We start from the raw sequence: 53235 nt of genomic DNA on the forward strand, positions 1-53235 counted from the left end.
CTCCCCCACCTCCCGACCGCGACATGCTGACTTGTAAACATGCCTACAAGTCAGCACGCGCGGCCGGTGTGGGTCACAGGCACCAGTCCTCGGACCAACCGGAGGGCGGGACTACAGCGTGCGCCTCGCCGGTCCAGTGGAGGTAGTAGAGCGTGCTGCCGTAGTCGTGATCCCCCGCGGTGACGTCCATCTGGCGGTTCTCCACGTCCGGCTCCGCGCTGTTCCACCGGGTCGAGACGTCCACCGCGCGGAGTTCCCCGGAGTCGGTCACGAGCGTCTGGCAGACGGGGCACCGGAGCGCTTCGTACGTCTCGCCGTCGTCGGTCACCGTCTCGATCAGCAGCTCGGGGGCCGCTGCCCACACCTGCTGGTGCAGCTCCTCGATCGTGGCGAGCAGCGCCTCCGCGCGGCTCCCCGGCGTCTCCTGCGTGGTGGTGGCGTCGAGTTCGGTATCGACAGTCATCGGCGTGGACTGCATGATGTGGCGCTCCCTTGTCTGATCGTTTTTTTGTGCCTCTCCGGCGGGAAGAACCGTTTGAGTGGAGGCGTCGCAGTGACGCCTATTCCGGGCGAGATAAGGGAGCCTGCGACCGCGCCCGGAATAGGTTGCACGGAGACGACGGAGCGAAATAGGTTTGTACCGCGGAGAGGAACAAAAAACCTCGAAGCAGTGCCGCGCAGCGGCTCCCGGTCGCCGCAGGCGATGTGCGCGAAGCGCACCCCGCGCCTCGAGCGGAACACCGGGGAGGGTGAGGGGCCGGCCCCTCACGGGACGGCACCGCCGGCCCTCCCCCGCCGAGAGCTGAGAGCCGCTGTCGGCGCCGGATGGGACGATGGAGGCATGTGGGAGCTGGCACACCGGACGCGCGCGGAATCGGCATCAACGGTGGTGCGCAGTAGCGCGGCGACGAGCGCCGCGGCGATCGTGGAAGTGCGCGCAGCGATCCCGGAGGATCACGTCATCCTCTACGTGCTCCGCGTCAAGAACTGAGCGGGCGCTCTACTCCGCGGCGCTGCGGCGGGGTGCGCGTTGGGTGGTTGTGGTGACGACGGCGGTCGCGCGGGTGAGGTTGGGGCCGATGGCGTCGGCTTCGAGGACGCGGCCGGTGCGGCGGTTCTCTCCTTCGCCCCAGGCGACGGTGCGCTCGTAGCCGACGACGATCACGGCGTCTCCCTTGTGGAGGGAGGCGAGGACGTGCTCGCCGAGTTCGAACTTCGCTTCCACGTAGTGCGTGGTCGGGGCGTCGTGCGGGGTCCACTCCCCCGCGCGGTATTCGCCGGTGTTCTCGATGACGCGCAGCTTCACGATCTGGACGCGGCCCGCCTGCACGGCCTCGGGGTCGGCGGCGAGGTTGCCGGTGATCGTCCTGGTGCTCATCTGTCGTCTCCTGCTCGTTCGGTTCGTGGGTCGTCCCGTCGACGTCGACGGGGATGCGCTTGGGGTGTTCTGCTCTGGTGCTTCGGTCTCGATACCCCAGGACGTGAGAGCGTCGCGTCGGGTGACCTCGACGGACGGCTCGGACAGCGCCCTGCGCTGTTCGAGCTCGGCGCGCGTCACGGCGTAGGCCGGGAGACGCCGCTCGTCGCCGTAGGCGAGGCGGTAGTACCGATCGGCCTCGTTCTCCGCCCAGTCGACCTCGCCCTGCCGGTCCGCGCGCCCGGCGAGATACCCTGCCCGGTACTCGTCGCTCTCGACGTTCGGGCCGGTCACGCTGCGTGCTTCTCGATGAGGTCCGGGCGGAAGCCCGACCAGTGGTCCTCGTCGCTCGCGACGACCACCGGGGCGGCGGAGTAGCCCAGCTCCTCCGTGACGTAGGCGAGCGCTGCGGGGTTCGTCGTGACGTCGACAGTCGTGTACTCGATGCCCTTCGCGTCGAGGGCTCGGTAGGTCGCGGTGCACTGCACGCACGAGGGCTTCGAGTAGACGGTCAGAGCCATGAGGAATCTTCCAGATAGAACTCCATGTGCGCTTCGAACTCCTCGCGCTTCTCCTCGGCGCAGTGCGCGTGGATCCACCACCCGGCCGCGTCGCGGTCACCGGCCTTGTCGAGCATCTGCGCGATCACGTTGACCTTCTCGCAGGAGAGAGTGGGCGAGACGGTCATCGCCACGCGGAAATTCGCGAGGGCCGCGGTGTAGGTAGCGCCCGCGGTGAGGAACGCGGTCACCGCCTCGTCGTAGGCGGCCGCAGCCGCGAGATAGATTGTCACGGCGTCGGCCTTCGGCTGCTCGGTCATCGCTTCGCTCCTTCCGGGGTGTGCGCGTCGCCCTCGTCGTCGTCGGTCGCGTGCTCCGCGATCCACAGGTCGGCGGCCTCGTCTCGTCCGAATGCTCGCAGGAGTCCGGCCAACGCGTCGACCTCGCAGCAGCTCATCCGGACGGCCAGATCGTCGGCGGTGTCCCCGTGGGAGAACACGGACACGAACTCGGCCACCGCCTCCGGGAGGGTCGGTGTCTGCGGTTCGGTGGTGGCGGTGTCGGTCATGGTGAAGTCCTCTCGTCGTCGGGTCCCGGGCGGTGGTCCTGCCCTGCCCCTCCCCCTCGTTTTTTTGCCGTGATTCTCAATCAGATTTGTCAAGCCAGCGGGGGTGGTCTGGCCGGATCGTTCTTCCTTCTCTCCCAGCGTTTTTTTGCCTGGAAGGCACGTAGTGCCGAGCAGGGTCGGAGGTGGGAGCGCAACCCGGAGGGCGGCGGAGGAGAGGTTGTCGGCGCGATGGGAGGGAGCGCAGCGACCGCGTGCCGAGAACCTCGGAGGAGCCGGCCGCGCAGCGGCTTGCGTGGACGCCGGAGGCCCGTACGCTGCCGAAGGCTTCCAGGCAAAAATTCGCGCAGCGCACGACACCGCGCCGGCCTGAGGTCGGCGTCCGCTTGTTCGCGATCTGATGCGCGGAATTGCGGCCGCTCGAAACGGTCCCGACGCTGGACGTCCTAGCGACCGCTCTGCAAGGCAGAGTACAGTTGCTCTACACCACAGAGTGATCGGAGCATCATGTCGCTGACTCGCACGCCCTTAGAAGAACGGGTCCGAGACGCGCGGCACGTGTCATCACTTCCGCTGATCGTCTCCGGCGTCGGAGTGGTAACAGCCGGACTGCTGCCCCTGGCCGGTTCGACGCTGTTCACCGTCGGCTTCCTGATTCCTGCCTTCACGAGCATCGCTCTCTGGATCGTGCTGAGGGCTACTGCTGCTCACGCAGGTGTGGGAATGGGGCGCGAGCGCATGGGGCCGATCGCGGCCGTCATCGCCGCAATCTCGATCTTGACGTTTCTGCCCACGATGTTCGCCGGTCCGGCCTTTCTTGTTGAGTTCGTCGGTCCGGCGTTTCTTGTCGGGGTGCTCCTGTTCGCGATCGGTTGGCGACTCGAAAATCGCAGCCAGTGGCTTGCTGGCCTCGGGGTGGCAGTAGTTTCCCCCTTCCTCTTCAACAGCTTCTTGCAGGACGCTGCCCCCGAGAGCGGGTTGATCCTGGGTGCTTCCTACGGTTCCACGCCTTTGTCAATCGATGGCGTCGTTCTCACGATCGCCGGCATCACCCTCGTCGTTCTGGGTATTACTGCTTTCCGGCAGGAGACGGGACGTGCCCGTGGCACCAGGCGCTGAGGAGTCGACCGACGACGAGTTCGCGTCCTTGGACGATGCCGTCCACCAACGAACGCGTCTTGCGATTTTGACCATCCTTCACGAGGCCGGCGAAGCCGACTTCCGGTTCCTGCGCACCACCCTCGACCTCACCGACGGCAACCTTGGACGACACCTCGAAGTCCTACTCAGGGCCGGTCACATCACCACACGACGGGGCTACGACGGCCGCCGAGCCAAGAACTGGGTCGCTCTCACTCCTCAGGGCACCGCCGCCCTCAGCATCGAAGTCGAAGCACTGCGCGCGATTGTCGCGCGCGTCGATCGCGCGCAGAATCCCTGACCAGGATTACCCCGCAGCGAGGTGGTTCACCACGAGTGACGGTTGCCGATGCCCTCCCACGGATTCCCGCCAGCACCGAGACCACGAGCCGCCGACCCATCTGCGATCGTCCCTGACGCGAACGCGGCGGGCTCTGCGCCTGTGGGGTGATAGCTGGTCTGGTCGCGGAAAATTGCCCAGATGACGTTGATGCGGCGTCGGGCGAGTGCGATCAGTGCCTGCTTGTGCGACTTGCCCTCGCCACGTTTTCGCTCGTAAAACGAGCGAGAGACCGGGCAGTTCCTCGACGCGATGAACGCCGCTTGGAAGCAGGCGTTCAACAGCCGCCGGTCGTAGCGCCGTGGCCGGTGGTGGTTGCCGGAGATCTTCCCGGAGTCGCGCGGCACGGGAGCGAGGCCCGCGAAGCTGGCCAGCCGGTCGGGCGTCTCGAATGCGGCGAGGTCAGTACCGGTTGCGGCGAGGAAGTCCGCGGCGAGCCTGCGCCCGAATCCGGGGAGCGACACGAGCAGATCCGCAGAACTGCTGTCCTGTAGAACGGCGTCGATCTCGGCCTCGAGCTCGGCGAGTTCGTCGCGGATGCGGAGCAGATCGCGGGCGGACCGGCTCACCAGCCGGGCCGCGGCATCCTCCCCCGCGACGACCGAGGTCTGCTCGCGCGCGGCTTCCACCGCCGTCTTAGCGACGGCCGCGGACTTCCAACAGCCCTGCCCCTTCAACCACGACGCCAGACGGCTCTCCCCCGTCCGCCTGATCGCGGACGGCGTCGCGTACCGGGTGAGCAGCACCAGAGGTCCCCTGGTCGTCGCGTAGTTGAACGCTCCCTCGAGTGACGGGAAGTAGTGGACCAGGATGGCGCGTAGCCGATTTACGGCGCGGGTGCGGTCGTGCACCAGGTCCTCGCGCCGGGCTGAGAGCAGGCGCAGCTCCGCGGTGACGTCGTCGGCCTGCCGCATCAGCGTCACGTCTCGTCGGGTCCGGGCCTGGTCGGCGATGATGACCGCGTCCTTCGCGTCCGTCTTTGCCTCGCCTCGGTAGGCGCCCGAGGCGTGATGAACGACCCGGCCCGAGATGTAGAACAGCGGCTGCGCGTGGGAGCTGAGCAGCGTCTGCAGCAGCCCCGTTCCGCCGTGGTTGAGGTCCGTCGCCCACGCGACGTCGGTGCCACCCGGCAAGGAGGCGACGTCGCCCATCAGGGTCAGGATCGCTGACTCTCGGTTCTTGAAGCGCTGCGAGAGCAGCTTGGTTCCGTTGCCGTCGATGACGACGCAGTGGTGTTCGGTCTTGCCGGCGTCGATACCGGCCCAGAGTTGGGGCACGCAGGGTCCTTCCGTTGAGGGGTGCGGTGCGCCGTGAACGACCGTGCCGGCATGTCCTTACGGGGCGATCTGGTCGCGTTTCTCAATGAGCGGTCCTGCCGTTGCGGGGTCCCGGGCGGCCAATCACGGCATGCCATCAGGCGGCTGAAGGCGGTCAGCCATACCCAGGACCCCTGGCGCGTTCCGGAGCCTACAACTGCCCCGCATCCACGGAAATAACGGTAAGGAAGGCGGTTCTCCGCCTTAGCAACCGGAGGGCGCAGTGCAACCCGGAGGGCGGCGGTGGAGAGAGTTTCGGCGCGATGTGAGGGAGCGCAGCGACCGCGTGCCGAAAGTCTCGGAGGAGCCGGTGGCGCAGCCACTTGAACGGAGCCCGTAGGTAGCTACGACCGCAGCGAAGCGGAGGGAGCCGCCGAAGGCTTCACGGCAAAGAAACGTGAGCCCAACGGGCGAACATCAGCGGCCGGCACAGCCGGCCGAACCTCTGGGCGGCGCTCCGTCGCTGCTGCGCGAGTGCAGCTCGCGCCCCGGAACGGGATACCGGGGAGCGTGAGGGGTTATCCCTCACGGGGCGGCAACGCCGACCCTCCCCCACCGTCGACCGCGACATGCTGACTTGTAAACATGCCTACAAGTCAGCACGTGCTGTGGGGACTCGAACCTCCGTCACCAGAGTTGCCGAGCCGTGGGTTCGAACAGCGCCGCCGCCACCGCGCAGGTCCCCCGGAAGATAGCGGCGCCGACGCGCAGTAGCTCGTGGGTCATCCGATCCCGCGTCTGCCGGCTGCTCCCAATCACGGGGTCACCGCGGATGGCGAGTGACGGCCTGGGAGGGCCGGACGGCCCGGTATGCATGTAGGGAAGTTGACTTGATTACATGCTTACTTGTCATCAGCTTTGCGTCCCTCGTACTGGGCGAGGAGGAGTTGAAAGGCTTCCGCAGCGAGCACCTGTACGGGGACGCCCTGCTCGGCCGCCAGGATCTTCACCGCTCGGATCGACTCCTGGGGGAGTCGAACGGAGAACACGGCGAGCTGGGTCGGCGGCACGAAGGTGCCTTCGCCCACCTGGGCTCTCTTCGGTCGAGCTGCGCGGCCCGCGGCCGCAAAGCGGTTCTCGCTCACTTGACGATTCCCTTCAACTCCGCGAGCACGTTTCGGTACTGGCCAGGATCGGTGATCGGCAGGCCGTACGCCATCGCGAGAGCCTGCGCCTGCGGGATCTCGCTCGTCAGGACGGGGACGCCGAACGGTTCGAGCGCGTCGCGGATCTGCCCAGCGGCGACCGTGCGCTTGACCACTCGGGTGAGGAGGGTGAAGGCCGGCGCGTCCGTGAGAGCTTGAACCTGCTCGATGAGGTTGACCGTCTCCGCGTACTGGGAGAAGTCGCCGCTGGTGGGTTGGATCGGGATCAGGATCAGGTCAGCGGCTCGAGCTGCTGACGTCGTGATACCCAGATCGCCCGGGGGAGTGTCGATGAGCACGTTCTGGTGGCTGCTGCTCAACCAGGGCTGCTTGTGGATCGTGTTGCGAGGCAGCCCGGTCGCGTCCCAACCGAGGGTGTTGGCCCAGTCGAGCGCGCTGCCCTGCGGGTCGCCGTCGACAATGAGCACGCTCTCCCCGGTTTCGCGAAGCGCTGCTGCGAGATGGATGACGGTCGAGGTCTTGCCCGACCCGCCTTTCAGGTTCACTACCGCTGTAATCATGTTGACAAGACTACCAGTCTGCATGCTGACATGTAAACATGCTGACGTACTGACTTGGGGGATGTGCGGTTACTGGGGCCGTCGCTCGACGGCGGACGCCCAGACCCACAGTCGGCGGCTGGCGTCGCGGTCCTGCCACTCGACCATGACGGCTCGGGCGGTCCAGGCGATGGCGTAACCCTCGACGCGAACGGGGTTGCCGGGGTAGCGGACCCAAGCCCAGACGGGCAGGGGAGTGGCGGCCCAGGTGGGCCGCTGCCGGGTCTTGTCTAGCTCGTCGTCGGTCAGGCCGATGGGGTGGCCGCGGCCGGCCGTCTCTTCGATGCGTCGATCGATCTGGGCGCCGACATGGCGCTCGTAGCGTCGGTTCGTTCCCACGCCGCCAGTAGAACATATGTTCGAACGCGCGTGCGGTCGACGTCATGCGGCGGTCGAGGACCACCAGAGCGAGCCGGGGGCGAGCATGCCGGTGCGTCCCCAGTGCAGCGCCTCGCGGTGATCGCCGCGGCCGGCGGCGTCGCGGGGGTAGAGCGGCCAGACGCGCTCGCCAGCGGTGCTGTCCTCGAACAGGGGTCGGCTCGACACGTGTCGGCGTCGCGGTCGTTGCCTGGGGGAGGAGGACCGGTGAGCGAGCTCGGCTTGCCACCAGGCCCAGACTTCGCGCTCGACGTCGTAGCGGTGCGCTCGATCCGTCAAGACTCCGTCGACACCGATCGCGCGAGCGGCGGCGGTTCGGAGGTCGCGCTTGGCCTGGGTCCAGCCGTTGGTGTGCTTGACGATCAGGCGGTGGGTGCGCAGGCGGGAGAGGGCTGTGGCGGCGGTGCGGGTGGTCACTCCCAGCAGTGTGGCGGCGGCGTCGACGGCGAGGGTTCCTTCTCGGCGCAGCAGCGCGTACGCCTTCCCTGCCAGGTGTCCGAGGCCGGCGCGGGTGAAGAGGTCGTGCCGAGTGTCCGTGAGGTCCGCCTCGAGCGTGGTGAGCAGCATGGTTCGTTCAGTGAAAAGCGGCCCGGGGGGGCGGGGGTTATTAGTGGTTGTGACCGGACCTTGCAGTGAGCCTGTGGAAAAGTGCTCGGACAGTCGCCATTCGCTGGCGTTCGATCCGTCAGCGCGGACGACGAGCTGCACGTAGCCGTCCTCGCGCAGGCTCCGCAGGGCGCTGGCGGCCGTGGTGCGTCCCAGGCCCGCCAGGAGGGCCAGGTCGCGGATGGACGCGGCGACGGTGCGCTTGCCGGTGTGCAGGGTGAGGTAGGCCAGGGCGGTGAGGATCGTCTTCTCCGACGTCGCTCGCTCGGTCCTGCCCCACCGGCCCGGGCTCACCCGGAACCGGTCGAGGAGGCCGCTGACGGCGCCGACGATGCTGCCCAGCTCCGCCAGGTCGCTCATTTCGCGCTCGGGCGGGAGAACGGCGTGCAGCGCCGCGTACTGGCGGGCCTTCTCCCACTGCCGCGCCAGTCGCTCCGCGGCCTCGTCGCGGGCGCGGGGCCGGCGGTGGCCGCGGCCGGTGTTCTTGGTCCGGTAGTGCTCCATCCCGGGCGCGCTTCGGGCGGCGTGCTCGACGTCGGTCAGGGACCAGCCGGCGTGAGCAGCGGAGAGCAGGCACATGAACGCGGTCCACGATGGATTCGCGCCGCCGCCGGCCGTGGCCATGTGGGCGGCGCCGGCAGCGCTCAGCGTCCGGTGCGTGTGGTGTGCGGTGGCGGTGGGTACTGGGGGAGTGGCGTCGACGCGCTGCGGCGGACGGGACGCTTCCAGCGCGACCGTGACGGCATCGATGGCGGCCGCGGTGACGTTCGTGTCCAGCAGCTCCTCTGCGCGGCCGCGGAGGACCCTCGAGAAGCTGCCGTCGCGGTGCGGGGAGAGCGGCGGCCGGGCGGCGCCGGTGCGCGGGTTGCGGAGCATCCCGTGGTCGAGGGTGCGGAAGTTTGCTCGAGCGGCGATCGCCAATCGGGCCACCTGCTCGGCTGGGGCGGCTTCCGCGAGAGCGACCCACAGGTGGCGACCTCCGGTGCCGGAGGACTGGCAGACGACGTGAGCGACCTGGTGCGCGTCGAGGACGGCGGAAAGCGCGTCGCAGTCGTCCGCGGCCTGCTCCATGAGGTCGGCGTCGACGCCGCGGGAGTCCTTGCCGTCGAAGTCGAAGCACAGCAGCCGGAACGCTCCGGCGTCGTCGGTGAGGTAGATCGCCCACGGGGCGGCCGGCGCGACGGGGGAGACGGGGAACGCGGCCGGATAGGCGTTCTCGTCCAGGCGCCCGTAGGCATCCGGGCGCATCGTGCGCACCGCGGCACGGGGGCTCAGTCGGCGCGTCAGTGCCCAGGGCGCCGAGAAGGAGTCAACTTCGGCATTTTGGGCGTGCGCAGACACAGCAATGTGGCTTACGATGAGGTCACTTCTCCTCCCTCGGGGGGGATGGATGAGGCCCGGCCTGAGAAACCGGTCCTGATCAACTGCTTCACACCTGTCGCCCTGGTAAGCCTTTGGTGTGAAGCGAGAGCTTCTAGGCCCGTCGCGTGAGCGGCGGGCCTAATGCGTTAAGTGGTGGTGATCGGCGGCTCCGATCGGGACGCGGTGACCCGCGGGAGCGCGCCGTACTTCGCGAGCAGCTCGCTGTAGAGCATGTCGACGTAGAGCGAGACGGTCACGCCGCTGGCGGCGGCAGCCTCGGAGACGGCATCACGGTTGGTGGGCAGCACGCGGGCGTTGAGTTGCACCGCCGCCGCTCCATCGTTCCGTCGTCTTCTTCCCATGCGGCTCATCATGGTGTGAGTGCTAGCAGTATTCGGGGAGTGGTGCGGCGTGTCGAGTGTCATGGTCGTGGTCGCTGTCCCCTCTGCCTGCATCCAACGTGGGTGAGGCTGCCCGCTGGTCTGCGGCACTCTCGACCTCTGACTAACGTAATCGATACTTCACCGTAGCCGTTAACACCTGTCAGCCGGCCGCGGGGCGAGCGATGCTGGCGATTGCGTTGGAGACGGCCGTCATGTGGCGGGCGCCATCCGAAGCGACCGTGTTGGTTAGGTAGGCCACGACGAGCTGCGTGTCCGGGTCGGCCCAGGCGACGCAGACGTTGGACCCGTTGTGTCCGAACGTTCGCGGGCCGGCTATCGATCCGAGCGGCGGGTAGAGGTTGGGGGTGCGACCGCCGAGCTGGAATCCATGCGCCCAGAGGATCGGCGTGTGGGCGAAGCCGTCGACGTCGGCCTCGGTGGAGCTGGCGATCGTCGCCTGGGACAGGATCTCCGGTGAGACAACCTGCGTGTCATCGCGGCCCCGGCCATCGTTGAGCAGCATTTCGTAGAACCTGGCGACGTCGCGAGCGGTCGTTGAGATTCCGGCGCTCGGGATCACGGCCATGCGGACGGCACGGCTGTTCAAGGCCCCCATGGCGAGAGGTACGGAGCTGCGGATGGAGACGCATCGGGAGAGGTCGTGTTCAGCGACGCCCAGCATGGTGTTGGTGGCGCCGAGCGGAGTGAGCAGCACGTCGTTCATGACGTCGCGGAGAGGACGCCTGGTCACTCGTTGAATCACCTCGCCCAGGATGAAGCCGTAGGTGAACACCTGGTAGGAGGGAACGGTGCCCGGCACCGTCCTGAGGCGAGCGCTCTCGAGGTTACGGATCGAGCTGCGCCAGTCGGTCATCGCCAGGGCGTCCCCGATCAGTCCGCGCGAGGTCGAGAACCCCGCACGATGGTGGAGGACCTGGCGGAGAGTGATCGATCCTTTCCCGTGACGAGCGAACTCCGGCCAGTAGTAAGAGACTGCGGCGTCGATGTCGAGGAGCCCGTCTGCGGCCAACTGGTGCACGAGGATGCTCAGGTAGGGCTTGCTGACTGACCAGGACCAGAAGAGTCCATCGGGTGCGTACCCCTGGGAGTGGTCGAGAAGGACGTCACCGCCCCTGAGGACGACGAGCTGCGCGGACCCTCCTCGCTGACGAACGAGGTTGACCACGGGGGACAGCGACTGATTCACCCACACCCCCGGTTCTCGTGCCCGGAACTGGTCGGGGCCTGCTGAAACTAACAGTGCTCTCTACGAGCGGCTACCGTGGTCAGCATGGCTGCGAGAACAGGTAACGGCGCGTCCGAGTATTCGATGCGCGTTCACGCAGCGATCAAGACCTTGATGGCCAGAGCCGGTCTTTCGAACGTCGACTTCGCGACGCGCACGGGAATGACGCTGACCTACTTCTACGCGCGGATGCGCGGCGACGCGATGTTCGACACGAACGATCTGGAGCGCTTCGCGCAGGTTTTGGGAGTCAAGGTCGCCACCATCTTCACGATGGCGGAGGAGTTCGGCGAGCCCACCGCGGACGTTGACGAGGTGGTCGTGCTCACGAACGGTGTCGAGTTCGCCCGACGACTGAGCGTCCTCCTCCCGGCCGGCACGAGTGCGAGTGATGACGTCGCGGGGATCCCGGCGGCACGGCTGTCCGAGATGCTCGGCGCCACCGCGCGGTTCGGCGTGACTCGGAGCGAGCTCACTCGCCTCACCACTCACTTCCAGGTCCCTGAGGCGTTCTTGACGGAGCTGACGACCTCGGAGGACACCGCAATGATCGAAGCTGACCTCGAGCTGCGCCGAGCGCTCGCATCCAAGGGTGTCGAGCCGCTGGCGGCCCGGTCCCTCGGGGGAAACCTTTCCCCTGCTGCCATCCGCGGCATCGCCGCGTCGATCCGCGAGCTACGCGAATAGTGGCTGTATCTGGGAGGGGGAACTGTGGACGATCCGTGGCTCGTAACTGAGCAGATTCGCCAGACCGCCGAACGCGCCTTCAAGGAAATTTTCACTGAGAATTACCCCGGTGAACTGTCGACCGAAGAAGCCATCATCCGTCGCGCTCAAGAAGTGCTTGGTGCTGATATTGAGGTGTATCAGGGCGGAGACGAGTCGTGGGAGAACTATCTCGCCCTGACTCTTACCGAGACAATCGCCGCGCTGCTTCCTACCAAGTACATGATCCTCATCCGCAGCGACAAGAAAGCCTACTATCGGCTGTTCAATGTGTTCCACGAACTGGCTCACATCCTGTTGGGGCATCCTCCGAGTGAAGTCGAGCTCCCTCACGGTCTTAGCCTCGACAGCATGGGGCTGACGAGCGCAACGAACGCGGTACGTCACGCTAAGCAGTTTGTTTTCGATGGCGACGATTCCTCTCGGACGCATCGGATCCGCGAAGGCGAAGCTGAAGAATTCGCGCGTCTCATGGTGTCGCTCGTCATGTACCCGCGATACCGGTCGGGTGAGAGGAAGTTCGGCTAAGTGAGTCCGATCGAGAGCTTCTTCTTCACCGCCTCCTTCCTCGCCGTCACCGCCTACTTCTTGGGCTGGTTCATCGCCATCCTCGCCCGCCGACGTCCGCCGACGCGCCCATGGGTGGCAGCAGGCTTCGGGTCGGTGGGGCTGCTCGCACTGGGCGGCTTCCCGTGGCTGACGCTCGATGAGGCAGACAGCCTGTTCGGAGGAACGAACGTCTACTACTGCGTGATGCTCGTCGCCGCCTGCACGGCGATGTGGCTTCTCGTGGAGGCCGTGATCGACGTCGGCCGAGTGCGCCTCTGGTCGGTCGTCCTGCTCGTGGCGTGGATCGCGGCGTACGTGGCCGCGTTCATCGCGATCGACCGCCCGGCCACCTCGCCCAAGTTCTCGCATGAAGAAGTCGATCAGCTCCCGATGATTCTGTGCAGCGGGATCTACTTCCTCGGGCTGATGGTGCTGTTCGTGCGACTGATCGTGAAAGTCGCGAGGTTCCCCCGTCGCGCGTACTGGCCGTTCACTGTCGGCGGCGCGCTCATCATCGCCGGAGCCGCGGGCGAACTGGCCGGAATGCTGGTAGCGCGATACGTGCCCGACTCTGCCGCGACGACGAATGTCCTCTATCTCGCCTTCACCCCGGGATTCTTCGGTGGGATCCTGCTCTTCACCGCCGGCCTGTGCAGCTTCCCCGCTCGGCGTACGATTAGGGACGTCGCCGTCGACCTGAGCTCCCGAAAGCTCGTCACGATGCTGGCAGAGCGAGAAATCGCCGCCCCGCCCGTCTCATATGTGAGAGAAGGAACCGCGAGCGAGAAGAAGCTCGTGCGACTGATGACGCTACAGGTGCGCGTCACCGACGCGGTGATGGTCGGCGCAATGAAATTGAGCAACAACGAGAACGGTGTCGTTCGTCGCGCAGAGCGACTGATCGACGGTGAATTGCTAGCAGCAGGTATGGGATGGAACGAATGAACAAGTTGATCGTTGGAGCAGCAGCAGCAGGAGGCGTCGCCGTGGCCGGCGCTATCGGCTCGATCTTCGCCGCTCGCCAGGTCGTGCTTCCCGTCGATCCGCCTCAGATCCCGATCCTGCGCCAGGACGGGAAGACGATGACGCTGGCCGTTGACGGCAAGACCATCGCCCCCGGCATCCTCGGAATCTTCCGCACCGACCGCACGGGTCACGCGACACTCAGCCGCCCGATCCACACCGACCCGGTGACCGGTGCGACCACCCGGCGCATCGAATCGACCTGGGGCGCAAGCTTCGCCGGAGAGAAGGCCGTCATCTGCGAGGGCGACGTCTTCGCCGGACCGGAGGCGGTCGACCCTGACTTCGTGGAGGTCCTGGTCCCCGGGCCTCTAGGTGACTGCCCCGCCTGGCAGTTCGGGCCGGACGAGAACCCGGAGGGCACGTGGGCGATCCACGTGCACGGCATCCGCACCAAGCGGATCCACGCGCTGCGCAGCGTGCCGGCGATGACCGCGCTCGGCTACACGTCCCTCGTCGTCTCCTTCCGCGGCGACGGCGACGGCCCCGCGGTGCCTCACAGCGCGTCCATGCTCGGTCAGCGCGAGTGGGCCGACGTCGCCGCGGCGATCGACTACGCAGCCGCCCACGGCGCGCGGAAGATCGTCCTCATCGGCTGGTCCCTCGGTGGCGGTGTGGCGCTGCTCGCAGCGGAGCGCACGAGCCGCCGGGATCTGCTCTCCGGCCTCGTGCTCGTCGGGCCGGCGCTGAACTGGAAGACGGCGATCGAGCAAGGCGCCGTCGAGATGGGATTGCCTCGTCAGGTCGCGATCCTCGGCCTCGTGGGCCTGCGCAGCAAGCTCGCGAGCCGTCTCGTCGGTCTTCCGGAGCCGGTGGACTTCGACGCGCTGGACTGGGTGCGCGAGCCGCGAGCCGCCGCGCTGGGCTGCCCGATCCTCCTGTTCCACTCGGCCGGCGACACGACCTTGCCGATGGATGTCTCCCAGCGGTTCGCGAAGCTGAATGCGCCGGCCGTGGAAGTGGTCGAGACCGCAGCGACCGCCCACAACACGGAGTACAACGTCGACCCGGAGGTCTTCGACTCGACCATCGCTCGGTGGATTTCCGAGCACCAGTAACGAAACCGCTAGCACTGACATAGTGTTAACGCCATGGAAGCCCTTCCTGGCGTATCGCGAGCGGACCGTGCACTCACTGACGATGGCCGCACCGCTGATCGACGGTGGTCGGCCGTTGTCCACTTCTTCCACCTGGGCAACAGCCACCCCGTCGACTGCGCGTGCCAGCGGTGCGTGGCGACTCGCGAGCCGTCCATGGCCGATGAGGAGCTGGACGCGCGAACAGGGCTGGTGCGGCACTACCCGGTAGTGGAAATCGAGCAAGCCGCCGATGACGCGATCCTGCGGGCGGTGGCCTTGGAGACGTACTGGTTCGGCCGAGACGTCATCGCCGCCGGCTACGGGCTTCGCGCCGCGGAACGGTTCGAGGACGTCGCGGTGACCTCTCCTGACGGGGATCAGTTCGGCGTCGAAGGATGGCTCGCGGGGGATGCCTTCGAGCTCCAGTTCGCGACAGGGCTACGGGCGGTCGCGGACGAAAGCAAACTTCTGGCCCACAGATGCGTGGCGCTTCTTGAGCGCATCCCAGCAGGAACAGGGAACGCCGCGTGCGTCAGATAGCCCGCGGCGGCTCCGCGAGGTCGATCTGGCCCTTCTGATATGCCCGACTGACCTCGTGCAGGCGGTCGATCGCGTCCCAGTCGACCTTGTACGTCACGGTCTTGCGGTGTCGAACACCCGGCGCTGGCCTTCCAACGATCGCGCCAGCCTCCTCCAGGAGGTTGAGGTGACCGAAGAGGGTCACCTTGTTACGGGCCTCGGGAACCGCCTCAAGAATCTCCGACACCGTGGCCCCGTGAAGGCGCGCCGTCTCCTGCGACAGGAAGTGCAGCACGCGATTGCCGATTTCACTGGTCGTGGCACGCATGTGCATCACCTCCCTGGACGGCGGAGGGATCGGAGACGACATGAGTTCCATTGTGGCGCACTGGCCGTTTCCCCTTCACGCACGGGAGCCCGGTCGGCTTGAACCAAGCAAACTCATAAAGCTACCTAAGTTTACGTTACAGGAAACCAAAAAAACCTTATAGTGGTCGTAGCGCGCAACCGGGACGACCGGTTGCGGCACGAGCCGTAGGGGACACACATGAGGACGCCGAGTAAGGCAGCGCTGGTCGTCGCGTTCGCGCTCATCACCACCGGCTGCACCAGCTCGAGCACCGATGCCGCGTCACCCTCCACCGAGTCGGCAGCTCCCGAGACGCGCTCCGCTGAGGCACCGACCTCACCCGAGACGGCGCCGGCCGAGAGCACACCGCCGGCCGCCGCCGAACTCTCCGACGTGGAGCCGCAGCCGGAGCCGACTGTCGAGGGCGACACTGTGGCGATCGCGGTGGCAGCGACTACCGCCTTCTGCCGCCCCGCCCTGGACTACGACACCTGGATCGCTGAGCTGTACCCGTTCCTCAGCCAGCAGGCCGCGGTGGCCTACGAGACCGTCGACCCGGCCAACGTGCCCTGCACGACCCTCACCGGCGCAGCATCGGTCCGGGACGGGGACGGCGCCTTCACGATGCGCATCCTGGTTCCCACGGATGCGGGGGAGTACTCCGTGTACGTCCACCGCACCGTCGAGACCGGTCCATGGGCTGTCGAGCAGATCACCCCCCTGGCGTCGGAGTAGCCCGGTGGCGAAGGGGGGAATGGGGGTTCTCGCGGCGGTCCTGGCACCGCTTCTCGCGATCGCACTGCTGCTGTGGCTGCTGTTCTTCGGCGCCGCTGAGGACGCGGCCGCGGCGTGCCTGCCTGGCGGCGGGCCGGTGAACGTGTCCGCGATCCCCGCGGACGCGAAGGTCGGCGCCTACGGGCACGACCAGCTCGTGAACGCGGCACTCATCGTCAACGCGGGAGCCGCGAAGGGCCTCGGCGCCGATGGGCAGACCCTCGGCGTGCAGACGGCGATCGGGGAGTCCTCCTTGGTGAACATCAACTACGGGGACGGTGCTATCAACCCGGACGGGTCGGTCGCTGACTCGATCGGCCTGTTCCAGCAGCAGTCGAGCTGGGGCACCGTCGAGCAGCGCATGGACCCGACGACCTCGGCCGGCTTCTTCTACGACCGCCTCGTAGCCGTCGAGGGCTGGCAGTCGATGGAGCCCTCCATCGCGATCAACAAGGTCCAGCGCAACGCCGACCCGAACCACTACACGAAGTACCGCGCCGACGCCGTAGCGATCATGACCTACCTCAACAGCCTCGGCAGCAGCACGACCGCACCCACGACGTCGGCGGCGCCGGTGAGTGCCCCGTCGACGCCGATCGGCACTGCGCCCGCCTCCCCGGCGCCGGTCGGTGGATGCGTCGCCGTGTCCGGCGATGCGCAGGCTCTCGCAGCGAACCTCGTCGCGGCGATGGACGCAGGCAACCTGACCCTTCTCGAGGACCGGTACGCGCAGCAGATCCGCGACATGGCCGCGGGCACCCCGAAGGAGAACTGCGCGATCGACGTCCGCATTCTCCAGATCATCACGATCGCCCTGAACACGTTCGGGAAGATCGGCGTCTCCGACCTCAACCGCCAGTGCACGGGCTCGCTCCTGGGCGCCGGCACGGGTTCCTCGCACTGGATGAACGGCGGCGGCAACGCCGTGGACTTCTACAGCTTCGCCGGCACCGCCACGACCGGCTGCGACCCCAACGCCCTCCAGCTCCTTGACGTCCTGGACCCGCAGGTGCCGCAGGGCTCGCGTGCGGGCCAGATCCAGTGCCGGTCGAGCACCTATCAGCACATCACCCAGTTCGGTGACACCCCGAACCACCTGCACTTCGACGTCGCCTACGCCGACGGCCCCCTCACCACCGGATAACCGGACCCTTTCGACGTCGCGACCGCGGCGCCGATCACCCCGCACCACCCAACACAGAAAACGGAGCACACCATGTCTGCACTGCTCGCAGCAACGACCGACATCCTCACCACCGCGGGCGCGCTCGGCGCGGTCGTGCCGGACCCGGGCCCCGGCGGCATGCCCCCCGGATTCGAGGCCTTCACCACAGTCATGGGCTGGGCCAAGTGGGTCGGCCTCGGCGTCGCCGTCGTCGGCCTCATCATCCTCGGCGTCACCATGACCGTCTCCGCCCGCCGCGGCGAGGGCGGCGAAATCGGCGGCTGGCTCGGCCGGCTCCTCGTGGGTGTGATCGTCATCTCCGCCGCGTTCACGATCGTCGGGTTCCTGATGGGCGCGTAGCGTCCCCGGGAAACCGACACCACCAACAGAAAGGCAAGGGACGTCATGAACGACTCCGAACCGCGTAACCCGTTCACCAAGAAGGGCTTCATCGTCGGAGCCGTCATCGTCGGCGCACTCGCCCTCTCGGCCATCGTGCTCGGCGTGACGTCCCTCGGGACCGGGGGAGGCGGCACCACGACCGCCGCCCCCGGGACCCCCACCCCGACCTCCACCGTCTCGGCCGACGCCGAAAGCGTGTGCGGACTCTCCGGCTACGAGGAGAGCGGCACCCTCACCGCACCGCCGACGACGGAGTGGACCATCGTCGGCACCATGGCCGCTCCCAGCTCCGCTGAGGCCGGCCCCGGGGAGACCGACAGTGACGGGGTACGCACCTGCTACGCGCACACCGTCGAAGGCGCTCTCTTCGCTGTCTCGAACCTGTGGGCGATGGGCTCGGATGCTCGACTCGCGCCGCTCGCAGTGGAGCAGCTCACGGCACCGGGACCCGGCCGCGATGCCGCTATCGCCGCCGACACGCAGCAGAGCAACACCGGCACCAGCGTGCAGATCGCGGGATTCAAGGTGCTGTCCTACGACGGAGAGAACGCAACGATCGACACCGCATTCGAGCTGAACACGGGCTCGCTGATCAGCTTCCCGTCCGCGGTGAAGTGGATCGACGGCGACTGGAAGCTCGTCGTCACCGACGAAGGACAGCCGCCCTTCCGCCCCACCACGCTGCAGAACCTCGGCGGCTACATCGTCTGGGCGGGTGTCCAGTGATCGCAACCGCCACAACCGGCGGTGGAGAGGCATGCCTCCCCATCGACGTTCCCTGCTGGACCGGCGTCGCTGTCGGCAACGTCGTCTCGAAGGCGTCGAACGATGCCTTGCAGCAGTTCGTCAACAACATCTTGGAGGGCTACGGCAAGGCCATCGCCTCTCTCGGTACCGTCTGGATGAACGTCCCCTCCCCGGTCACGGTCGTGGACCAGGGCGGCGGCGTCAACGGTGGCGGCACTCCGCCGCTGCCGGAGGCGTTCGAGACGATTCTCGGCTACGTGACGTGGGTCTCTGCGGGCCTGGCAGTCATGTCCCTGATCGTTGCTGGCGTGATGATGGCGAGCCGTCGCCGGCACGGCGACGGTGAAGCTCACATGGGCCGCATCGGCGTCATCCTCTTGGCCGTACTGCTCCTCTCCTCCGCGTCGGCGCTCGTGACCGGGTTCCTGCCGCTGGCGATGCACCTGAACGAGTCCTCGAGCGTCGTCGGCTGGGTGCAGGGGCAGTTGCAGTGGTACACCGGCGGACTCGCGATCCTCGCGATCCTCGTCGCCGCCGCCCGGATGGTGTGGACGCAACGCGCGATGCCGCTGCGCGAGCTCGCCGGCTCCGTGCTGACTCTGATCGCCGTGGCCGGCGCAGGGCTGGTCGTCATCCGCCTGGCGACCCAGGCGGGCGATGCGTTCTCGATCTGGATCCTCAACAACTCGACCGACTGCGACGTGTCCCAGCAGGGCGAGAGCAACTGCTTCGGCACCAACGTCTTCGCGATGATCAGCCTCACTGCGACCTCCGGCATCGGCCTGATCGGTCTCTTCCTGCTGGGCATGCTCGCCGTGTTCATGACCTACGTGCAGATCGCGCTGATGGTGTTCCGCGGCGCGATGCTCGTCGTCCTCGCCGGCATCTTCCCGCTCGCCGCGTCGTTCACGAACACCGAGATGGGTCGGCAGTGGTTCAAGAAGGCGATGGCCTGGACTATCGCCTTCATCCTCTACAAGCCCGCCGCGGCGATCGTCTACGCGATCGCCTTCCGGATGACCGGCACCGACCTGTTCAAGTCGGACGGCACCGGGCTCTTCCAGATCGTCACCGGCCTGGCCCTGATGCTCATCGCTCTCGTGGCTCTGCCTGCGCTGATGCGCTTCCTCGTCCCGGCCGTCTCCTCGGTCGGCGGCGGAGGCGCGGCAGGTCTGCTCCTGGGCGCTGCGGCAGTCTCGGCCGCTGGTGACGTCGCGACGGGTGCGATCCGCGCGAGCAGCAACGGAGGCGGCGGCGGCGGGAACGGCGGCGGTGGAGGCGGCAACAGTTCGTCCACGGACGGACCGTCCGGCAGCACGTCGACGCCGGGCTCGCCGACGTCGTCGCCGGCCGCTGACCCGTCTGGGTCGGCGTCGACGGCCGGCAGCGGCGCAGGTGCTGGTGCCGGAAGCGCGGCGACCAGCGGCGCGGGAGCCGCTGCGTCGAGCGGCGCCGGGGCCGGGGCAGCCGCGAGCGGCGCCGCGGCCGCGGCCGGATCGATCGGCGCCGGTATCGCCGTCGCAACGAAGGCCGCGGAGGGCGCGAAGCACGCCGCGCAGGCCGTGAAGGCCGGCACCGACGAGGCGACCGGCAGCAACGAGAGCGGGAGCTAACCCATGACCAGCACAGCAACCGATCCGATCAAGGCCCGCACCTACGGCAACTGGCGAAAGCCTCAGACCGCCGGCCTCGGCGGGCTGGGACAGCTCGCCACCCTCGTGATGTTCGTGGGCATCGTCGCCTCGATCATCGCGTCCATGTTCTCCGGCCTAGGTCCCGCACTCATCGTCGCCGCCATCTTCGGCGGCATCCTCCTGACCGTCTCGGTCAAGGACAAGCACGGGCAGAGCGCCCTCGGAAGGATGGTGGTCCGCGTGAACTGGTGGCGTACCAAGAGCAAGGGAGCAAACATCTACCGCTCCGGCCCGATCGGCCGCGCGAAGTGGGGCACCTTCCAGCTCCCAGGCCTGGCCGCGCCCTCGCAGCTCACCGAGCACGAGGACTCCCACGGTCGCCGGTTCGCTCTGATCAGCACCCCGATGACGAAGCACTTCACCGTCGTGCTGGCGACGGAGCCGGACGGCGCCGCGCTGGTGGATCAGGAGCAGATCAACAACCAGGTCGCGGAATACGGCATCTGGCTCGCCAACCTCGGAGACGAGCCCGGCATCGAAGCCGCGTCGGTCACCGTCGAGACGGCGCCCGACACGGGCACGCGCTTGCGCGGTGAGGTCGAGGGGTCGATGGACCCGGACGCGCCGCTGTTCGCGCGAGCGATGCTCCAGGAGGTCGTTGAGACCTACCCGGTCGGGTCGGCCACGATCCACGCCTACATCGCGCTCACGTTCACGGCGACCGCGCGGATCAACGGGAAGCGCCGCAATGCCAAGGAGGTCGCCGCGGACCTCTCCGCCCGCATCCCCGGCCTGACGTCTTCTCTCGCGGCGACGGGGGCGGGCGCGGCGCGGCCCCTGAGCGCGCAGGAGTTGTGCGAAGTCATCCGCACCGCGTACGACCCCGCCGCGGCGCTCCTGATCGATCAGGCGCGCGCAGAGGGCGAGACGGCGGACCTGTCCTGGACCGACGTCGGCCCTGCGGGTGCCGAAGCGCACTGGGACTCCTACCGTCACGACGGAGCGGTGTCGACGTCGTGGACCATGACCGCGCCCCCGCGCGGCGTCGTCCAGTCGAACATCCTCGCTCGCCTGCTCGCGCCGCACCGTGACATCGCCCGTAAGCGCGTCACCCTGCTCTACCGGCCCATCGATCCCGCCCGCGCCGCAGCGCTCGTGGAGGCGGACCTGAACGCCGCCCAGTTCAACTCCTCCGCGTCCACCAAGCCCACGGCCCGCTCGACGCTCTCGACCCGCTCGGCGCAGGCCACGGCCGCGGAGGAAGCCTCCGGCGCCGGGCTGATGAACTTCGGCCTGATCGTCACCGCGACCACGCTGCAGCGTGGTCAGGAGCCCGAAGCGCGCGCCGCGATCGACTCCCTCACCTCGGCCGCCCGCCTGCGGATGCGGCCGGCGTTCGGCTCGCAGGACTCCGCCTTCGCCGCCGCGCTCCCGCTGGGGCTGGTCCTGCCTCGGCACCTGCGCATTCCCAACGAGATGCGGGAAATCCTGTGACGCACCCCGCCACCACCAGGACGGCACTGGACACACGTCCGGTGCCGTCCCGGGTTAACCCTCAGCCCTCACCCGTCTTTGTCGCCGTTCCGACCCTTCTTGGAGGCCCCCAGTGAGCAGCACCACCAAGTTCTTCTCCCGCCACCGCGACACCGAGCCCGTCGACGTCCCCGCCGACGTCGACGGGGACGAGCTGCCGACCGGTGCCGTCGACGTCGACCAGAGCGAAGAGGCCGGCGACGTCGACGCGCTCGACTCCGCCACGCCCACGGGCGCGGTCGGAGCCCCGACGACGGCGCAGGCCGCGGCGACGTCGACGGACGCTCGCGCCCGTTCACGCCGCGTGCGGAAGGCTGAGGAGGAGGCCGCCGCAGCTCGCGCCGCCAGCTCTCCTCTCGCCCGCGAGAAGCCCTCGAAGCGGTCGCGGAAGAAGCGGGCGATCCCGCACCAGGGCGGCAGACAGAACATTGAGAAGGAGTCGGCGCCGAAGCGCCCGATGCGGCCGACGTCGACGGGATGGCTCGGCCGCGGCGGCGGACAGGCCGTCTCGATTCAGCCCGCCGATGAGTTCCGCGCAACGACCGTTCAGGTGTGCGGGCTGTACCCGTTCTCGGTCGGAACGGGCACGCCCATGATCGGCGTGCCGCTGGGGAAGAACCTCACCACCGGGGCCTCCGTGTTGTGCGACCCGATCAGCTGGTTCCAGCGGGCGCAGCTCATCTCCAACCCGTCGATGTTCGTCCTCGGCAAGCCGGGTCTGGGAAAGTCCTCGCTGACCCGCCGCATGGCGACCGGGCTCGCCGGGTACGGCACGATTCCGCTGGTCCTCGGGGATTTGAAGCCTGACTACGTGGATCTGATCCGCGCGATGGAGGGACAGGTCATCACCCTCGGCCGTGACCGCGGCTACCTGAACATCCTCGACCCCGGCGAGGCGACCAGCGCGGCGAAGCGCCTGCGCGACGACGCCGACCAGGCGCTCGAGCAAGCCGCGGAGCTCGACGCGCGCGGCGGCGACTCCAAGGAGCTGCGCCTGCGTGCGGTGAAGGCGCAGCGCCTCGCTGCTCAGGTGCTCGCGGACGCTCACGGCCGCCGGCACACGATGATCGCAGCGCTCCTGACGATCCTCCGCTCTCAGCCGCCCACGGACCGGGAGGAGACGATCATCGACCGGGCGCTCAAGTACCTGGACGAGCACCACGAGGGCATCCCCGTCCTCGCGGACCTGCTCGCCGTGATCCAGGCCGCGCCGGACGAGATTCGACAGGTCGCGCTCGACCGCAACGACCTCAAGCGGTACAAGGAAATCACCGAGAACCTCGAAGCGTCGCTCATCGGCCTCACCTCCGGTGGCCGGCTGGGCGAGATCTTCTCCCGCCAGACCACCACCCCGATGCGGCGGGACCGGCCCGTGGTCTACGACGTGTCCTCGATCGATGACTCCGAAGGTGACCTCCAGGCGGCGATCCTCCTCGCGTGCTGGTCCGCCGGGTTCGGGACGGTCAACGTCGCCGCGGCGCTGGCCGATGCGGGGATCGAGCCCCGCCGGCACTACTTCGTGATCCTGGACGAGCTGTGGCGGGCGCTGCGCGCGGGAAAGGGCATGGTCGATCGCGTCGACGCGCTCACCCGCCTCAACCGTGCCCGCGGTGTCGGCCTCGCGATGATCAGCCACACCATGTCCGACCTCCTCGCGCTCTCCAGCGAAGAGGACCGGATGAAGGCCCGCGGATTCGTGGAGCGCTCCGGCATGGTCATCTGCGGCGGCCTTCCCGGTGCGGAGATGCCTCTGCTCACGTCGGCGGTGCCGCTGTCCGCGAAGGAGCAGGAGATGCTCACGAGCTGGCAGGACCCGCCCGCCTGGGATGGCGTCTCCGGGAAGGAAGCGGACCCGCCCGGCCGTGGCCTGTTCCTGATCAAGGTGGGCGGCCGTCCCGGCATCCCCGTCCGCGTCCACCTGACCGCGGCGGAGAAGGACGTCAACGACACCAACAAGCTCTGGCACACCACGAGCCGCGCAGGCCGCGCGAACGAGCCCCTGGCGACCGATCCGGTCATGGTGGAGATTCTGCCGTGAGCGTCCTCGTCGCCCTCGGTGCGAGCTGCGTCGCGCTCGGCGCGGCCGGCGCCGCGATCGTCAGCGTGATCGCCGCCCGCCGCCGGGGGGGCGGCGGAGCGCGATCGGTTTCTACTCACGGGCTGTTGGACCGGGGTCGCCCTCATGGCGGGCTTCGTCGCCTGGGACAGTGGGACCGGGTGATCGCATGAGCTGCGCGTCGACGGTCGTCTACGACGGCTACCTCTGGGGCTGCTCGATGACGACGACGCTCCCGCACACCGACCACATGACGGACCTGCCGGTCGAGTACGCCGACAACGGCCAGGCCCTCCTCACCTGGGGCACCAGCCGGCAGGCGACCAGCGACGACACGACGGCCCCCTACGACGGGCCGATCTACGAGCGGTGCGAGCCGCGCCGGTTCCTGCCGGTATCCGTTCCGCTGCTCGAGCGGGCGACGTCGTGATCGCCGCCCGCACCGGGGGCGCGCTGCTGCGGGGTCCGCTCGGCCAGATCGGCGCGGTCGCCGGGCTGCTGGCGGTCGCGGTCCTCGTGGCCACGGCCGCCACCCTCGCGTTCACCGCACAGGTGCAGCACGCGATCCCCGCTCAGACCACTCTCACCAGCCCCGCACCGACCGAAGGAGCCGCACCATGAGCCTCACGAACAACCGCCGGAAAGAGCCCGGGAAGGCCAGTAACGGCTTCGGAGTCGCGTTCGCGGCCGGCGGTGTCCTGATCATCGCTCTGACCATCTACATCGCGGTCCGCGTCGGGTCCCAGGTCGACGGCGTGAATCCCGACATGGACACCGACCCGTCGAACTTTTTCTCCGTCGTGGTCGACGTGTTCTGCGGCCGACTCGTCTGGCCAGGCACCGCGACGCTCATCGTCGCCGGGATCGGCGCCGTGGTCGTGTTCTTCGGCACCCTGTTCCTGATCGCGAAGAACGGCGGGAAGAAGAACCGGACCCCGATCGACTGGACCGCCCGCCACACCGCGACCTCCGCGGAGATGAGCCACATGCGCGGGAAGGAGGCGAAGGAGAAGTCGGCCCGACTGGGCGTGACCGACTCGTTCGGTGTCCCTCTGGGTGACCTGCTCAGCGACGGTCGACCTCTCTACGCCTCGTTCGAGGACATGGTGCTGCTGCTCGCCGGCCCCCGCGTGGGCAAGTCGACCTCGTTCGTCATCCCCGCGATCACGGGCGCTCCCGGGTCCGTGGTCACGACCTCGAACAAGCGCGACGTGCTCGACGCGACCCGCGACCTCCGCGCAGCACGGGGGCAGGTGTGGGTGTTCGACCCGCAGCGCGTCGCGGTTGAGCCGCCGTCGTGGTGGTGGAACCCGCTCTCCTACGTCACCGACGACACCAAGGCCGCGAAGCTCGCGCAGCACTTCGCGTCCGGATCCAGCGAGGTCGGCGCCCGCTCGGATGCGCACTTCGAGCCGTCCGGTCGCGAGCTGCTGGCAGGCTTCTTGCTCGCCGCGGCCCTCGATGGCCGACCGATCACGGACGTCTACGAGTGGACGACGAAACCCGGCGACGAGACGGCCGGAGACATCCTGGCCTCGAGCGATTTCCCGCTGATGGCCAAGAGCTTGCAGGGCGCGACGCGGTTGGAGCACCGGGAGCGCGGATCGGTGTACTCCACTGCCCGGCGCATGGCGTCCTGCTTGAAGGACTCCGGCACCCGCCAGTGGGTGAACCGCACCAGCGAGAACGACACCCGGCCGGAATTCGATCCGGCCGCCTTCGTCCGCTCCACCGGGACGCTCTACAGCCTGTCCAAGGAGGGCGCCGGCAGCGCAGGCCCCCTCGTCCTCGCCCTCACCGCCGCAACGGTCGAGGCCGCGGAGGAGCTGGCCGCGGTGTCGCCCGGCGGCCGGATGCAGACCCCGATGCTCGGCGTCCTCGACGAGGCGGCGAACGTCTGCCGCTGGCGCGACCTCCCCGACCTCTACAGCCACTACGGCTCGCGGGGGATCCCGATCATGTCGGTGTTCCAGTCCTGGTCACAGGGCGTAAGCGTGTTCGGGAAGGAGGGCATGGACAAGCTGTGGTCGGCCGCGAACGCGAAGATCTACGCCGGCGGAATCTCGGAGACGGGGTTCCTGCGGATGGTGTCGGAGCTGATCGGCACCTACGACCGCGAGACGACCTCCGCGAGCATGAACAAGGGCGTGCGCTCGACCACCAGCGCGTTGAAGCGCGAACTGATCCTCGACGTCGCGGAGCTCGCGAACCTCCCCACGCCCAAGAAGGGGCGCAAGATCGGGCGGGCGATCCTGATGTCCTCGGGCTCGCGTGCCGCGATCCTGCGCACGGTGCCGTGGTTCGACGGCCCCAAGCCGCTCGTGGCCGCGATCAACGCCTCCATCGCGAACCACCGACCTGGCGCAGCGCCGACACCGACGCCGCCGCCGGCCCCGGAGCAGGGACACGGCTTCACGCCGGTGACGGACTCATGAGCGATGACTTCTACGGGGGCGTGGACGACGAGGCCGCGCCTGCGTCAGCGGCCGACGAGGCGACGAGTGCCCCGGAGAGCGAAGAGCCCACGACGCATTTCGGGTCGGCGGATGAGTTCGTGCGCAAGCAGCTCATCGGCACCTACCGGCGCCGAGTGATGGCGCAGGGCTCCGGTGCAGGTCTGCGGTGGAAAGCAGCCTGGTGGGAGTCCAAGGAAGCACAACAGCGCATCGAGGCGCTGTGGCGGGCCTGGGAGGCCGCACGCGCCGACCCGAAAGCCGGGATGAGTGCGTGGTGGATCAACCACTGCGATCCGCACATGAGCGTCCTACTCTCTGCGGACGGGCCGTTCGCTGACTCGACGGACGAGAACCGGCTCGGTGAACCGCTGCCTTACACGGCACCGGTAGAAGGCACTTTCCCGTCCGATCTACAACCGCCGCTGTACACGCAGCGCCCATCCAGAGAAAACGCCTGAGAGGCGCTCTGAGGACGTAAGAAGGGGAGCACCGTCCGGTGCTCCCCTTCTTCGTTCTCGACGCTCCGGCTAGCGGCTCAGGTCCGCGCGATCGGCGCCCTGCCCCTGGCCACGACCGCGCCGCGTCTGAGGGACGGTGCTCATCGGAGCCTTCGACGTCACCGCGGCGCTGGGCGGGGTGGCGTGCGCGCTGTCGGCGCTCATCCGCGCCTCGATGACGTGCGGGGGGACTCCCTTGGCTTCCATCGCCTGAATGGTCGACTGTCGACGCTCGGCACTGTCGTAAGCGATCTCTCCGGCCTCACGCGACGCTGACGCGCGCGGATCCGTCGCGGGCGGCGCCGACTCCGTGGACGGGCCTCCGGTGCCCTGTGCGGCCTCCTGGCGCTCTGCGGGGGCGTCGTCGCGGAAGAGCTGTGCCTGAGCGCGCGCGTCGGAGGCCAGCTCGCGCAGCTCGTCAGGAGTCGCGTTGGCGGTGCCACCGGCGGCCGCGTCGCGGTCGTAGTCGCTCGCGCGCGCTTCGAGCTGCGCAGCCATCTCCGCGCGCCCGTTGTCGACGTCGGACGCACCGGGGGTTTCTCGAGCGGCCTCCTGGTTGCGGGCGTCGTTCGCGCGGTCGAGGCGGTCGGCTTCCGCGATCAGTAGTTGTGCCTCCGTAACCTCCGCTCCCGCTCGAGCACGCTCGGGAGCTACCGTGTCCTTCCACTCCTCGACCAGCGCGGCTCGTGCAGCAGCGACGGCCGCGGGGTCCGCAGTGCGGAACTCTCCGTCGTTCCAGTCGATCGACGTCTGCACGCGGTAGTCCTGGAACCCGGCCGGGTCGGTGTCGCGCTTCCACTCCTCGGCCGCGGAGAGTTCGAGGGTGCCGGCGTCGCCCGCGAGCGCCGCGCGGTAGTCGGTGATCAGAGCGCGCTCCGCGTTCACGTCCGGCTCTGCGCGGCCGCGTATGTCCATGGTGAGACGGTCGTCGTCGTGGCGGTGGTAGTGCTCCGGCGCGGAGTTGGTGGCCCATTCCCTCGCCCGGTCCAGCTCCGACTTCGCCTGACCGGCGGCGTCGCGCAGCACGGCGGTGTCGACGCCGTAGCGCTCGAACACTTCGCGCTGAACGACGGCCGACGCGCGCTCCGCGATCGGGTCGTGGTTCTTCCACGCCTGCGCCGTCTCCGCGACCTTCGAGATGTCTTGGATGCTCGCCTTCTCCCACCAGTCGGGCCGGTCCACGACCTGCAACGTTGCGCGTGCAGCGCCGCGCTCGGCGTCGAAACGGGCCGACAGCTCGCGCGCCTGCGCGGCGGAGCGTGCCTGCGCGTCGCGGGCCAGCTCCTCGCGCAGCCGGGCGAACTTCTCGCCCATCTGCATCGCGATCGTCAACGCGATCCGGACGTTCTGACCGACCTCCTGGCCTACCTCGTCGTCGTCACTCATGACTTCCTCCCCTTGCCTTGGTGAATCGTCTATCGGCCACGGTCGCCGCGGTCCTGGTCAGGTCCCTGCCGAGACTGTCGGGCGCGGTCCGCGAGCATCGCTTCCTCGCGCTCCCGGTCAGCCTTGGTGAGCTTCGTGGGCACGGGACTGCCCGACCCGAAGTTGGTCTGGGACAGCCGGCGAACGTCTTTGAGCTCCTCCGGGAGCGCCTGCCAGGCCCGCTCGTTCTCCGCGACCTTCTCGGCCTTCACGACGCCCTGGTAGCCATCGCGAACAGCGGACAACTGACCCCGCAACGTCTGTGACAGCTCGCGCATCCGTCGCGCATCACCGGCTGCCTTGTGAGCCGACGCGACCGCGTGCGTCAAGCGCGCGAACTGGTTCAGCAGCAGCAGCTCCGCGGCTGCATTCTTCTTGTTCCCCGCCGCGGCCATGATCAGTGCGGAGTACGCCGCCGTCGAGGGCATCATCGCGGGCCGCGGGCGCGTCTCGTGCGCCCGAAGGTGCGCCGAGCGGGCGAGCGATCGCGCAGCGTCAGCGAGCGGTCCCGGGGTGGGCTCCATTCGACGGGACCACGCCGCGTAGGCGCCGGCCGTCTCGCGAGCGACGTGCGCCCACGTGGCCTTGTCGGAGGGGTCCACGGACCTGATGTAGTCGTGCAGACGGTCCATGTCCGCGGCGTACGCCTCGAACAGCTCGGGGGCCGGCTCTGCCGTCTCCCGGCCAGGGTTGACCGGCGTGTACTTCCAGGGATTCTTTGCTGTCGCGCGCCATTCGGACGCCGCATCCGACGCCGACTCCGGCTGGTCCGGCCAGCCCTTCCGTAGCTCCGGCAACGTCAGGTCGCGCGCGAGCCGGCCGCCGCCGTGCCAGATCGCCTTCTCACCGTTCGTCGGCCGCAGCGCGACCGAATAGCCGGCGATCACATCATCACGGCCCGTCGCGAAACGAGGCCGCACCAGCACCCCGCCCTGACGCAGACGGCGAACGAACTCGCTCTCATCCTGCGACGCGGACGAGGCCGCGCGCACCGCGCGCTCGAGGCGCTGCATGTCCGGCTCGACGTGCCCGCGACGTGCAGCGGACTCACGCGCTCCCGGCCGCACACCGCGCTCCGGGAACTCGCGCTCCGGCGCCTGGTAGACCTGCAACCCGTACTCGCGCTCCAGCTCACGGCTGATCGTCTGCGACCGCTCGTAGTCCTTGTGCACCGACGCTTTCGTGCCGTCCTCGCGCACCAGCGACACGGCGATGTGCACGTGGTCGTTGCCGTGCTTCGACAGGCCATGACGCACCGCGACCCACCGGCAATCGGCCTTGCCGATGTCCTCGCCAGCGAAGCCCATCCGCTGCACGAAGTCGGTCGAGATTCGGCCCCACTGCTCGTCTGTGAGCTGGCCCTCCTCCGCCGCCAGCGACAGCGAGCAATGCCACACATCCGCCGCCACGCGATCCTTCACGATCGCACCGGCCGAGTCCCGAACCGCCTCGCCGTTCTCGTCGGTGCGCACCTTGTTGCGCGTCACCTCGACGCCGAACAGCTCCCGCGGTCGGTCCAGATCCGCAGCGATCGCCGCAGCCGCAGCGCCATCCAGAATCTCATGCCCGTACTCAGCCATGATCGCGGAATCCCCCGCGATCAGGTGCTGCTCCTCGTGCTCGTTCGTCTTACCGGGACCAACGAGGTAGCCCATCAGTCCACGCATGCGCGTGCCGCGCGTGATGTTCGTTCTCACCGTCCACCGAGCCGGTCTGCCGTCGCCTCGATCAGGCGTCGCACCCGCCGGTACTCCTCCGCAGCCTCAACAGCCTCGGCCGGGAACTGGCCCGTGCTGTTCGCGAACCGCGCGAGCTGGTTCATGTTGTCCGACGTCTTCTGCAACAGCTTCGACGCCCGGAACAGCTCAGCAACCACCAACCGCCACTCCGTGTCCGTGCGCACCTGGGCGTTCATCGCGGACTCGAACAGCAGCCGCGGCACCGTCACTTCCAGCACCTCGGCACGGGCGCGCAGGTGCGCGTCCTCCTCGGGCGTGACCGACACCTCGTACCGCTTCGACCGCGCAGCGACACCCGGCACGTTCGCGCGGCGGCGCCGGCCGAACAACCGACCCTCTCGTGACGACTCCGACACGACCCTCACCGTCCTTCCGGCCCAGCGCAGCGAACCCGCCCCCAGGCGGGGACCATACGACCAGTATGCGCCGACCCGGCCGCGCAGCGGAAGGGGCGCGAGCGGTTTACCACGGGTAAACCTATAGCTTGCTCCACAAACCATCTTCGCACCGAGCGCGACTTGGGTGTAACTCGGGTCCGAAGGACACCCGAGCGTCTCGGCTGGCGAAGCCGAACCCGAGACGCTTGAGTCCGCGCCTTCCGCATGACGGCGGCGGCGGCTAGCCTTTCCGCATGAGCGACCACACGAGGAACCCTGACGACGCCGCCGACGCCGCCCGCCGACTGCTCGAACAGAGCGTCGAGAAGCGCGTCGAGGCGGTCCGCACGATCGTCTCCGCAGCCAACGACACCGACACCGCACGCGCCGCCCTCAGCGACGCGCAGAACCGACACAGCAAGGCGTGGGCGGACGCCCTCGCCGCCGGATGGTCGGAGAAGGAACTCCGCGCAGCAGGAGTGCCGCGACCCGAGCAGACTCGCGCTCGCGTCACCCGCGCGCGACGCACAACGTCGGCGGAGGGAATTCCCGCCGATTCGACCGAGAGCGACAGCTCTGCGTCCATCGAGAACGCTGCATGACCGACGACGAGTCCTCCGCGCTCCACGGTCAGGTCCGCGCCTGGGCGGAAGGGTCCAACCCGCTCGCGGCCGCCGTCGAACTGCTGATCCGATCGGGCCTCGTGTACGCCGGAGCACCGTGGGTGAAGACCGACAACGCCTGGCACACGAGCGCAATCGACTTCGACCGCCTCGGCTACGAAATCGGAGCGCTCAGCGGAGGCGAACAGCGCGTCGCGCGGATCGCGTCGTCGCTCGGTCAGGGTGTCCCTGTCGACCTCCGCGAGGACGTCGCCGGGCTCGACCTCGAACACACGCGACTGGTCCTCGCGGCGATCGCGCACGCCGCCGGACTCGGAGAGCCCGGCACGACGATCCAGACCGTCGACGGAGTGCCGACAATCGTCCCCCATGACGCTCTGGCGTCGTGGCCGAACGAGTAGGTCGATCGCGCACGACGACCGCCCTCGTCGAGTAGCAAGCCCCCGCTCGAGCAGTCACGCTCGCGGGGGCTTCTGCCTTCCCGCGACGTGCGCGCAGGCTGCGGTCCGGCCGTCCATCCGACGCTTCACTCTTGCCTGCGCCGGCCGACCGTCAAGAGCGCTGCGCGTCCCTCCGGGATGCCCCTCCGGGGCACTCCTGACGGCCACCCGCCTCCGGCATCGCGCCGCTTATCGGATGGATGGCCTCAGAGAATGCTCCCCTCGGGAAGAGTTCCGATCAGCGGCCCCTGCCGGACGCTCACCGGAGCGCTACATCGCGTAGGTGATGACGACGGATGAGAGCTTCCGCGACGTTCACGTCCACCGACGACGTGTGCACGGCCCTCCTCGCCTTCGTCGGTTCGATCGCCGCCGGCGGACACTCCGAGTCGATCGCTATTCCCGCGCTGCGCGTGGATGGGCAGGTCATGGAAGTACGGATGACGGTGAACGCCAACAGCGCGTTCGTCGTCGTCCCAGTCGATGCCGACGCGCAAGACGAGCGCGCCCTTCTGGCAGCCTCAAAGTCGGTAGTCAGCGAGCTGCGCAAGCGAAGCGCGGCCAGCCGTCAGGATGCCGAGCGGCGCTGACAGGAGTTGCTCGACTCGCTCCGCTCACGCTCACCGTCTCGGCACTTCGTGTCTAAAGTGGCGGTGCGGTTGAGAAGTGGGGACCTCGACGCCGCGCGCGGCAGACCGACGAGGGGTCGTCGGTGTCGCTCTGCTCTCGGCCGCGTCACACAGCGCGGCCGAGAGCACCACTCGCCGGCTGCTGCTCAGGGCCGTCAACCCTCCTCCCGTGGGCACAGTCGGCACCTATGGTCGGGCATGTACGGAGTGCCGTTCGCTCCGGCCCCAGTGCTCCCGGCTCGGATGCGGCTCGGCCCCTGAGCCGGGAGTAGCGGCCCGGCCCCGCGTCGGGGGATGCCGGGTCGGGCCGCTTCCCAGGGGAAGAAGCCGCACCCGAGCGAAACGACACCAGGCGTAACGTGCGGTGGTTATGCTCCGCGCATGATCGACTTCAGCTCCGCCGAGATGGCGACAGTCGAGTACGTCGAGGACCAGTGGCGCCTCACGATTCTCGACGGGACCGGCACCACGTTGGCCGAGACCGGGCTTCCGCTTTTCGGCCCCGAGAACTTCTTCGTTCGCGCCAGCTCTGACCGGCCGGCGGGCCTGGATTACGTGGGGCCGTTCTTGAACAAGCGCGGCCTGTACTACACCCAGTGGACCGGTCGCGGCCGAGACGGATGGAGCACACAGCTCCACTACTGACGAGCACACGTTGCGCGGGCAGACGTCCAGGATGATGAGCACATGTCGCGCAACACTGAGCCGTTGGCCGGTCAAATGGTCTGGCTCGTCCGCTGGATCCAATCGCGTGACGGCTGGTCGCACGAGACCATCAGCGGCGCTTTTCAGGAGCGCACCGACACGTGCTGGCGCGTCTGGGTGAACGAGGAGCTGCGCGAACTTCCCTCACAGGACTGGTCCCCCTACAAGCCGTGACGCCGACGGTGGTCCACGCTCAGCTGTGGTCAGTGACGGATCGCGGAAGCGCGCCAGCCTTCGTCCTTGACCCAGCGGAACCCAATCCAGCAAGTCTGCGGCTCCGGCGCGTCTGCGGCCGCGTCCAGGGCGACCCGAAACGTGGCAGGTGTCGCGCCGTCGATGATCGTGAACTCCGAATCGCGGTCCGCGAGCGCCCCGCACGCATCGCGCAAGCCTGCACTGTCTGACTCGGTGTTCGCGGGAAGAAGCTTCGCGATCGCCGGATCATCGTTCAACACGGGCACGAGCTCGTACACCAGCTCCTGGCCACTCCCCGACGGCGGCACCGCTCCCGACGTCGAGTCATCGAGCGACCCGACCGCAAACATGAAGACAGCGACGACGCCGGCCAGCACCGACGTCAGCAGAACGAGTAGGACCACGGTGACGCCACGATGGTGCCGCGGCGGTGAAGGAAGATCCTCCGCCTCGTCGTACGCCCCCACCGCTTCCCCTCCGCCGACAGGTCCTCCCGACCCCGGCTCACCAGAGATACCAGACCTGAACGACCAACCATCACGCACTATCCCCATCGCCCTCCCCCGTTTGGCTGATGCTCGGCAGATCACTCAGGAACCGATGTGTATGATTCCGCATGGATTGAGCGGGGACCTGGACCGCCGATCTTTGGCTTGTGACGCGAGAGCGCCAAGCCCGCCGGCGGGGGTGCGCCGACCCGAACGGCGCGCCCTCAGCCGCGCCACGATGCCAAGCTCGGTTCATCAGCTCGATGGCGTGGCGTCCGATCGGCGTCAGGTCGACCACGACTCGTCTTGGCGTGGCCGTGCCGGCCTGCCAGGGTCATGGCCATGGAGATCACAGATGATGTCGAGCGGGCCGAATGGCTTGGGCTGCGCATGCAGCGAGAGCGAAGCTGGGCACGAGTCGGCTCGGTCGCCGGATACGGGTTCGAGGCGTACGCCCGTGTCCTTCACCCTCGACCTGACGGCGATGACATTTGGGAACGCCAGCGGTGGGCGGACGTTGCTGCTACTGCCGGCAAGGTCATGCACCCGCTCGTCCAGTGGGAACGGCTCCTAGGCAGGGACGAGCCGCGCGGCGGCACAAGTGACGTCGGACGACTCGATCCGCAAGTACTCGCCGCCCTCGCACCCATCCTCAGTTCGGCGACCACTACGCCCGGCGATGCGCTCGCGGCGTACTGGGTCGGTGGGACCGGCCAGAACCTCCTCGGCAGGCCGGTCAGCATTGACCGATACGACTACATACTGGCCGCCACGAGCATGGCGGAGCTTGCCGAACCCGGATGGGGTCCCGAGATTGGCCTCCGCGGCGAGGAAGCGCCGCAACTACTCTGGCCTGAAGATCACGCCTGGGTGCTCGCCACCGAGATCGACTGGGACTCCACCATCGTCGCCGGCTCGCACACGCTCGTAAGCGCGATCCTCACTGACGGCCGATTCGAGGCCTTCCCCGTCGATGAGGACTCCGACCTGTCGTGGAACGGTGACACGATCAACCGTCCCAAAGTCCAGGAACCGTCCTAGGAGAGCGCGAAGGACAGCGATCGCGACGTCAGTGAGTGATTGAGGCCGCCTGCCATCCGCTCCGAGTTCGAGTCGTCGCATCGTTCTACGGTGCAAGCGACGCCTACCGATCGGGAGGCCGAAGGTACGCGGACAGGGTGAAGGCGGGCGGCCCATGGGTCACCCGCCTTCACCCTCGCGGACGCGGAGCGCCTCTTGCGGTGACCCTACGGAGCCAGGATGTAGGACATGCCCACGACGTCCTGCACAGTTCGCGTGTTGTAGACGCCAGGTCCGGCGGCACCGTTCATCTCGGTGATGTTGATGTAGAGGCCGTCAGCGCGCTGCTCGACGGAATCGACCCAGGCGACGTGACCGTAGGTGGGGTCCGCCCCCTGCACGCCGGGCTCGAAGACGACGATGCTGCGAGCCTGAGCATCCAGGACGGTAGTCCAGCCGTTCGCGGCGGCGCTGGTGTCCCAGTCGAGGGCGTTGCCGTAGATGGCGGGACGCAGCCCGGTCGCCTCGAAGAACTTTTCCTTCGCACCCCATGTGCACTGACCGGCAGCGCCGCTGTTCGCTCCCTCGGTAACGCCAGTGGCGCGGCCGGAGTCAGCGACGGCGGTGGTTGTCTGAGTTGTGGTGTCCGCGAAGGCCGGCGCGGCGCCCACGATCGGGACTGCGACGGTGAGTGATGCTGCGAGCAGGCCCGCAGCGATGCGGGACCGGCGGAAGCCGTGTCCCGGGTGGTTCTGACGGTTGGCCGAGCTGGTGTCGAATTCGTTGCTCGTGCTGGTGCGCATGATGTACTCCTTCGTCTCTTCTTGCTTCCCTTGAACACCCTCCACGCTGCCACTCATACGGCTCCCATCACCGAAATGGAGGAAGCGGCCACGTAGCGCCCACCTCCCACCCAGGCGCGAAGCAGCGCCCGCCACGCACTGCGAGCGACCGCACCGGAGGGTGACGGGGGCTCCGTCTAGCTGAGGTACACCCCAACCGGACGTCAGGCACCATGGCCGAAGCGCGTCCGAATAGGGCCGTGTCGGACCTTGTCTGACACTTGCCCCTGCGGCTCTTAGACTTCAACTGGACAAGTAGGGGTCGGAGGCGGCATGTCGGGTCAGAGGGTCGGGTACGTGCGGGTGAGCACGTTGGATCAGAGCACGGTGCGCCAGCTCGACGGCCTGACGCTGGATCGGGTGTTCGAGGACAAGGCCTCCGGCAAGGACGTGAACCGTCCGCAGCTCGAAGAGATGATCGGGTTCGTCCGCGACGGAGACACGGTGCTCGTGCACTCGATGGACCGGCTCGCAAGGAACCTAGAAGACCTCCGCCGGCTCGTGCGCCGACTGACGGACAAGAAGGTCCGGGTCGAGTTCGTCAAGGAACAGCTCACCTTCACTGGTGAGGACAGCGCGATGGCGAACCTGCTGCTGAACATGATGGGCGCGTTCGCAGAGTTCGAACGCGAACTCATTCGGGAGCGTCAACGCGAGGGCATCGCTTTGGCCAAGCAGCGCGGCGTCTACCGAGGCCGCGCCCGCTCGCTTACCCTCGCGCAGGTCGCGGAGCTGCGCGAGCGGGCTGGTGCCGGCGTGCCGAAGACGACGTTGGCAAAGAAATATGGCATCAGCCGGGAGACGGTGTACGCCTACCTTCGCGCCTCGACATCGGCGCTACAAGCGCCTGAAGAGTGACGGGGCGCTGACATGGTGAGCACTGTCGGAGTCGTTCATGGCGCGGGAGGAAGCTGATGACAACACAGATGTTCCCTGGCGAGATCGGGTCGATGCCGGAATTGGGTTCGTCCGCGATTGCGACGTTCCGGCCCGCAACAGAGCTTCCGACTCCTGTGCGGTTTGTCGACGGCTTCGATCTCTTCGTTCAGTTCCTGCAACGCCATGGCGTGGACCCAGAGAGCCTTGCTGGTGACGTGTCGGGAGTGTGGCTCTTCCTGGCCAAGCATCCGACCGCCTTGACGACGCCAGAGATTGCCGACGCCGCAGCCCGGTTCGTCGGGAACGTGATCGCGGTGGTGCATCCCGCGGCGACCTGGCGAGTCACCAACGAGCCGGAAATCGGGACGAACGTCCGCTCCATTCCGGTCGCCGCCCTCGTGCGAACCATGGTGCAGCGTCCCGAGCAGCGGGAACCGTTCCTCGAGATGCTGTCCACCTGGGATCAAGAAGACCTCGACGACCGCGAAATCACCGCGCTCGCTCACGATGTCACTCCACCGCCGTTCACGGTTCCACCGGTTCCGTTCCAACGCGCCGCCTTCCCTCCCATCGAGTTCCGCGACGACAACGGCCACGTCATCGAATACGGGCAGCGCTGGCCCGACCACCACCCACCTGACGACGCGTACTCCCGCGTCTCCCACCCAGAACGCTTCGCACCCCTACGCCATGACGTCGACGCCCTGGCCGACTACCTCCACCGCTGGTACTCCGTCGACGTCCGCCACCTCGACCACGACGGGACACAGCAGATCCGGTTGCAGCCTCGCGCCGGAACCCCGATCACCGTCACTGCAACCGACGAATCAGTCCAAGTGGAAGCAGGCGTCTTCTTCCGCGCCACCCTGCCGAACTGCTCCTGCGATGCCTGCGACGAATCAGCAGAAACCGCCGCCGACCGCCTCGAAGAAGCCGTCCTTTCCATCGCCGCGGGCGGCTTCCGCGAGACGTACCCCCTCGGAAGTCGCCGGTGGCTGCACACCCAGCTCCACGCCGTTGACGGCAGCGGCTACACCGGCAGCAGTGGCGCCCCCGACAGAGACCTCACCACCGACGACCTCGAACACGCCACCACGACCCTGCGCCAACTCGACAACGGCTGGTGGCCCGCCTGGCCCCTCCGCACCCCCAACTCGCCAGACCGAACAGGCGACGACGAAACGACGAACGACCGAACCTGACGAGCGGCTCCAACTGCTTCGTTAGACGCCCCGCCACCTGGCTCCCCACCGGACGGGTCGCCACCACCCGTCCTCTGAACCCACGTTCGCGTACGAATCGCATGGCTAGCCTGGCTGAGTGGACTTCATCGGGTTGGCGCCCCAGCACTTTGACACCGCGCTCGGCACGGTACTGACCACAGCCGTGCAGGCGCAGGGCTGGAGCGCACAGAAGGTAGCCGTGTTCGCACGGCTCCGACCGCGCACCGTCCGACGCATCCTGACCGGCAAAACCTCGGCCGGCACCGTACAACTGCACCGCCTCCTGCAAGTCCTGCAACTCGACCATGACGCCACGATGCGCACCGTCTACATCGAAGCGCGAGTCGCGCAGCTGGCCGCGGACACCGAAGCAGCCGAGGACCGCGACCGCCCCCGGGACATGCTCGGATGATGACCGGCAACGACCTCGCCGTTCTTCTCAACCCCTTCGTCATCACCGGGGTCGTCGTCCTCGTCGCGATGATCCTCGGTGGGCCGTGGCTGCGCGAGCGGTACATCTTCCGCGAGCTCAACCGCGACACCGGCGTCACCCGACACCAGCCCACCGCCCTTTTCACCCCAGGCCGGGCCGGCAATCCGCCGCTGGTGTATTTCCTGGAACTGCACTACGCCGAACGCCTCGACACAGTGCTGATGCTGCACCGCGTCGGCGCCATCGCGAGCCTCCACGACGGCTCCATGACCATGCACGACCGCGCCGGACGCCTCCTCACCCACCTCAGCGCGCTCGACGTCGCCTACTATCGCCGCCTCAACGACACAGCCCCGCAACCACCCAACCCGGGATAGACAAGCCGGCCTGGCGCTCGGCCTTCCCTGCCCCGTTTCACGCCCCCTCAGCGGAATCACCACCGGACAGGTCTAACGAGACGGCCCCGCCCGCGCCACGCCGCGGCGGCGCACGCAACTCGCGTGCGACCGGTTGACGACCCCCTACCGGACGCTGGATAGCAGTGGGTAGTTTTACCGTCCGGACGACGATCCCCATATGGGACGCCGTTCTACCTTGCGTTGCGCAACCGCAGACGATCGACGGTGACGCCGACCGCGACGGTGACTGCGGCGGCGACCAAGCCCCATCCGAGCCCGAGCGTGTATGTTCCCCTGCTCGGGTCAGCCCAGTTCTCGATCTCCGGGCGTCTGGCGAAAGCAGCAGCGTTGAGCTGGGTTGCCACGAAGGCGACAACAAGAGTCACCAGCGCAAACACCACCAGCGAAGCCAGAACCCACATCAGGAGCTGCCGACGTCGACTCCGCGCGTTCCCCGGAACAGTCATGTGCTGAGCGTACGAACTGGACCGCCGTGGCGCACTAGCCGCGGTGCAAAACGTCAACGATCAACCGGTCATCCTCCGTCTCTCGACGAAGGAGCAGGGCGTCCGGTGGTCGATCCCGATACGGGACGCGCGCCAGCACTGTGATACCTCGCGCCACGGTGACCGAACGACGTCGGAACCGACGAGGATCCGAGGCGTGAAGAACAGCAGTGACGGTGAGCACTACCTCCTCCTCAGGACAGCCCTCTGGGCAGACGCCACCGACGTCGTTGGAATCTATGGCAGCGAGCAGCGCGCTCGGGAAGCAGCAGGTTCCTCTACGGGACCCGATCAGTGGACGCTCGAGGAGTGGAGAGGAGACGTGCGCCGCAGCAGTCTCCAGCTCCAGGCCGCTACGCGCTCACGCTGACGCAATGGAGTTGCACGGCTACAGTCACGAAGGAGGGTCGCGATGCGGCGACCGCTGGGGAGGTCGCTGTGGGCGAATCGAATGATGGCCGCTTCAAGAAGCTGCCCGATCGGATCGAGCCGGCTCAGCAGACCGTGAGCGTCCCGGCCAGCGAAGACGACTCCACGACGCCACCGCAACCGCCGGCCGGCGTTCCTGACCTCGTGATCGCGACTCGCGTGGCGGACGCCGCCACGATGACCGGCCTTCTCCGCCGTACGGCGGGGCGCGTTGCACTGACGGTCGTCGTCGTCGCGGCCGGCCTCGTCACCGTCCTCGCCGCGCTCAACCTGCGCCTGTAACCAGACCGATCAGCCGTGAGCGAGGACGGCGCGTCCGACAGCGGCGCCTCTCGACTCGCCCACCGAACATTCCGGGGATCCCATGCTCAGAGCACTTTCGTCCACTTCCATGTTCTGGATCGGTGTCGCCGGGATTCTCCTGGGCATCGTCTTCGGCACGATCGTGCCGTTCTGGATCGCCCCCTACCAAGCCAACGGATCACCCACCGTCGAACAGATCATCAGCACCATCCCGGTCCTCACACGAATCGCGGAGGGCATCGGCTACTCGTTCGTCGCAGGAGCCTTCGTCGTTCGCCACTTCGAGAAGCGCGAACTCGTCGACGCTCGACGGTCCGTGCACTTCGTCGGCCGAGCAGCCCGGAAAGACGAACAGTAGCCCCTCCGAGCAGTCCGCTGAAAGCGTCCCGCGGATCGATCCCCTTACAGGACACTCTCGGTCGCGAGTCGGTAGCTCCTCGTGGTGAGAGCCGCGTCACGCCTACTTTTCTCCCGTGGGAGAACTCAAGGTAACGAGCTCGGCGGCGGTCGAGGCCGCTTCACGTCGCGCCGAGGGGTGGATACGCCGTGGTTGAACGCCTGGACAGTTGGGACCCGAGCAGACTCTCGCCGGACCGGCAGACACCACCCCGCCAACGACGGTTGGTGAGACTGTCGATCGCGCTGGGAGCTCTAGCCGTCGTGGCGGCCGCGGTTCTGTGGGTGGGTGATCTGCTGTTCGGAGTGCATGGCCCTTCCCACTACGTCAGCATCACCAACGACACCGGAGCCTCACTCACCTGGTCCTGCTCCTGGTCCGATCTTCACCTCGCCGCCGGGGAGACAGGTCAGCTGCGAATCCTCGACCAGCCCGACCAGGACTACGGCTGCGTCCCACAAGCAGCGACCCCCTTCGTAGCGGCGGCGCACAACAACGACATCTGCCCGTCACTGACCTCTATGACCGAGGGAAGGCAGTTCACGGCAACCGACTTCGCGAAGACCTACCGCTGCCCGTAGCTGGATACGCGACCGGTGAACGATCCCCTAACGGGACGACCCAAGTCCGATCGAAGGTCAGTAGGCGACGTCAGCGGGCGCTGGCTTCCCGACTCGGCTGTGATCGGGCCGACGGGCTCGGTAGGAAGATCCGGCCAGGAGGACACCTGCAGTCACAGCAGCTAGCGACGTGGCGACGCCGGTAAAGGGCAAGGTGTCCGCGACATCCCACGGGAGAAAGAACGCTCCAGGGTCGGTGAGGGGGTTGATGACCATGAGGAGCCCAACACCAATCAGCGTGACGGGTCGTCCTGGCGAGAGTACGAAGGCGCCGAATATCACGAGCGGGAAGGCGACGGCCCAGACGATCGTTGTGGCGATCCACGTGAAGTCTGACTGTGTGGCGCTGTAGCAACCCTCGTTCAGGCCACCGAGGCACGAGCTCCAGTGCACCAGGAACGCGGCGGCACCAGCAGCCCCGAGCAAGGCGATTGTCCATCCAACCAACTGGCCTGACGTCGCGAGTCGCTTCATGGGCTCAACATAGAACTCGAAGGTGAACCTGAGCTAGATCCACACGGTCGAAGCGAAGGCCACCGCCCCCTCGCCCCGATGAACGATCTCCATACGGAACAAGCGGTCGTTCGACCGTGCCGTGGGCTGCTCAACCGATGATCATGGCGGTACGCAGAGCGAGAACCCAGCTGGTGACGGCGCCGACCACGCCCAAGGCGAGCAACAGCCACCTCCATCGAGCGTGAGAGCGCCTGCTGGCGCGCATCGCTACGACCAGGAGAACAAGGGTCGCGAGGGCGACAGAGCACAGAGCCGGCCACGCGACGTCAAACCCCGTGCACTGAGCCGGAAGGGACTCGTTGCACGCGAACGAGAATCCGTCGAGGAAGACGCCCGCGACGAGGGCGAGGAGAGTGATTGCGCCCGCGATCGCTGCGGAAGCCTTGAGCGACAGCGTCTGCACAACATCACTATCGGACCAACGGGTGAACGGCAGGAGCGCGCTGGACCACTCGGGTCAGATCCGCATCGGTGAACGATCCTCTTACGGGACGGCCATTGCGCTGACCGGGAGACTCTCCGGCTAACGTGGCTACATGCGGCAAATCGTCCATCTTCATCGGAGGGCCGCTCTCTGTGCTGTACCCGTCGGCGTGGTGCTGGGTGCGCTGCTCGGTCTGGGATTGGTCCTTACGGGTAACTCCGACTTCCGCGAACAGGGCGGGTGGGGCGCCTTCGCCTACTTGATTATGGTGGGCGCCATTATCGGTGGGGTCAGTGCCCTGGCTGCCGTCGCCGGAGGATTCGTGGCGATTCTGATCACTCTGCGGTCGGGACGAGCCACCGAGTCGTCCCCGCTGATCAGCCCTATTGGGCCGGCCGTAGGGTCGAGCGTTCCGTGGGTTGTTGCGGCCGGCGTAGCTGCCGTCGTGGGTGATCCGATGACGGCGGGGATCGCTGTCGGTCTCGGTGTCGTGGCGGCTGTAGTCGGCGGGGTGAGTGCTGCACTACTTCTTCGAGGGGTGAAGTACTCGAGCATCACTACTGCGGCTGACGATTCCGGCGCGCTCACGTCGGTTGTGCAGACGAACTCGAAGACCTGAACGTTCACGGTCATCTGCACGAGGTTTGGGACGCAGCGACGAGCTGTGCAGGCGACCGTGAGGAACGACAGGCGCTCGGTGTCGCGTCTGCGTGCACCGATGAACGATCGTCCACCGGGACGGTCGGCGGACTAGCATTTTCAGCATGGGGCGACGCCAGCACACTAAGGCTCTAGTCCGGTTGGCGTGCGCAGCTACGCTCATGGGCGTCGCGCTGTGGGTGACCTGGGCGACGTCGTCCTACTGGCAGCCATGCACGGGCGCTAGATGGAATGAAATGAACCCGTCCTGCGCTGAGGCCATGTCGTCGTACGACCTCATGCCCCTTCTGTATCTCTGGGGTGCCCTCGCTCTCGTCGTTGTAGCTCTGGTGGTCGCACGCCTCGTTCCCTAGGTTCCCGCAGGGGTAGCGACGGTTGCAGCAGTTGTTCTCGCCTGCCCTGTGGCAGACCCCGGATTCTTCTGGGTCGAATGGGGCAGCGCCGACGGCACTCCCGGACACGGCCTCTGGACGGCGTGCTGGATTGCAGCTGCCGGTCTAGCCCTCGTCTACCCGTCACGCACCCGGAACCCGAGTATTCGCACAAACACGCCGGATGGAGCAGCTACTACACCGTCCGTCGCTATCTGATCGTTCGGCCCGGTGCACTCCGGGCTGAACACTGCGACGCGATTCGCTTGCGGTGACGCGCTTGCCAGTGGGTCAGGGCAGGCAGCGGAAGGGACGGCGACGGCGCGCGAGAACGAGCAGTGGCCCAAAACGTCGGACCGTCGAACGATTCCCGCACGAGACGTCTCCCGTAGCGATGCCGGTGAGAGCGGCACACCTAGACTCCTGCGCATGACCGCTTCGTCATCCGTGGACGTGTCGCGGCGCCGACGCCGTTCGGCTCGTCGCCGCCTGTCCTTCTTCGGCGTCCTCGGCGAGCTGCTGATGACCGCAGGGGTCCTCGTTCTGCTGTTCCTCGCCTGGCAGCTGTGGTGGAACGACGCCGTGATCGCGGGCCGGCAGGAAGATCAAGCGGCCGAGCTGCGCCAGAGCTGGGGTGATGACGCCCCGTCCGCTGAGGCGCCGTCCGAGCCGAGTGCTGAGCCGGCCGCCCCCGGCGACCCAGTGATCGCGCCAGTCGCAGCTCTAGACACCACGTTCGGCAACCTCTATATCCCCCGGTACGGCGAGGGGTGGGTGCGCACGATCGCTGAGGGCGTCGACGCGGAGAACGTGCTCGACGTGGGCAGTATCGGCCACTACCCGGGAACGCAGATGCCCGGCGAAGTGGGGAACTTCGCGATCGCCGCGCACCGCTCCGCCGCCGGCGGAGGAATGCACCTCATCGATGAGCTGCAACTGGGTGATGCGATCTACATCGAGACCGCCGACGGCTGGTACACCTACCGGTTCCGGAACCTCGAATACGTGCAGCCCTCCGAAGTGCAGGTCATCGATCCGGTCCCCTGGACGAGCGACGTCGCTCCGACCGACCGCCTCATCACGATGACGAGCTGCAATCCGCTGCTGTCGACCGCGGAGCGGATCATCGCCTACGGCGTCTTCGAGTCGTGGCAGCCCCGCTCCGCCGGAGCGCCCGCCGAGCTCGCCGCGTCCCTCGCGACCTGACGTCCGGCGTGGTCGCCGGCGCCCTGACGAGGGCGGCGAGCCGATTTCGTGCTGCGGCAGACGTTTGCGGGTCGGGTGGACATGTACAGGATGAACCCGCTTTCGAAGGAGCCCGTCATGACTGCCGCCCCTGACCGAGACCCCCTGGACGTCCTGCTGAATGAGTCCAGCCCCCGCACATCGACAGTGACGGACGACGTCGCCGCCGAGCTGGCCGAGCTGCAACAGCTCGCGGCGGCAGAGGCCCGCGTCAGCCGCCACCGCTGGGCCCGTCCTGCGGTCGCCGGAGTCGCTTCGCTGGTACTACTCGGTGGCATGGCGACAGCGGCCGCCGCGGCGACGGGCGCGTGGTCGCCGTGGGCGGAGACGCCGGACGCCTCGATCACCTATTCGCTGCCCAGCGGTGTCCAATGCGAGGAGCGCATGGGAGACGTTCAAGGGACCGATCCGGCGGCCGTCGCCGTAGTCGAGAACTTCTACCAGACGACCGACATCGACGCTCTCCTCAGCGACGGTGCGCTCGAGGAGACCGTCGCGCAACTGCGCACCGAGGACCAATCCTTCATCAACGCTGACGGATCCCGCACGTCGGCCGGCTACGGCACCGAGTTCTACAACGCCGACCGGGAGTACTCGACCGCGGTTGGACGCATCATCAGCAACGCCCTCGACGCCGAACTCACTGCGCAGAACGTCGACGTCGACGCCGCGAACATCAGCATCGCCGGCGAAGCCCACTGCCCCGGAGCGACCTGGTGACCCGCAGGAAGATCGATGAGGCGGAGCAACTCACCGAGGCCCTGCGCGTCGCCTCGCCCGACCTGCTCAAGTACCTACAACGCCGCCTCCCTCTCGAGGACGCCGCCGACGCGCTCGCGGACGTCATGCTCACCGCATGCGCCGTGTCAGCGCCCTCCCCCGCACCGCGGAGGAGTCGAGGATGTGGCTGTTCGGCATCGCCCGGAACGTCCTCTCGAACAGCACTCGCACCGAGAGCAGACGAGCTGACCTCTCCGGCCGGCTCCGCGGCGTCCTCGCGACCGCTCCCACGGAGGGACGCCCAGCCGACGAAGGAGTCGACGTGCGCGACGCGATCGACAGGCTCGCGCCAGAACAGGCCGAACTCGTCCACCTCATCCACTGGGACGGCTTCTCCATCACCGAAGCAGGACACCTCCTCGGCGTCCCCGCGTCCACCGCACGTACCCGCTACCAACGAGCACGAGAAGACCTGCGGTCGACCCTGGCGACATCACCAGCACGCGATGACGACGCCAAGCCCCTCCGAGCGGTCCGCTGAAAGCGTCCCGCAGATCGATCCCCTTACGGGACGCGCGCCATCGAAGTGGCACTTTGTGCCGGACCCATCGCGGGGCTCTGCGGCCAGCGAGGATCCGTGGTGTGAGCATCAGCATCGACGGGGAGCACTACCTACTTCTGCGAAGCGCCTTTTGGGCCGAGACGCCGGATGTCATCGGGATCTACGGCTGCGCCGAGCGGGCCCGGGAAGCGGCCGGGGAAGCAGTGGGCGCGTCGCCCGGTCCCGATCGATGGGTTCTTGAGACGTGGAGCGGAGGTGAGCTGCGCAGCAGCGTTCGGCTCGGATGACGTTCGGGCAGCACGCTGGTGGCTCTACTGTGGCGGTGCGGTCGAGAAGTGGGGACTTCGCCGTGAGCAGCACCCGCAGGCTCAGCGGTGCTGCACCCAGATGTTCGGCTCCACATAGATCCCCTCGTCCGCGTCGCGGTCGACGCGCAGCGTCGAGAGGCCGCCGGGGATGACGTACTCCCCTGACGCCGGCAGGGCGATTCCGGTCCACTCCTCCCACTGGGCGACCGTGCCGGTCATCACCTGCGATCGCGGGGCGACGTCGAGGATGGTCGCTCCCATTCGCACGTGTGTGCGCAGCCACGGGTCCAGCGGCAGCCCGTCCTCTCGGGTCCAGGCCGCGTAGACGTCGATCGGGGTCAGCGGGTAGCGCGGCTTCATCGTCGGGCGCAGCGGCACGATCACGTGGTCGTAGCCGACGGTGATGCTGAGGTCGCGGAACGCGCCGAGCAGCGTCCCGGCGAGGCCGGCGCCGGTGCGGTCCGGGTGCACCTGCGCGGCGCAGACGACGAGGGTCGTCGCCTCGCCCTCCTCCTCGAGTGACCGGCGGAGGGAGTCGCCGTACCCGGCAGGCAGACCCTCCCGGGTGACGTCCCACCGGATCGGCACCGCCCAGCCCGCAGCGACCGGCACGTCTTCATCGAGGACCACGAGCTCGAACCGGGTGAACTGTTCGCGCACCTGCGGCAGGTGCTCCTCCGCGAGGCGGTCGGCAGAGATGAACGCCAGCCACCCCGAGCTGAACAGCGCCTCTACCTGCGCGTCGTCGCGCGCTCGCGCGCTCAACACCTCTGTCGACGTCATGGGCTCAGTCTGCGCGCAGGACGGCCGGCAGAAGATTCCCAAGCGGACGCGACGCGATCACGTCCTACATTCAGCACCCGAAGGCTGCAGAGGGTGAGAGCGAGCCCACCTAGAGTGATCAACGTGCCCTCGCTGACAGACCATGACGCCGAATACCGAGAGGTGCTCATGTCTCCCTTGCGCACCAGTTCCGGCTACCTCCCCAAGATGGGTGGAGGGGTTGAGGTTGACCTTGACGGATTCACGAGCCTCTACGGGTCCGACCCGCTGTACCACTGGATGGGTTTTGACTCGCCACTCATGTTCGCCGCACACAAGGCCGCTGGCGGGATGACCTCGCTCTACCGGCAACTCGGCATTGGAAGCGAGCGATTGGTCCGCCACGTACTCCGCGACCAGCTCGCCCTGTCCGAGGAACAAGTTCGATGGAGCTACGAGTTTCCATACGGGGGTGCAGTACGACTGATCACATTGGATGGCCGTATCGAAATTGACGCCGTGAAGGACACAGCGGCAGCCGAGCGTCTTAGAAATTGGATTACTGAACAGCAAAAGGCCCTCAAGATTTCGGTACCTCTCCGTGGTGCCGTATTAGAAGTCCGTCAAGGCTACAAGAGCGCCGACAGTAAGCGTCAAAATGGAGATTTGGCTTCCTCCGTACAGGCCGTAGCTCACGGATATCTCCCGGTACTTGCCATCATGAGCACGCAAATCAATCAGACTGTTCGAAATCGATATACGTTGGGTCGATGGGCTGTCCTCGCTGGCACGACCGGCACCGCCGACACAATGACATCGACTTTTGCCTTTTTCAAGAATGTTGTGGGTTATGACCTCGCGGCATTTTTTGAGCGCAACGCCTCGGTACTACGCACAGAAACGCACGTGGTCCTCAAACACCTTTTGGAAGCAAAATGACTATTCTTGAACGAGTTGCGCGAGATAGTGTTGCGCGTAACGAGTACATGACTTTTCGCGCCAACGCCGGGGTGGGTCGACATGGTTGGCTGCGTCTTACCCCCGCCTACGGTGTCAAGGTAGTGCGCGAACGGCTCGAGCTACTCGAACCAGGGTCCGTTGTAACAGACCCGTTTAGTGGCACTGGAACCACTCCCCTTGCAGCAGCGGAGTACGGCCACCTGGGGCAATCAGTCGATGTGAATCCATTTCTTGTATGGCTTGGAAATGCGAAAACTCGCGACTATCAAGAGGATATTGAGGCGACTCTTCTTGGGGCAGTTTCAGACGTAGTTGATACCGCTCAGTCTTTTCCTGCACGAGACCGCCTTTGGCAGCCTGATATCTTTCGAATCGAGCGCTGGTGGAGCCCTGGATCCCTCCACGGTCTGCGCACGCTTCGGGCGAGCATCGACACCTACAATGGCGACATTCGCGACCTACTAGAGATATTGCTGTGCCGCACACTCATCGCAAGCAGCTCAGCCGCATTCAATCATCAAAGCATGAGCTTCAAGGATATAGCGCCTGGGACCCGCTTCAAGGCAACTGATGACGATGCAACAATTGCGCTTTTCCTCGCCGGTGCCGCTGACCTAGCTTCATCGGCCTCTTCCACCCTTGCCGGAAGTGCCGCAGTGCGACTTGGAGATTCCCGCACAGGCCTAGCCGACCTTGAACCAGCCGACCTTGTGCTCACGTCACCACCGTATTGCAATCGCATGTCGTATATTCGAGAGCTCAGACCTTATATGTATTGGACGCGCTATCTCGACGCACCCAGTGACGCGGGTGACTTGGACTGGCGCGCCATCGGTGGCACCTGGGGAACGGCGACGAGCAAGCTCGCTTCCTGGGCTGCTGAGCATCCGACGCCGATCGACTCGCAGCTTCTCGCGGTTTGCGAGAACATCTCCCGCGATGGTGGCAAAAGCGGACCCGTCCTCGCGGCGTATGTCCATAAGTACCACTACGACATGTGGCTTCACTTCCAAGCCGCCGCCGGCCACGTCAAGCCTGGTGGAAGCGTCTCCTATATCGTAGGAAACAGCACTTTTTCCGGTCACGAGGTACCTGTGCAGAAATGGTACGCGGACATGCTCTCTGCGCTAGGTTATGTCGATGTAACAGTGCAGACGATTCGAAAGCGCAACAGCAACAAAGCCCTTTACGAATACGACGTTTCTGGACGTCGGCCAAGCTTCAGCTAATGAGCCGTGAAGGCGCGTACAGCGTCATTGGGATCACAGCAGGACAGCAGAACGGCTTGATGGCACCAATCACGAAGTTAATGGAGGTCCTGGCTTGACTTGGCACAGCAGCAATTCCGATGCGCTAGAAAAACAATTGGGCATGCTGATCGACGCGACGCGACGCGAGCGAGATTTGACCTCCGCCCGATCTTCGGCAACTCAGACGCGCGCGGGAGTTTTAGTCGGCGCTGCCGGTTTAGTTGGAACTGCAAGCACCCTATCAACAGATCTTATGTGGATTCCATTGCTCGGTTTTGGAGTTGCGGTTGCCCTAGGGATTTGGGCCTTAGTACCGGACAAAGGCCACGCCGTCCCCACTCAAAATTACCTAGACAATGCTACCTCTTACACTCCTGTTGATCTATTGGAAACTATTCTGCGTAAGGAAATTGAGGCAAACGAAGCTAGTGCGAAAGTTGTTTCAGAACGCTCCTGGCTAACGATCGTTGGCTTTATTGTCTTGGTTTTGGCCTTCGGAATAGCAATCTTGTTTAATATCAACGATGCGTTAACCGAACCTAGTCCGCTAAAAGTTATGATTGTTGAGGAATGATGCCAAAGTCCACCGAGCCTTGCCCGCCTGGCTTTTACAGAACAATCTCTGGGAACTGTGTGCCAAATCCCCCCTTGGTGACCAGACTTGGAGAAAGTAAAAAACCCTCAGACTCGAAGTGATGCGGGCGTAACGGTCTACGCACCTGGGCAATCGCTACGATTCACACAGAACACTGTCGACAAAGCTTCGGGTGACCCACCAGTCGTGGTTTCAGTGTGCGGAGTCCGATGAGCATCAAGGTCAACAGTGAGGGCCAGGTGTTCCTTACTCCGCGTGCCTCGATGCGCTGACTGGCCTCGCACCGTCGACCCCAGTACGGGCGGCGCCGTCCGTAAGCTAGGCGCATGTGCGGTCGTTTCGTCGTTAAGGACAACACCGAGGGCTTGCTCCCGGACCTCTTCACGGGCGGCTTCGCCGGAATGCGGCCGAACTTCAACGTGGCGCCGACGTCGCCAGTGACCGTCGTGCGTGAGCGCGACGGGGAGCGGTCGGCGCCGACCGTGCACTGGGGGTTCGTGCCGGTGTGGGCGAAGGACTTCAAGAAGCAGCGGCCGCAGCCGATCAACGCGCGGATCGAGACTGTCGCGAGCTCGCCCATGTTCCGGAAGGCGTTCGCGACGTCGCGGGTGCTGATCCCGGCGGCCGGCTACTACGAGTGGACGGTCACGGAGACGGGGAAGCAGCCGCACTTCATCTACGAGCCCGACGCGGCCCTCGCTATGGCGGGCATCGTGTCGGCGTGGCCGGATCCGTCGAAGGCGGAGGACGATCCGGAGAAGTGGCGGCTGTCGACGGCGATCATCACCCGCGACTCGCATGTGGTGCCGGGTGAGGTCCACGACCGGATGCCGGCGTGCATCACGCCGGACGGGTACGACGACTGGCTCGGCGGGTACCTCGACGTCGACGCTCTGATGCAGCTGCTCGACCGGGAGTCGTACGCGGTCGCGCACGACCTCGAGCATTACGAGGTGTCCCGCGACGTGAACAGCGTCCGTAACAACGGACCGCATCTGCTCGATCCGCTCCCTCCCGTAGCGGGAGGCTAGGCGGATGGCTCGCGACCCGTCGACGGATGCGCCGGCCGCGGCTAACGGTCACCCGCAGCTCGGGTCCATGCACAAGAACGGTGATCGCCGGTTCGGGATCGCAGGGGCGCGCTCCCAGACTCTTGCGGACCGCGGGACCCCGATGCTGTCGAGCCTGTACCACTCGACGGTCACTGAGCATGTGGGGGCGGTGCGGGTCGGAGACGAGCTGCGGGTGGAGTGGAACGGCACTCAATGGTGGGCGTCGTCACCGGCCGGCGTCGTCGGCCGGCTCTCCTGGTCGAAGAGCCTCCGGATCGACGCGACCCACGTCCTCGAAGGGCGAAGTCCGTACGACGACTCCGGCACTCTGCTGGTGCAGAGCGTCACGGTCGACCGGGAGGGCGCCGTGGTCGACTGTGGCGGCTACGTCGTCCCGGACGGTCACGATCCGGCCGAGTGGTCGACGTCGACGCCGGATGAGTCGGCGCGGGAGCTGCGCATCACGCTGACCCCGAGCGCGCCCGATGCGGTGGCGGCGCAGCCGCCGGCGCCGCGATCCTTTCTCCGTAGGCTCCTCGGGCGCGATCACTGGCGGGCTGCCAGCGGTCGCGGCGGGCGCCGCTGTTGGCGTCGAGCTGGCGTTCGACGTCGGCCAGGATCGCGCGGGCCGCGCTGCACCGGTGCTGGTTAGAGTGCGTCCGTGGTGTTGGTGCTGATGGACGCAGTTGTGATGACCGACTACGGGCAGTTCACGGTGACGCAGACAGGCATGTGGGACGGGGACGCGGACCGGTTCTTCGCCGGTCAGGTCAACGGCTGGGTCGCTGCGGCCGTTCCGGGCGTTGTGCATGTCGTGATGGCGCGACGGTCGGGTGGTTCTGGGGTGCGGGTCGAGCTGTGGGAGCGGGAGCCGGCGCCGAGTGATTGGGACGATGTTGTCGAGGTGTCGGCCGCGTTCCAGGACGGTGATGCCGTCCGGTGGGAAGGGTGGGGCGGCATGTCGGGCGGAGACCTCGCTCTGCCGGCGGGCAGCTATCGCGTGCGGGTGAGCGCTCAGGGCCGTGACGCCGGGAATGCTGACGAGTTCGCGGAGGGGGTGGTCGATCGGTACCTTCTTCAATTCTGGCCAGCTTCGGCAGCGCCCGATGAGGTACTCCGCACACTCAGCGAAAACGCCGAGTACTGGAACGGCGCGTGGGGGCAACGGCAATAGGGAATGCGTGACTGCTAGACATGAGGCGACTACCTTTACCTGCTTGGAGAAACCCTGATGGCGCAGAAGCTCACTCTTATCGATGACCTGGACGGCTCTCCGATCGAGGGTGACGGTGGAACCGTCACGTTCTCGATTGACGGCGCGAACTACGAAATCGATCTGTCGGCAGAGAACACCGCCGAGCTGCGCCGCGTGTTCGAGAAGTACGTCGATGCCGGCCGCCGCGTGCGGCGTGACGGCAACGCCGGCTCCTCGGCTCCTTCGCGCGGGAAGAGTGACCCGGAGCGGTTGAAGGCGATCCGGGAGTGGGCGGCGAAGAACGGCCGCAACGTCTCCGAGCGTGGCCGCATCTCTGCTGAGGTCCAGAAGGCGTACGACGACGCCCACTAGGGCGGCGTTACCGTTGACGCTCGGATGAGCGTCGGACGGGAGGAGTGCCGGTGAGTGTCGTGCGGGAGATGTCGGCCCTGTATCGCGGACCGTGGGGACGCCTGGGCGGCCTGATCACAGCGAACGCGGACGGCAGCGATCGCCAGCGCGTGCGCTCGGCGGTCGCTCGGTCGGTGTTCTCGCGCGGCGGGAAGATGATCCACTACTCTCCCGCCGCCTCGATCTTCGGGGACGGCGACGAGCGCGTCGAGCCGTCGCACGAGCTGCTGGCGTTCGCCGCGCATCAGTACGCGGTGCCAGAGGGGTATCTCACCGGCGCCGATGACAACGAGCTGCGCGACGTCGCCTTGCATCGCGCTCTGAACGCGAAGCACTTGCACGGGACGCCCGTCCCGGATTCGTTCACGGTGACGACGCGCTGCCCGACGCTCGGAGGCGAGTTGGGCGAGGCCGGCCACGCGGCGACGGCGCTGCGCACAGCGGAGCGCCGATCGCTACTTACCGCGATTCCTTACGCGCTGGTCGGTGTCGCGTTCCCTGGCCTGCTGACCTGGGCCATCTTCGCGAACGGCAACGACGGGCAGCACTGGTTCCTCGGACTCTTCTTCCTCGCGTTGACGGTGGCGAGCGTGTCGGCGGTGGCGCGGCGTGTGATCGCCGCTGTGAGGTTCTTCCGCCTGCCGCCGGCTACGGCGGAGCTGTGGTCGGACCTGCTGCTGAAAGAAGCGATCGCGACCTACTTCCACGACCTCTACTCGGAGGGGTACCTCCCGCGGGCGTGGTTTCACGACACCTTCTGCCGAAACCGGCCGATCACTCGACGGGCCTATGAGCGGCTGGGGACAGAGACTCTGACCCGCTCGATCATCACGTTCGAGGCGCTGAACGGCTTCCCGAAGCTGCGTCGAGCTCGACGGCGCCGGGACGGCGACGGGCAGCCGGCGAACTGACTTGTCTACTTGTCATCAAGTAAGCAAGTCGCCCTGGTCCCGCTGCTCGGCGGCACTCCATCGGGGTCAGTCCCAGCCTCAACTGCGAGGGTGAGGGCATGGCGAATCCCCGCACTCCCCTGGCTCGTGCCGCGCTGGTCAGCAACGGCATGGTCTGGTTCGGCCTGTCGCTGATGTTCGCCAGCATCGCGGGCGAGCAGACGTTCGCGGCGTTCGCCGGCCAGTGGTTCAACGTCCTCGGCTGGGTGCTCCTCGTCGCAGTCGCGATCGGGCTGGCCGTCGTCGGTGTGATCGAGAACCGGAACATCCGGGCGGGGAAGACGCACAAGGCGCGTCCCCGCCGCTGACCACCGCTCGAGCGCGGGTGGCCGTTCCACGCGCGTGACGGGGGGTCGAGGGGGCTCTCCCCCTCGTGCGGGCCGGCCCGTTCCGGGTCGGCCCGCACGCACGCTCAGAGCATGTAGAGGTGGTATCCGACCGCCACGCCCTCGCTGAGGGGTCCGAAGGTGTCGGCGTAGTCCTGTGTCTCGTGGCTGTTGGTGATGAGGTCGAGCGCGACGCGCTCCTCGTCGCTCTCGTCGCTCATCTCGTCGGGCTCGTCCTCCCACTCCCGCAGCACGCGGTGTCCGGAGTCGGTGACACGCCAGAGCGCCCAGAATCCGGCGAACGTGCCGACCGTCTCGCGCTTGAAGACGAGGGCCGTGGCGGTGGGCCAGGCGTGGTGAGCGGCGGCGGTGAGCAGGACGCGCACGGCGACGTGAAGGGCGCGGGTGTCGCCAGACTCGGCGGCGACGTTGACGAACACTTGCGCGGCGCGCAGCGCGGGGGTGTGTCCCCACTCATCGACGTCGGGGGCGGGGGTCGTGGTGGTAGTCATGGTGGGCCTTTCTGCAGAGTCGAGGGAGGAGGGCGGGGACCGGCGGCTGCCGGTCCCCGCGGAGCGGGCTAGTTCAGGGCCGCGGCGTCGGCGGCGGTGGTGTCGCCGGTGACGACCTGCTCGACCGGGGAGAGCGCGTAACCCCAGGCCGCGAGCTGGCGGAAGTGAGCGGCGGCGCGGGCGTCGCCGCGGCGCCAGGACTCTTTGCTCGTGTTCGCCTCCTGCCCTGCGAGGACGACGGCCAGCGCGACCAGGCGGGCCTTCGCGGGGTTCGCCTC

At 67.2% G+C, this 53235-nt stretch carries 69 protein-coding genes (1 of these 69 only partly in view); 46 read left to right on the forward strand and 23 right to left on the reverse strand.

Features of this window, described 5'->3' with window-relative positions; all coding sequences use genetic code 11:
- Positions 1 to 73: 73 nt before the first annotated feature.
- Positions 74 to 463: a hypothetical protein gene (locus tag C5C59_RS14070; protein ID WP_146078845.1), complete on the reverse strand. Its 390-nt coding sequence runs from the start codon at positions 461 to 463 to the stop codon at positions 74 to 76.
- A 378-nt stretch (positions 464 to 841) separates the two neighbouring features.
- On the opposite strand from C5C59_RS14070, the gene C5C59_RS17375 reads away from it, so the two are divergent.
- Positions 842 to 991, forward strand: coding sequence for a hypothetical protein (locus C5C59_RS17375; protein WP_181072908.1), 150 nt, complete (start codon positions 842 to 844; stop codon positions 989 to 991).
- A gap of 9 nt (positions 992 to 1000) precedes the next feature.
- Here C5C59_RS17375 and C5C59_RS17055 read toward each other — a convergent pair whose 3' ends face one another.
- The 4 genes from C5C59_RS17055 to C5C59_RS14090 all read right to left on the reverse strand — a co-directional run bounded on the left by C5C59_RS17055 (position 1001) and on the right by C5C59_RS14090 (position 2485).
- Complete coding sequence (locus C5C59_RS17055) at positions 1001 to 1378, reverse strand: single-stranded DNA-binding protein (RefSeq protein WP_104224208.1); 378 nt, start codon at positions 1376 to 1378, stop codon at positions 1001 to 1003.
- Between the two features lie 329 nt (positions 1379 to 1707).
- Entirely contained in the window at positions 1708 to 1938 is a 231-nt protein-coding gene (gene nrdH, locus C5C59_RS14080) for a glutaredoxin-like protein NrdH (RefSeq protein WP_104224209.1), read from the reverse strand.
- Complete coding sequence (locus C5C59_RS14085) at positions 1929 to 2237, reverse strand: hypothetical protein (protein WP_104224210.1); 309 nt, start codon at positions 2235 to 2237, stop codon at positions 1929 to 1931. The genes nrdH and C5C59_RS14085 overlap by 10 nt, the downstream gene beginning before the upstream one ends.
- Positions 2234 to 2485 (reverse strand): hypothetical protein, encoded by a 252-nt coding sequence (locus C5C59_RS14090; protein WP_104224211.1) that lies wholly within the window; start codon positions 2483 to 2485, stop codon positions 2234 to 2236. Before C5C59_RS14090 ends, C5C59_RS14085 begins: the two co-directional genes overlap by 4 nt.
- Before the next feature lie 504 nt (positions 2486 to 2989).
- On the opposite strand from C5C59_RS14090, the gene C5C59_RS17060 reads away from it, so the two are divergent.
- Positions 2990 to 3601: a hypothetical protein gene (locus C5C59_RS17060; protein WP_146078846.1), complete on the forward strand. Its 612-nt coding sequence runs from the start codon at positions 2990 to 2992 to the stop codon at positions 3599 to 3601.
- A 28-nt stretch (positions 3602 to 3629) separates the two neighbouring features.
- Positions 3630 to 3923, forward strand: a complete 294-nt coding sequence (locus tag C5C59_RS14095) for a transcriptional regulator (protein WP_258062327.1) — start codon at positions 3630 to 3632, stop codon at positions 3921 to 3923.
- Between the two features lie 26 nt (positions 3924 to 3949).
- On the opposite strand, the gene C5C59_RS14100 is transcribed toward C5C59_RS14095, so the two are convergent.
- The 7 genes from C5C59_RS14100 to C5C59_RS14130 all read right to left on the reverse strand — a co-directional run bounded on the left by C5C59_RS14100 (position 3950) and on the right by C5C59_RS14130 (position 10919).
- Positions 3950 to 5239 carry an IS110 family transposase gene (locus C5C59_RS14100; protein WP_258059506.1) on the reverse strand — a complete coding sequence of 430 codons (1290 nt, stop codon included), beginning with the start codon at positions 5237 to 5239 and terminating at the stop codon, positions 3950 to 3952.
- An 881-nt stretch (positions 5240 to 6120) separates the two neighbouring features.
- The gene (locus C5C59_RS14105; RefSeq protein ID WP_146078847.1) at positions 6121 to 6363 is read right to left on the reverse strand and encodes a ribbon-helix-helix domain-containing protein; all 243 of its coding nucleotides are present in this window, start codon (positions 6361 to 6363) and stop codon (positions 6121 to 6123) included.
- Positions 6360 to 6944: an AAA family ATPase gene (locus C5C59_RS14110; RefSeq protein ID WP_181072910.1), complete on the reverse strand. Its 585-nt coding sequence runs from the start codon at positions 6942 to 6944 to the stop codon at positions 6360 to 6362. The genes C5C59_RS14105 and C5C59_RS14110 overlap by 4 nt, the downstream gene beginning before the upstream one ends.
- Before the next feature lie 69 nt (positions 6945 to 7013).
- The gene (locus C5C59_RS14115) at positions 7014 to 7322 is read right to left on the reverse strand and encodes a hypothetical protein (RefSeq protein WP_104227116.1); all 309 of its coding nucleotides are present in this window, start codon (positions 7320 to 7322) and stop codon (positions 7014 to 7016) included.
- Positions 7323 to 7364: 42 nt separating this feature from the next.
- Positions 7365 to 9215, reverse strand: coding sequence for a hypothetical protein (locus C5C59_RS14120; RefSeq protein ID WP_181134912.1), 1851 nt, complete (start codon positions 9213 to 9215; stop codon positions 7365 to 7367).
- Between the two features lie 260 nt (positions 9216 to 9475).
- On the reverse strand, positions 9476 to 9655 hold the full coding sequence (locus C5C59_RS14125; protein WP_104224217.1) for a hypothetical protein: 180 nt from the start codon (positions 9653 to 9655) through the stop codon (positions 9476 to 9478).
- Between the two features lie 217 nt (positions 9656 to 9872).
- Positions 9873 to 10919, reverse strand: coding sequence for a serine hydrolase (locus tag C5C59_RS14130; protein WP_181072912.1), 1047 nt, complete (start codon positions 10917 to 10919; stop codon positions 9873 to 9875).
- An 84-nt stretch (positions 10920 to 11003) separates the two neighbouring features.
- Between C5C59_RS14130 and C5C59_RS14135 the strand changes: the two genes are divergently transcribed.
- The 5 genes from C5C59_RS14135 (at position 11004) to C5C59_RS14155 (ending at position 14875) form a co-directional block, all read left to right on the forward strand.
- Positions 11004 to 11645: a helix-turn-helix domain-containing protein gene (locus C5C59_RS14135; protein ID WP_146078848.1), complete on the forward strand. Its 642-nt coding sequence runs from the start codon at positions 11004 to 11006 to the stop codon at positions 11643 to 11645.
- 24 nt (positions 11646 to 11669) lie between these two features.
- A complete protein-coding gene (locus C5C59_RS14140) occupies positions 11670 to 12212 on the forward strand; it encodes an ImmA/IrrE family metallo-endopeptidase (protein ID WP_104224220.1) in 543 nt (180 codons plus the stop codon).
- Complete coding sequence (locus C5C59_RS14145; RefSeq protein WP_104227113.1) at positions 12213 to 13178, forward strand: hypothetical protein; 966 nt, start codon at positions 12213 to 12215, stop codon at positions 13176 to 13178.
- Entirely contained in the window at positions 13175 to 14314 is a 1140-nt protein-coding gene (locus C5C59_RS14150) for a S9 family peptidase (protein ID WP_181072913.1), read from the forward strand. Before C5C59_RS14145 ends, C5C59_RS14150 begins: the two co-directional genes overlap by 4 nt.
- Before the next feature lie 195 nt (positions 14315 to 14509).
- Positions 14510 to 14875 (forward strand): hypothetical protein, encoded by a 366-nt coding sequence (locus C5C59_RS14155; protein WP_104227112.1) that lies wholly within the window; start codon positions 14510 to 14512, stop codon positions 14873 to 14875.
- On the opposite strand, the gene C5C59_RS14160 is transcribed toward C5C59_RS14155, so the two are convergent.
- Positions 14868 to 15182, reverse strand: a complete 315-nt coding sequence (locus C5C59_RS14160) for a hypothetical protein (protein ID WP_146078849.1) — start codon at positions 15180 to 15182, stop codon at positions 14868 to 14870. The genes C5C59_RS14155 and C5C59_RS14160 overlap by 8 nt on opposite strands.
- A 219-nt stretch (positions 15183 to 15401) precedes the next feature.
- On the opposite strand from C5C59_RS14160, the gene C5C59_RS14165 reads away from it, so the two are divergent.
- The 11 genes from C5C59_RS14165 (at position 15402) to C5C59_RS14220 (ending at position 26428) form a co-directional block, all read left to right on the forward strand.
- A complete protein-coding gene (locus C5C59_RS14165; protein ID WP_104227110.1) occupies positions 15402 to 15938 on the forward strand; it encodes a hypothetical protein in 537 nt (178 codons plus the stop codon).
- Positions 15939 to 15957: 19 nt separating this feature from the next.
- A complete protein-coding gene (locus C5C59_RS14170; RefSeq protein WP_104227109.1) occupies positions 15958 to 17121 on the forward strand; it encodes a hypothetical protein in 1164 nt (387 codons plus the stop codon).
- 72 nt (positions 17122 to 17193) lie between these two features.
- Positions 17194 to 17502, forward strand: a complete 309-nt coding sequence (locus C5C59_RS14175; protein WP_104224227.1) for a hypothetical protein — start codon at positions 17194 to 17196, stop codon at positions 17500 to 17502.
- Between the two features lie 45 nt (positions 17503 to 17547).
- Positions 17548 to 18270, forward strand: a complete 723-nt coding sequence (locus C5C59_RS14180; RefSeq protein WP_104227108.1) for a hypothetical protein — start codon at positions 17548 to 17550, stop codon at positions 18268 to 18270.
- Positions 18271 to 18377: 107 nt separating this feature from the next.
- Positions 18378 to 19904 (forward strand): hypothetical protein, encoded by a 1527-nt coding sequence (locus C5C59_RS14185; protein ID WP_104227107.1) that lies wholly within the window; start codon positions 18378 to 18380, stop codon positions 19902 to 19904.
- A 3-nt stretch (positions 19905 to 19907) separates the two neighbouring features.
- The gene (locus C5C59_RS14190; RefSeq protein ID WP_181072914.1) at positions 19908 to 21419 is read left to right on the forward strand and encodes an SCO6880 family protein; all 1512 of its coding nucleotides are present in this window, start codon (positions 19908 to 19910) and stop codon (positions 21417 to 21419) included.
- Between the two features lie 496 nt (positions 21420 to 21915).
- Positions 21916 to 23496, forward strand: a complete 1581-nt coding sequence (locus C5C59_RS14200) for an ATP/GTP-binding protein (protein WP_243616529.1) — start codon at positions 21916 to 21918, stop codon at positions 23494 to 23496.
- Between the two features lie 169 nt (positions 23497 to 23665).
- Entirely contained in the window at positions 23666 to 23944 is a 279-nt protein-coding gene (locus C5C59_RS14205) for a hypothetical protein (RefSeq protein WP_146082823.1), read from the forward strand.
- Positions 23941 to 24135, forward strand: a complete 195-nt coding sequence (locus tag C5C59_RS14210; RefSeq protein ID WP_104227104.1) for a hypothetical protein — start codon at positions 23941 to 23943, stop codon at positions 24133 to 24135. The genes C5C59_RS14205 and C5C59_RS14210 overlap by 4 nt, the downstream gene beginning before the upstream one ends.
- On the forward strand, positions 24132 to 25949 hold the full coding sequence (locus tag C5C59_RS14215) for a type IV secretory system conjugative DNA transfer family protein (RefSeq protein WP_104227103.1): 1818 nt from the start codon (positions 24132 to 24134) through the stop codon (positions 25947 to 25949). The genes C5C59_RS14210 and C5C59_RS14215 overlap by 4 nt, the downstream gene beginning before the upstream one ends.
- Entirely contained in the window at positions 25946 to 26428 is a 483-nt protein-coding gene (locus C5C59_RS14220; protein WP_104227102.1) for a DUF4913 domain-containing protein, read from the forward strand. Before C5C59_RS14215 ends, C5C59_RS14220 begins: the two co-directional genes overlap by 4 nt.
- A gap of 69 nt (positions 26429 to 26497) precedes the next feature.
- Here the strand turns inward: C5C59_RS14220 and C5C59_RS14225 are convergent, their stop codons facing one another.
- The 3 genes from C5C59_RS14225 to C5C59_RS14235 are packed head-to-tail and all read right to left on the reverse strand — an operon-like array spanning position 26498 to position 29897.
- On the reverse strand, positions 26498 to 27853 hold the full coding sequence (locus C5C59_RS14225; RefSeq protein WP_104227101.1) for a hypothetical protein: 1356 nt from the start codon (positions 27851 to 27853) through the stop codon (positions 26498 to 26500).
- 29 nt (positions 27854 to 27882) lie between these two features.
- A complete protein-coding gene (locus C5C59_RS14230; protein ID WP_146079000.1) occupies positions 27883 to 29589 on the reverse strand; it encodes a relaxase/mobilization nuclease domain-containing protein in 1707 nt (568 codons plus the stop codon).
- On the reverse strand, positions 29586 to 29897 hold the full coding sequence (locus C5C59_RS14235; protein ID WP_236553717.1) for a plasmid mobilization relaxosome protein MobC: 312 nt from the start codon (positions 29895 to 29897) through the stop codon (positions 29586 to 29588). The genes C5C59_RS14230 and C5C59_RS14235 overlap by 4 nt, the downstream gene beginning before the upstream one ends.
- Before the next feature lie 365 nt (positions 29898 to 30262).
- Here C5C59_RS14235 and C5C59_RS14240 point away from each other — a divergent pair, with 365 nt between their 5' ends.
- From C5C59_RS14240 to C5C59_RS14260, 5 genes are all read left to right on the forward strand, one after another.
- Positions 30263 to 30610 carry a hypothetical protein gene (locus C5C59_RS14240; RefSeq protein WP_104227099.1) on the forward strand — a complete coding sequence of 116 codons (348 nt, stop codon included), beginning with the start codon at positions 30263 to 30265 and terminating at the stop codon, positions 30608 to 30610.
- Positions 30607 to 31032, forward strand: coding sequence for a hypothetical protein (locus C5C59_RS14245; RefSeq protein WP_104227098.1), 426 nt, complete (start codon positions 30607 to 30609; stop codon positions 31030 to 31032). Before C5C59_RS14240 ends, C5C59_RS14245 begins: the two co-directional genes overlap by 4 nt.
- A 335-nt stretch (positions 31033 to 31367) precedes the next feature.
- Entirely contained in the window at positions 31368 to 31661 is a 294-nt protein-coding gene (locus C5C59_RS14250; RefSeq protein ID WP_104227097.1) for a hypothetical protein, read from the forward strand.
- A 420-nt stretch (positions 31662 to 32081) separates the two neighbouring features.
- Entirely contained in the window at positions 32082 to 32345 is a 264-nt protein-coding gene (locus C5C59_RS14255; protein WP_104227096.1) for a hypothetical protein, read from the forward strand.
- Positions 32346 to 32387: 42 nt separating this feature from the next.
- Positions 32388 to 32579 (forward strand): hypothetical protein, encoded by a 192-nt coding sequence (locus C5C59_RS14260; protein ID WP_104227095.1) that lies wholly within the window; start codon positions 32388 to 32390, stop codon positions 32577 to 32579.
- A gap of 29 nt (positions 32580 to 32608) precedes the next feature.
- Here the strand turns inward: C5C59_RS14260 and C5C59_RS14265 are convergent, their stop codons facing one another.
- Complete coding sequence (locus C5C59_RS14265) at positions 32609 to 33067, reverse strand: hypothetical protein (protein WP_104227094.1); 459 nt, start codon at positions 33065 to 33067, stop codon at positions 32609 to 32611.
- 363 nt (positions 33068 to 33430) lie between these two features.
- Between C5C59_RS14265 and C5C59_RS14270 the strand changes: the two genes are divergently transcribed.
- Positions 33431 to 34129: a hypothetical protein gene (locus C5C59_RS14270; RefSeq protein ID WP_146078502.1), complete on the forward strand. Its 699-nt coding sequence runs from the start codon at positions 33431 to 33433 to the stop codon at positions 34127 to 34129.
- A 206-nt stretch (positions 34130 to 34335) separates the two neighbouring features.
- Here the strand turns inward: C5C59_RS14270 and C5C59_RS14275 are convergent, their stop codons facing one another.
- Positions 34336 to 34911, reverse strand: a complete 576-nt coding sequence (locus tag C5C59_RS14275) for a CHAP domain-containing protein (protein WP_219812207.1) — start codon at positions 34909 to 34911, stop codon at positions 34336 to 34338.
- Between the two features lie 312 nt (positions 34912 to 35223).
- Here C5C59_RS14275 and C5C59_RS14280 point away from each other — a divergent pair, with 312 nt between their 5' ends.
- The 4 genes from C5C59_RS14280 (at position 35224) to C5C59_RS14295 (ending at position 37862) form a co-directional block, all read left to right on the forward strand.
- Positions 35224 to 35808: a recombinase family protein gene (locus C5C59_RS14280; protein WP_104238311.1), complete on the forward strand. Its 585-nt coding sequence runs from the start codon at positions 35224 to 35226 to the stop codon at positions 35806 to 35808.
- Between the two features lie 56 nt (positions 35809 to 35864).
- Positions 35865 to 37031: a DUF6226 family protein gene (locus C5C59_RS14285; RefSeq protein WP_104227090.1), complete on the forward strand. Its 1167-nt coding sequence runs from the start codon at positions 35865 to 35867 to the stop codon at positions 37029 to 37031.
- Between the two features lie 118 nt (positions 37032 to 37149).
- The gene (locus C5C59_RS14290; RefSeq protein ID WP_104227089.1) at positions 37150 to 37464 is read left to right on the forward strand and encodes a helix-turn-helix domain-containing protein; all 315 of its coding nucleotides are present in this window, start codon (positions 37150 to 37152) and stop codon (positions 37462 to 37464) included.
- Positions 37464 to 37862: a hypothetical protein gene (locus C5C59_RS14295; protein ID WP_104227088.1), complete on the forward strand. Its 399-nt coding sequence runs from the start codon at positions 37464 to 37466 to the stop codon at positions 37860 to 37862. The genes C5C59_RS14290 and C5C59_RS14295 overlap by 1 nt, the downstream gene beginning before the upstream one ends.
- Before the next feature lie 212 nt (positions 37863 to 38074).
- Here C5C59_RS14295 and C5C59_RS14300 read toward each other — a convergent pair whose 3' ends face one another.
- Positions 38075 to 38350 carry a hypothetical protein gene (locus tag C5C59_RS14300; protein ID WP_146078850.1) on the reverse strand — a complete coding sequence of 92 codons (276 nt, stop codon included), beginning with the start codon at positions 38348 to 38350 and terminating at the stop codon, positions 38075 to 38077.
- Between the two features lie 477 nt (positions 38351 to 38827).
- Between C5C59_RS14300 and C5C59_RS14305 the strand changes: the two genes are divergently transcribed.
- The 3 genes from C5C59_RS14305 (at position 38828) to C5C59_RS14315 (ending at position 40099) form a co-directional block, all read left to right on the forward strand.
- A complete protein-coding gene (locus tag C5C59_RS14305) occupies positions 38828 to 39100 on the forward strand; it encodes a hypothetical protein (RefSeq protein ID WP_104227086.1) in 273 nt (90 codons plus the stop codon).
- Positions 39101 to 39209: 109 nt separating this feature from the next.
- Positions 39210 to 39479: a hypothetical protein gene (locus C5C59_RS14310; RefSeq protein ID WP_104224259.1), complete on the forward strand. Its 270-nt coding sequence runs from the start codon at positions 39210 to 39212 to the stop codon at positions 39477 to 39479.
- Between the two features lie 344 nt (positions 39480 to 39823).
- Positions 39824 to 40099: a hypothetical protein gene (locus C5C59_RS14315; RefSeq protein ID WP_146078503.1), complete on the forward strand. Its 276-nt coding sequence runs from the start codon at positions 39824 to 39826 to the stop codon at positions 40097 to 40099.
- A 57-nt stretch (positions 40100 to 40156) separates the two neighbouring features.
- On the opposite strand, the gene C5C59_RS14320 is transcribed toward C5C59_RS14315, so the two are convergent.
- On the reverse strand, positions 40157 to 40612 hold the full coding sequence (locus tag C5C59_RS14320) for a hypothetical protein (RefSeq protein ID WP_104224249.1): 456 nt from the start codon (positions 40610 to 40612) through the stop codon (positions 40157 to 40159).
- 578 nt (positions 40613 to 41190) lie between these two features.
- Between C5C59_RS14320 and C5C59_RS14330 the strand changes: the two genes are divergently transcribed.
- From C5C59_RS14330 to C5C59_RS14350, 5 genes are all read left to right on the forward strand, one after another.
- Positions 41191 to 41697 carry a hypothetical protein gene (locus C5C59_RS14330; protein WP_146076974.1) on the forward strand — a complete coding sequence of 169 codons (507 nt, stop codon included), beginning with the start codon at positions 41191 to 41193 and terminating at the stop codon, positions 41695 to 41697.
- Between the two features lie 841 nt (positions 41698 to 42538).
- Complete coding sequence (locus C5C59_RS14335) at positions 42539 to 43315, forward strand: class E sortase (RefSeq protein ID WP_104238310.1); 777 nt, start codon at positions 42539 to 42541, stop codon at positions 43313 to 43315.
- A 117-nt stretch (positions 43316 to 43432) separates the two neighbouring features.
- Positions 43433 to 44074, forward strand: a complete 642-nt coding sequence (locus C5C59_RS14340) for a hypothetical protein (RefSeq protein WP_146078851.1) — start codon at positions 43433 to 43435, stop codon at positions 44072 to 44074.
- A gap of 136 nt (positions 44075 to 44210) precedes the next feature.
- Positions 44211 to 44615: an RNA polymerase sigma factor gene (locus C5C59_RS14345; protein WP_258062788.1), complete on the forward strand. Its 405-nt coding sequence runs from the start codon at positions 44211 to 44213 to the stop codon at positions 44613 to 44615.
- A gap of 101 nt (positions 44616 to 44716) precedes the next feature.
- Entirely contained in the window at positions 44717 to 44923 is a 207-nt protein-coding gene (locus C5C59_RS14350; protein WP_104227079.1) for a hypothetical protein, read from the forward strand.
- 81 nt (positions 44924 to 45004) lie between these two features.
- Here C5C59_RS14350 and C5C59_RS14355 read toward each other — a convergent pair whose 3' ends face one another.
- Positions 45005 to 45727, reverse strand: coding sequence for a hypothetical protein (locus tag C5C59_RS14355; protein WP_104227078.1), 723 nt, complete (start codon positions 45725 to 45727; stop codon positions 45005 to 45007).
- A gap of 123 nt (positions 45728 to 45850) precedes the next feature.
- Between C5C59_RS14355 and C5C59_RS17065 the strand changes: the two genes are divergently transcribed.
- The 9 genes from C5C59_RS17065 (at position 45851) to C5C59_RS14390 (ending at position 52427) form a co-directional block, all read left to right on the forward strand.
- Positions 45851 to 46645: a hypothetical protein gene (locus C5C59_RS17065; protein WP_146078852.1), complete on the forward strand. Its 795-nt coding sequence runs from the start codon at positions 45851 to 45853 to the stop codon at positions 46643 to 46645.
- Positions 46642 to 47895 (forward strand): DNA methyltransferase, encoded by a 1254-nt coding sequence (locus C5C59_RS14360; protein ID WP_104227077.1) that lies wholly within the window; start codon positions 46642 to 46644, stop codon positions 47893 to 47895. Before C5C59_RS17065 ends, C5C59_RS14360 begins: the two co-directional genes overlap by 4 nt.
- 94 nt (positions 47896 to 47989) lie before the next feature.
- On the forward strand, positions 47990 to 48490 hold the full coding sequence (locus tag C5C59_RS17070; protein WP_146082822.1) for a hypothetical protein: 501 nt from the start codon (positions 47990 to 47992) through the stop codon (positions 48488 to 48490).
- Between the two features lie 347 nt (positions 48491 to 48837).
- Positions 48838 to 49542 (forward strand): SOS response-associated peptidase, encoded by a 705-nt coding sequence (locus C5C59_RS14365; protein WP_104238308.1) that lies wholly within the window; start codon positions 48838 to 48840, stop codon positions 49540 to 49542.
- 4 nt (positions 49543 to 49546) lie between these two features.
- A complete protein-coding gene (locus C5C59_RS14370) occupies positions 49547 to 50215 on the forward strand; it encodes a hypothetical protein (protein ID WP_104238307.1) in 669 nt (222 codons plus the stop codon).
- Between the two features lie 9 nt (positions 50216 to 50224).
- Positions 50225 to 50737, forward strand: coding sequence for a hypothetical protein (locus tag C5C59_RS14375; RefSeq protein WP_104227074.1), 513 nt, complete (start codon positions 50225 to 50227; stop codon positions 50735 to 50737).
- Between the two features lie 57 nt (positions 50738 to 50794).
- Entirely contained in the window at positions 50795 to 51130 is a 336-nt protein-coding gene (locus C5C59_RS14380; protein ID WP_104227073.1) for an Lsr2 family protein, read from the forward strand.
- A 50-nt stretch (positions 51131 to 51180) separates the two neighbouring features.
- Positions 51181 to 52080, forward strand: a complete 900-nt coding sequence (locus tag C5C59_RS17380; protein WP_104227072.1) for a hypothetical protein — start codon at positions 51181 to 51183, stop codon at positions 52078 to 52080.
- A gap of 98 nt (positions 52081 to 52178) precedes the next feature.
- The gene (locus C5C59_RS14390; RefSeq protein ID WP_104227071.1) at positions 52179 to 52427 is read left to right on the forward strand and encodes a hypothetical protein; all 249 of its coding nucleotides are present in this window, start codon (positions 52179 to 52181) and stop codon (positions 52425 to 52427) included.
- A 104-nt stretch (positions 52428 to 52531) separates the two neighbouring features.
- On the opposite strand, the gene C5C59_RS14395 is transcribed toward C5C59_RS14390, so the two are convergent.
- Together C5C59_RS14395 and C5C59_RS14405 are read right to left on the reverse strand one after the other, a co-directional pair.
- The gene (locus C5C59_RS14395) at positions 52532 to 52957 is read right to left on the reverse strand and encodes a hypothetical protein (protein WP_146078855.1); all 426 of its coding nucleotides are present in this window, start codon (positions 52955 to 52957) and stop codon (positions 52532 to 52534) included.
- Between the two features lie 68 nt (positions 52958 to 53025).
- Positions 53026 to 53235 carry the final stretch of a ParB/RepB/Spo0J family partition protein gene (locus C5C59_RS14405; RefSeq protein WP_181072906.1) on the reverse strand. 1167 nt of this gene lie beyond the right edge of the window, so only the last 210 of its 1377 coding nucleotides appear in the window; its start codon lies beyond the right edge, outside the window; its stop codon occupies positions 53026 to 53028.

The sequence above is a fragment of the Rathayibacter sp. AY1F4 genome (assembly GCF_002931775.1).
In the GTDB taxonomy this organism is placed as follows: Bacteria; Actinomycetota; Actinomycetes; order Actinomycetales; family Microbacteriaceae; genus Rathayibacter.

Bases quoted from the DNA above. Each gene is read 5' to 3' on its own strand.
- C5C59_RS14270 (WP_146078502.1), top strand. From the start codon at position 33,431: ATGGAGATCACAGATGATGTCGAGCGGGCCGAATGGCTTGGGCTGCGC.
- C5C59_RS14380 (WP_104227073.1), top strand. From the start codon at position 50,795: ATGGCGCAGAAGCTCACTCTTATCGATGACCTGGACGGCTCTCCGATC.
- C5C59_RS14330 (WP_146076974.1), top strand. From the start codon at position 41,191: ATGCGGCAAATCGTCCATCTTCATCGGAGGGCCGCTCTCTGTGCTGTA.
- nrdH (WP_104224209.1), bottom strand. From the start codon at position 1,938: ATGGCTCTGACCGTCTACTCGAAGCCCTCGTGCGTGCAGTGCACCGCG.
- C5C59_RS14165 (WP_104227110.1), top strand. From the start codon at position 15,402: ATGAGGACGCCGAGTAAGGCAGCGCTGGTCGTCGCGTTCGCGCTCATC.
- C5C59_RS14255 (WP_104227096.1), top strand. From the start codon at position 32,082: ATGATCGACTTCAGCTCCGCCGAGATGGCGACAGTCGAGTACGTCGAG.
- C5C59_RS14340 (WP_146078851.1), top strand. From the start codon at position 43,433: ATGACTGCCGCCCCTGACCGAGACCCCCTGGACGTCCTGCTGAATGAG.
- C5C59_RS14320 (WP_104224249.1), bottom strand. From the start codon at position 40,612: ATGAAGCGACTCGCGACGTCAGGCCAGTTGGTTGGATGGACAATCGCC.
- C5C59_RS14200 (WP_243616529.1), top strand. From the start codon at position 21,916: ATGCGGCCGACGTCGACGGGATGGCTCGGCCGCGGCGGCGGACAGGCC.
- C5C59_RS14280 (WP_104238311.1), top strand. From the start codon at position 35,224: ATGTCGGGTCAGAGGGTCGGGTACGTGCGGGTGAGCACGTTGGATCAG.
- C5C59_RS14220 (WP_104227102.1), top strand. From the start codon at position 25,946: ATGAGCGATGACTTCTACGGGGGCGTGGACGACGAGGCCGCGCCTGCG.
- C5C59_RS14110 (WP_181072910.1), bottom strand. From the start codon at position 6,944: ATGATTACAGCGGTAGTGAACCTGAAAGGCGGGTCGGGCAAGACCTCG.
- C5C59_RS14170 (WP_104227109.1), top strand. From the start codon at position 15,958: ATGGGGGTTCTCGCGGCGGTCCTGGCACCGCTTCTCGCGATCGCACTG.
- C5C59_RS14300 (WP_146078850.1), bottom strand. From the start codon at position 38,350: ATGACTGTTCCGGGGAACGCGCGGAGTCGACGTCGGCAGCTCCTGATG.
- C5C59_RS14310 (WP_104224259.1), top strand. From the start codon at position 39,210: ATGTTCTGGATCGGTGTCGCCGGGATTCTCCTGGGCATCGTCTTCGGC.
- C5C59_RS14245 (WP_104227098.1), top strand. From the start codon at position 30,607: ATGACCGACGACGAGTCCTCCGCGCTCCACGGTCAGGTCCGCGCCTGG.
- C5C59_RS14090 (WP_104224211.1), bottom strand. From the start codon at position 2,485: ATGACCGACACCGCCACCACCGAACCGCAGACACCGACCCTCCCGGAG.
- C5C59_RS14250 (WP_104227097.1), top strand. From the start codon at position 31,368: ATGAGAGCTTCCGCGACGTTCACGTCCACCGACGACGTGTGCACGGCC.
- C5C59_RS14135 (WP_146078848.1), top strand. From the start codon at position 11,004: ATGGCTGCGAGAACAGGTAACGGCGCGTCCGAGTATTCGATGCGCGTT.
- C5C59_RS14215 (WP_104227103.1), top strand. From the start codon at position 24,132: ATGAGCCTCACGAACAACCGCCGGAAAGAGCCCGGGAAGGCCAGTAAC.
- C5C59_RS14365 (WP_104238308.1), top strand. From the start codon at position 48,838: ATGTGCGGTCGTTTCGTCGTTAAGGACAACACCGAGGGCTTGCTCCCG.
- C5C59_RS14275 (WP_219812207.1), bottom strand. From the start codon at position 34,911: ATGCGCACCAGCACGAGCAACGAATTCGACACCAGCTCGGCCAACCGT.
- C5C59_RS14175 (WP_104224227.1), top strand. From the start codon at position 17,194: ATGTCTGCACTGCTCGCAGCAACGACCGACATCCTCACCACCGCGGGC.
- C5C59_RS14390 (WP_104227071.1), top strand. From the start codon at position 52,179: ATGGCGAATCCCCGCACTCCCCTGGCTCGTGCCGCGCTGGTCAGCAAC.
- C5C59_RS17055 (WP_104224208.1), bottom strand. From the start codon at position 1,378: ATGAGCACCAGGACGATCACCGGCAACCTCGCCGCCGACCCCGAGGCC.
- C5C59_RS14360 (WP_104227077.1), top strand. From the start codon at position 46,642: ATGACTATTCTTGAACGAGTTGCGCGAGATAGTGTTGCGCGTAACGAG.
- C5C59_RS14120 (WP_181134912.1), bottom strand. From the start codon at position 9,215: ATGCGCCCGGATGCCTACGGGCGCCTGGACGAGAACGCCTATCCGGCC.
- C5C59_RS14155 (WP_104227112.1), top strand. From the start codon at position 14,510: ATGGCCGATGAGGAGCTGGACGCGCGAACAGGGCTGGTGCGGCACTAC.
- C5C59_RS14190 (WP_181072914.1), top strand. From the start codon at position 19,908: ATGACCAGCACAGCAACCGATCCGATCAAGGCCCGCACCTACGGCAAC.
- C5C59_RS14240 (WP_104227099.1), top strand. From the start codon at position 30,263: ATGAGCGACCACACGAGGAACCCTGACGACGCCGCCGACGCCGCCCGC.
- C5C59_RS14225 (WP_104227101.1), bottom strand. From the start codon at position 27,853: ATGAGTGACGACGACGAGGTAGGCCAGGAGGTCGGTCAGAACGTCCGG.
- C5C59_RS14345 (WP_258062788.1), top strand. From the start codon at position 44,211: ATGCGCCGTGTCAGCGCCCTCCCCCGCACCGCGGAGGAGTCGAGGATG.
- C5C59_RS17060 (WP_146078846.1), top strand. From the start codon at position 2,990: ATGTCGCTGACTCGCACGCCCTTAGAAGAACGGGTCCGAGACGCGCGG.
- C5C59_RS14285 (WP_104227090.1), top strand. From the start codon at position 35,865: ATGACAACACAGATGTTCCCTGGCGAGATCGGGTCGATGCCGGAATTG.
- C5C59_RS17375 (WP_181072908.1), top strand. From the start codon at position 842: ATGTGGGAGCTGGCACACCGGACGCGCGCGGAATCGGCATCAACGGTG.
- C5C59_RS14395 (WP_146078855.1), bottom strand. From the start codon at position 52,957: ATGACTACCACCACGACCCCCGCCCCCGACGTCGATGAGTGGGGACAC.
- C5C59_RS14180 (WP_104227108.1), top strand. From the start codon at position 17,548: ATGAACGACTCCGAACCGCGTAACCCGTTCACCAAGAAGGGCTTCATC.
- C5C59_RS14160 (WP_146078849.1), bottom strand. From the start codon at position 15,182: ATGCGTGCCACGACCAGTGAAATCGGCAATCGCGTGCTGCACTTCCTG.
- C5C59_RS14260 (WP_104227095.1), top strand. From the start codon at position 32,388: ATGTCGCGCAACACTGAGCCGTTGGCCGGTCAAATGGTCTGGCTCGTC.
- C5C59_RS14355 (WP_104227078.1), bottom strand. From the start codon at position 45,727: ATGACGTCGACAGAGGTGTTGAGCGCGCGAGCGCGCGACGACGCGCAG.
- C5C59_RS14150 (WP_181072913.1), top strand. From the start codon at position 13,175: ATGAACAAGTTGATCGTTGGAGCAGCAGCAGCAGGAGGCGTCGCCGTG.
- C5C59_RS14370 (WP_104238307.1), top strand. From the start codon at position 49,547: ATGGCTCGCGACCCGTCGACGGATGCGCCGGCCGCGGCTAACGGTCAC.
- C5C59_RS14335 (WP_104238310.1), top strand. From the start codon at position 42,539: ATGACCGCTTCGTCATCCGTGGACGTGTCGCGGCGCCGACGCCGTTCG.
- C5C59_RS14070 (WP_146078845.1), bottom strand. From the start codon at position 463: ATGACTGTCGATACCGAACTCGACGCCACCACCACGCAGGAGACGCCG.
- C5C59_RS14295 (WP_104227088.1), top strand. From the start codon at position 37,464: ATGACCGGCAACGACCTCGCCGTTCTTCTCAACCCCTTCGTCATCACC.
- C5C59_RS14085 (WP_104224210.1), bottom strand. From the start codon at position 2,237: ATGACCGAGCAGCCGAAGGCCGACGCCGTGACAATCTATCTCGCGGCT.